The sequence below is a fragment of the Edaphovirga cremea genome (genome assembly GCF_003332275.1).
In the GTDB taxonomy this organism is placed as follows: Bacteria; Pseudomonadota; Gammaproteobacteria; order Enterobacterales; family Enterobacteriaceae; genus Edaphovirga; species Edaphovirga cremea.
This window is the reverse complement of the sequence record NZ_QOVA01000005.1, coordinates 230,687-287,549: the sequence shown is the minus strand read 5'-3', so window position 1 is coordinate 287,549 and position 56,863 is coordinate 230,687. Positions and strand designations below refer to the sequence as shown.

The following is a 56,863-nucleotide window of genomic DNA, read 5'->3' as shown; positions in this document are numbered from 1 at the left end:
GGTACGCCGCAATTATACAAATCCCGATGGATTCTGGTTTGGCTCGAAGCCAAAGCTCTTGGTGGAACACCGTGGCGCAGAGGCTGAAGCCATGATCCCGCAAATTGAAGCGGCGATTAAAAGTTATCCCTGGCCGCATACCTATCACGCCTGGCCGGGGCCAAACAGTAATACGTTTATCGCGCATATTGGTCGGGAAGTGCCAAAACTCAAACTGGATCTGCCCGCGAATGCCATCGGTAAAGATTACCGGCCAATAACGCGTCCGGTGGGTTTACCGCCGTCTGGCCGGGGCTTGCAGGTATCCCTGCTGGGCGTTCTCGCTGTAACTGTGGGTGTAGAGGAGGGAATTGAGGCCAATGTTCTGGGGATGAATATTGGCGTCGATGTTAATCCTCCGGCCCTGCGTCTGCCGTTTATTGGCCGACTGGGCTATGACAAAATAAAAAACGAAAACTGATCTTCTTCTGTTGAGGGGAGGAAAGGGCGTTTCCGCGATGATCCGCTACGCATTTTCCATCTCCTCACTTTCTATCTCCTCACTACAACCTATTTTGCCAGTTGATTGCATGTGTCTAAAAATGTGATTCAAATCACTTTTTACTTGCCCCTCCCTTTTGTCATGTATAACCTTGACGCTTCTTTACATGTTGACCAAACGTTTAACAGGCGCCGCTAAAAAATAAACATACTGGCGCAAATAAGACACATCATTGCTGGTGTGCAAAAAACGTTTCAGGCGAGCACTATTTCGTCGAACCCGTGTCCGTCGTAACTCGTGGCGCAAAAGGTTGAGTTTGTGACCTTTGCGTGAGTCAACATCATGCGCCAGTTTTGCTCTTGATGGAGAAAAGCAATGTTAGTTATCCCCCCTTCGGTACCCCGGGTCAGCGGAGTATCGCGACGTCGTCTGCTTGGCTATCTCGGCGTCGGATTGGTCAGCAGCCTGATGAGTCCTATCCCGCTGAAAGCCTTTGCCGCCGAAAATTCCTCTTCCGCCGCCGATCTGGAAAAATTCCTGCTGGTGTCCCGTGGCTTAACCGGTAAGCGCTATCTCAATCCACAAATTGGTGAGCGCCTGTTCGCCCTGCTGGTCAAAAGAGAAGCCAATTTCATGCAACAACTCGCGGCACTGCAACCCCTGCCCGCCGGTGCTCCGGCTTCCTGGCCACAGGCACAACAGGATATTGCCCGCCAGATTCTGCAAAGCTGGTATCTCGGAAAAGTCGGTGAGGGTGCCGACGCCGGCGTGGTCAGCTATGAAAAAGCGCTGATGTTTGATGCCGTGTCTGACGTATTGGTCATTCGCTCTTATTGTCCGAACCGTCCCGGATACTGGGCTTCCCGCCCGGACGTCGCGCTTTAATTCTGGAGAAAAAAATCATGGCAGACACACTGACAGCCGACGTTGTGGTTGTAGGATCCGGCGTTGCCGGTGGTTTGGTCGCGCATCAATTGGCACTGGCCGGTAAATCCGTATTGATCCTCGAAGCGGGTCCGCGTCTATCGCGTTGGGAAATCGTCGAGAATTTCCGTAATCAGTCTGATAAATCAGACAATATGAAACCGTACCCCTCGACCGAGTATGCACCGCACCCTGAATTTAATCCGCCGAACAACTATCTGATTCAAAAAGGAAAGCATCCTTACGATGTCCAGTACATCCGCGCCGTGGGAGGAACGACCTGGCACTGGGCGGCATCGGCATGGCGCTTTCTACCCAATGATTTCAAACTCAAAAGCCAATATGGCGTAGGGCGCGACTGGCCGATCGGCTACGATCAACTGGAAACCTGGTACCAGCGTGCAGAAGAGGAGTTGGGCGTGTGGGGGCCCGGCGATGAAGAACTCGGATCGCCGCGCAGCAAACCCTATCCGATGGCACCTCTGCCGCTGTCCTGGAACGAGCAGCGCATTAAAAGTGTGTTGAATCAGAATGGCTACTACGTGGTGACTGAACCGGTCGCACGCAACAGCCGCCCTTATGACGATCGTCCGACCTGCTGCGGTAACAATAACTGTATGCCGATCTGCCCGATTGGTGCGATGTACAACGGTATTACACACGTAGAAAAAGCCGAGAAAGCGGGCGCAGTGTTACGACCGCAGGCCGTGGTCTATAAACTCGAAGTCAATGACAAACAGCAGATTACTGCGGCGCTCTTCAAGGATGCCGAGGGTAACGAGCATCGCGCGGAGGGCAAATATTTCGTGCTGGCGGCGAACGGCATTGAGATCCCGAAACTCATGCTGATGTCGACGAATGACAAAAATCCCAATGGTGTCGGCAATAGCTCCGATATGGTCGGGCGCAACCTGATGGATCACCCCGGCACCGCTGTCAGTTTCTACGCCAGCGAAGCATTGTGGCCAGGGCGCGGTCCGCAGGAGATGACGTCGATGGTTGGGTTCCGTGACGGGGCATTCCGCTCAGAGTATGCCGCCAAGAAAATCCATCTCTCCAATTTGTCGCGCACTGATGAAGTGACGATCAATCTTCTCAAGCAGGGTGATTTACAGCTTGGGCCACAACTGGACGCGCAAATCCGCGATCGTGCTGCGCGTTATGTCCGTTTTGACAGTTTTCATGAAATCCTGCCTCACGTTGAGAACCGCATCGTACCGAGTAAAACCGAGAAAGATGCCTTGGGGATCCCCAAACCAGAATTTTACTATGCCATGGATGAGTACGTGCTCAAGAGCGCGAAGCATACCCAGGAAGTTTATGCGGATGCGGCAAAACTGATGGGCGGCAGCGAAATCAAATTCTATAACGATTTCGCCAACAACAATCACATCACCGGAACCACCATCATGGGCAGCGATCCTAAAGATTCCGTGGTGGATGGCGATTGCCGGACCCACGATCACCACAATCTGTTTATCGCCAGCAGCGGCGTGATGCCTACGGTGGGATCGGTCAACTGTACGTTAACCATTGCGGCACTGGCATTGCGTATTGCCGACACGTTGAAGGCGGAGGTGTAAAATGAACAAATTGACACTGAGCCTGCTTTCGGCGTTAAGTCTGTGTAGCATCGCGGCACAGGCGCAAGAGGGTACCGATCTCATCAAGCGCGGTGAATACCTGACGCAAGCCGCCGATTGCGTGGCGTGTCACACCACCAAACAGGGCAAACCTTTTGCAGGTGGATTGGCATTCAAAACGCCGATGGGAACCCTCTATTCACCCAATATTACTGCCGATAAAGAGACGGGCATTGGCAATTGGACAGACGAAGAATTTATTCGTGCGCTGCATGAAGGCAAGGGTAAAGAGGGCGAGCATCTGTATCCCGCTTTTCCCTATACTTCCTACACCCTGTTGAATGACGATGATATCAGGGCGATTAAAGCCTATATCTTCAGTTTGCCGACCGTGCATCAACCGAACCGCGAAAACGACATGCCGTTCCCGTTTAATCAACGCTGGGGAATGTGGTTCTGGAATCTGGTGAACTTTGAAGGCAAGCGCTTTGAGCCGGACCCGGCGAAAGACGCTGAATGGAATCGCGGTGCCTATTATGTTGAAGCGTTAGGACACTGCGGTGAATGCCATACGCCACGTAACATCACGATGGGTATGAAAGACAGTAAACCTTATGCGGGTAGCGAGATTGATGGCTGGACGGCGTTCAATATCACCTCGGATAAACATGCTGGTATCGGCAGTTGGAGCCAGGATCAGATTGTCGAGTATCTGCGCTCGGGTCATATCAACGGCAAAGCGCAAGCGGCAGGTCCGATGGCAGAAGTGATCGAAAACAGCACGCGGCACCTGACGGACGCCGATTTACGCGCAATGGCAAAATATCTGCAAAGTCTCAAACCACTTAACCCAGATAATGAAACCAAAAGCCGTTCCGATTTCGGGCAGGCCACGGCAAGCGTTGACGCTATCCGCGGTCTGCCTTTCAAAGCGGACAACACGGCTGATGGCGCACGTCTGTACCTCGGGAATTGTGCCACCTGCCACAGTTTCAGCGGTGGGGGAACTGCAGATGGTTATTATCCGTCTTTGATCAAAAACAGCGTGGTCGGCGCGACTGCACCCAACAACATGATTAACGTCATCCTGCACGGTGTATCGCGCAGAACCAACGAGGGTGATGTATTTATGCCAGGTTTTGCAGACACATTGAGCGACGAACAGATTGCCACTCTGAGTAACTATCTTCTGCAACAATTTGGTCAGAAGTCGCTCAACGTCAAGGTCAATGACGTAAAAGAGTTGCGCGAGAAATAATCCCTCGTTGAAGCCTTTGGAGGGCGCCAAGTGCGCCCTTATTTTTTGGTTCTGGCAAGATGCATCAGGCAGTAGTCGCCTTCAACGCCCTGATCTTCAGTGACTACTTCCCAGCCGTGTTTTTTGTAGAACGCGAGTGCGTGCTGGTTACGACTCAGGCATTTCAACGATCCCGTTGAGGTAAACGTCGCCTCGGTGGCACGCAATAGCGCACTACCCACACCTTGTCCCTGAGCGTCAGGATCGACAAACAGGCTGTGCAGAAAATTTTCCTGGGTAAAAATTGACGCAAACCCCAGGATCTTCCCCGCACTCTCAGCAACCAATACTGTTTCACCCCTCGTCACACGGTCAAAGTCTTCCAGTCGCCACTCTCTTGCATCGAGCCAAGTCCACATGGCCTTGCGGGATGCCAAAAATAAAGTACGTAAAAATGGACGATCGCTTTCAGTATATTTCCTTACCACCATCTAATTCTCCAGTATCAATGCAGGTTTTTCATCCTTATGCCATGAGTATAGTTCGCTATTGACCGTAAAATAAAGAGGACTTTATGACCATGCGGTTATAAGTAGTAAGTGTCTTTCAGTAGTTTTTATGGGGTTTATATTTTTGGATGGAAAAAATACAATAATAATCACTGTAAGCTTTCGTTTACGTTACGTATATAGATATAGTTACAAAGGGTGTGAAAATGTCGCCTTTTTTGTCTGTTTTATTAAGAAATCGGGTGTTTAATGAGAATAATCCTAATTCACTCAATAAACGATTATGTTTTTTTTGATAAAACAAGATTTAGGTGGGCTTTGTACAAATAGATAAAGACTTTTTTTCCGCTTAGGGCAGGAAATTCAATATAATCATAAGTGTTGTAGATGTATTCCAACTACATGCGCTCTCTTTAAAAATTTTATTATCATAAGTTCATTGTTAATGTCACGCTTTAATGATGGTCCTTTTTTGCACCTGATCGGGATCAAAAAAAGACCGCCAACAAAGTAGGACTTGAGACAGTCTCTGTAGACTATGTATTAACAAAAAGGGAGTTAAAATGGGAATCTTCTTGTCTAAAAAAATGAAATATTTCATTAAATTAGCTGAAAGTCGCAATATGTCTGATGCGGCAGAGCGACTATTCATTACTCGCTCCCCACTAGGAAAAATCATAGCCAGTCTGGAGCAGGACATGGGTGGAGAACTGTTTTACCGCGACAGGAATGCAGTAAAGCTCACAGCATTAGGGGTTAAATTGTATGATAAACTTTATCCGATCTATCAGAAAATGCTCAGTGTTGAGGGTGAATTCATCACGGATAAAGTTAAAATAGAGGTCGTTTTTGATGAGGGTTATCCAACTTTTCTTAAGAATTCGGTCGTTATGTCGCTCTCTTCTTACAACATCAAATTTACCGAAGCACTGAATGATGTTATTGATTTTAATGATAACTCTATATTGCTCTCAACAGAGAAACTCGTGCGGCCTGGAAAAGTGCTCTGCTATGAGCGACCCAGTACAGAATTGATTGCAGTGACCAAAAAACCTAAGGCGGCAACAGAGCCTGGTACAGATATAATTGTACGTTGTCTTCAAAACGTTACTGAGAATACAGTATTTTTTAATGAGTTACTTTCTCAGCAGGGGAGGCAAGGCAGTTATTCTGCCGCAGAAATATTGTTTGAATACAAAGCAGACGAAATAATTCGGTCTATGGAAAGGGAAGGAACAATGGCCATTATCACATCAAAATGCTGGGATCAATTCCCAGACGAAAAATATTTGAAGGAAAAAATTGATGGCGCAGTAATAGCAGATTATCTGTACGTTACCGATAATAAAAAAAATGAGAAGTTCATGAAGACGTTGGCACACATACTATCCAATAAAAATGAAAACAAGATCCTTCAATTACGACACACTTAATGCTAAGACTCCTTCTTACTCAGTAATACGTAATTTAATAAATTAATTAGTGAGTTGTGTCAAAGATACCTCTCCCACTTTGCGTTATTTTAACGCAATCATGCCCGATGGCTCCAGGATAGTGTCGGGCGTCTTCGAAAGCCGAGTCGCAGTTTATGTATGAGTTTAATCTGATTCTTTTGTTGTTGCAGCAGATGTGTGTATATCTGGTGATCGCCTATTTATTGAGTAAAACACCGCTATTTATACCCCTAATGCAAGTAACTGTGCGTTTACCGCACAAACTGCTTTGTTATCTCATATTTTCTATATTCTGTATTATGGGTACTTACTTTGGGTTACATATTCAAGACTCTATTGCCAATACCCGTGCAATTGGTGCCGTATTGGGCGGGTTATTAGGTGGCCCGGTGGTGGGAATGCTGGTGGGGTTAACTGGCGGTTTGCATCGTTATTCCCTCGGTGGCATGACGGCACTGAGCTGCATGATATCCACGGTAGTAGAGGGGTTACTTGGGGGACTGGTGCACCGCATGCTGATAAAACGCGGGCGCATAGATCGTTTGCTCAATCCTTTTACTGTCGCAGGCGTTACGCTGGTGGCTGAAATACTGCAGATGGGTATCATACTGCTCGTCGCGCGTCCCTTTCAGGAGGCATTGCATCTGGTTAAAAGTATTGCCGCGCCGATGATTGTGACGAACAGTATCGGTGCTGCCATGTTTATGCGCATTCTTCTGGATCGCCGCGCGATGTTTGAAAAATACACGTCAGCTTTTTCAGCGCGAGCTTTGAAAATCGCGGTGTGTACCGAAGGTTTTTTGCGGCAAGGTTTTAATCAGGAAAATAGCATGCGGGTGGCGCAAGTTATTTATCAGGAGCTGGATATCGGCGCTGTCGCCATTACCGATCGCGAAAAACTCTTGGCTTTCATTGGATTAGGTGATGATCACCACCTTCCCGGCACGGCAATTTCATCTCGGCACTCCCGGCGGGCCATCGACAATAATGAGGTGGTGTATGCCGATGGCAATGAAGTTCCCTATCAGTGTTCACTGCATCGCGGTTGTAAATTGGGATCGACCCTGGTTATTCCGTTGCGCGGGGAAAATCAGACTGTCATCGGTACGATAAAATTGTATGAGGCCAAAAATCGGTTATTCAGCTCGATTAATCGCACGTTCGGTGAAGGTATAGCGAGCCTGCTTTCCGCACAAATCCTTGCCGGGCAATATGAGCGACAACAGCAATTGCTGACGCAGTCAGAAATCAAATTGCTGCATGCCCAGGTCAATCCGCACTTCCTTTTTAATGCTCTTAACACATTGGTGGCCGTGATTCGCCGTGATAGCGAACATGCCGGGCAATTGGTGCAATCCCTTTCGACTTTTTTCAGAAAAAATCTGAAACGACCGGAAGAGGAAGTCACGCTGGCGGACGAAATAGAGCATGTCGATGCCTATCTGCAAATAGAGAAGGCGCGTTTTCACGATCGCTTGCAAATCCATTTCGACTTACCCGATGTGCTTCTTGCGGTGCGATTACCTGCTTTTTCACTGCAACCCATCGTGGAAAATGCCATAAAGCATGGCACATCCCATTTGCTGGGCAAGGGGGTCATCACTCTGCGCGCAGAGCAGTATAACGACAAGTTGTACCTGAGCGTGGAGGATAATGCGGGTCTTTACCGTATGGCCCCAGGCGGTTCCGGATTGGGCATGAATCTGGTCGACAAGCGTATACGCATTAGATACGGCGATGAATATGGGATTGATGTGGAATTTCAACCTAATGAATTTACACGTATTATCCTCTGCCTGCCGCTTATGGGGAGAGAGCCATGTTAACTGTTTTAATCGTCGATGATGAACCGCTGGCGCGTGAAAATCTGCGGTGTTTACTCGAACAGGATCCGCACGTCTCAATCCTCGGCGAATGCGCCAACGCGGTAGAGGCCATCGGTGCCGTTCATCGCCTGCATCCCGATGTCATTTTCCTGGATATTCAGATGCCACGTATCACCGGTCTCGAAATGCTCGGGATGCTTGATCCAGAACAAATGCCCTATATCGTTTTCCTTACGGCGTTTGATGAGTATGCGATCAAGGCATTTGAAGAGAATGCTTTCGATTATCTGCTCAAACCCATTGAGTCCCAACGTTTGGCTAAAACGCTGCGCCGCCTCCACGATAATCGTCCTGAGCAGAATATTGCCTCATTGAAAGAAAAAGAGGCAGTCCTGAAATATGTTCCTTGCACCGGACACAGTCGTATCTATTTATTGAGTACCGATGATGTCATGTTTGCCAGTTCGCGTTTGAGTGGCGTTTACGTCACGCGAGCGGATGGTATGGAGTGTTTTACTGAACTGACGTTGAAAACGTTGGAGAGCAGAACGCCGCTGGTGCGTTGCCACCGTCAATTTCTGATCAACATGGCGCATCTACGCGAGATTCGGCTTGAAGAGAGTGGCCAGGCAGAGATCGAACTCAGCAATGGACAGTCTGTGCCTGTGAGCCGGCGGTATCTCAAGTCGCTCAAGGAGATGCTGGGTTTGAAAGGATAGTGGGACTGATATTCAGCGCCTCTGATAACATTTTACCGGGTCTATAAGGCGATCTATCGCGCCAGCAATCAGTTTGATGAAAGAGTTCATCAGGTTCTTCTGTTCTTGCAGCAGATATTGGGTTTCTATGGCAACAGACAACGTACCGACCAATGCCTTAATCAACTGTATTTTTTCACCCTCGGGCTCGGCACTTTGTTCGTAAGGGTGGAGTAATAACAAGAAACCCAGAAGCTGATTATCATAGGTCTGCATGGGGACGGCGACATAATGCAGCGGAAGATCAGATTGAAATAAGTCATGCAGTTGGGTCGGGATATTGTTTTTATCAAATACTCCTGCAACCGTGTTGCCTTTCAGTATCTGCCAAAAATGGCTGGGGTCATTTTGATCTGCGGGCAGTGAGGATATATCTGATAGGGGAATATTTTGCTCATTCCAGCGGATAGCCGTGGGTGTAAATGGCGACAGCAGTAAGATAGGCGGCGGGTGTGGCAATCACCAGGCTGTATTGATTGACATGGTCATTGATGCCCACAACAGAACCGAACCAGTTTTGTTCTTAAGCATTAAACAGACTACTCAGAATAAACCAGCTACGTGTGCGGGGATCATAGTTATCGTAGCTCGGATTTCTTTCAGCAATAACCTGTTGCGCGCCATCAAGAAAAATAACCCGGGTTTCTGGCGCAGTGTCTAAAAAACGGATGCTTTGCACCAGCCACTGCGCATTCTCGGGTGCTTCAAATAAAGTGCGATTAACCGTCGTCAAGCGTCGCAGAATAAAGAAATCCCCATTGGAATAAGCGACATAAACTGAACTGGCGTAGTCATTCTGCCGCAATATTACGATGAGCTTACCCACATAAGCCATTCTTTGCTCAACGTCTGACGCTTCCGTGATTGGCATACCGACAAGAATATTAACCGACATCATCATGGTTCTGGTGACCGCATTAAGCTCTGCAGCAATGGCCTCGGCTGTTTTTTGATATTGTTAGTTGGTACTGATCTCGCTCAGTCTGGTCAGTTGGCTGTGATTGAAATAAATAATGATGCTACCGATCGAGATAATCAACAAAGTAAAAAGGGCAGCAATCTGGGTATGCAGGGGATAGCGGTTTTTGAGTTTTATCAGATGGCTTTTCATGATAACAGCCTTGGCGGTACATTTTTTCTACTCCTCTAATCATAGACGACAGGCAGAAAATTGAGCCTTGACCTGCGCGATGTCCGCTCCAATAATGAAGGCCGTTGACTCGGGGTGCCTGCGGATGTCCGTCTGGCTGAGATATTACCCGTATTGATCTGGATTATGCTTTAACTAGTGTTCATAAGGGTTCGGCAATACATGTACCCATCTGCGTACCTAGGTCGATTTTTATGCAAATTAACCCTCACGTTTTGCTCTATTCCAAGCGACTTACCCAGTAAGGATGTATAGGAGCCTAGGTTTGAATTACTGACGCATGTTGTCGTCTGATGGAGCTGCTCAGCTCCAGATGACCTCAGTCGCAAGGTAGTTGTGGATTACTGAACGGACAACTAGTCCTTTCTCCTGAAATACAGAATAGCGATAAATTCCATCTTGTATGCTAATCCATCCGTTAACCAGATCAAGGCCAGTAGCGATCCGCGCCATCATTCTACTACCGACCTCGGGCCATATCGATGAATTGACATCCTCGAAATATTGGCGCTGTTCCGGATTCAGCAGCACTAATGGCATTGCCCATATCTGTTCAGGATCATCCTGCATCGGTTCACCGTACTCGTGAAAAGCATGACCTCTGGCATTTTTTAGAACGATGCGGTGAATGCGTTCTATCTCAGACTGCCAGATAATTTTTTCTGTTCCGTCTGGGCATAGCTCAATACGCTTTGTCGCCTCTATTCGAGCTGCAAACGAAGGATTACGTGCAAGCGCTCGACCGATACTTGAATTTCTCTGCGCGTAAGGAGAGGTGCTGCCGAATTGCACACAACTCAGGAAAGTAAGTGGATTCATTTTGAAAAGTACTAACAGTCTAATCTTAAAGCGGATCTTACCACTCAAGTCAGGTAAAACCGTTTCTATGGGCCTCGCCATTGAAAAAGCGGAGTTCTTGGTCTTTTAAATTTTATGTTCTGTATTGTCCAAGCGATGCGAACTCCGCAGTAGGCAAATGAGAATTTTCTCTCATAGAGATCTATCGGTTTATCATCTATACCTAAGGAGTCTAATTTTATAGCGGCAGGGATCAAAAATGAGAAAGAAAGGCTACTACTGGGCGAAAGATGACAAAGATCTATGGGATAATGTTCATTGGGACGGTGAGGATTGGCGAGCATTTCATGAGACCGATACGCTTACTCAAAGAGAAATGGATTTGATCTACTGCTATCTAGCAGAAACCCCCATTCCGACACCTTCGATAAAGTGAAATATCATCGTTTATAAATTGTGAGCACCGGTGTTCGCTAGGGTTTATCCTTCAAGGTCAAATTGTCACAATGCCCCAAGCGTTGCAGTTACAACAAACCTCCGCCCTCGGTGTGCAATTTGATGAGCATGGGTCGTGTTCGCCGTTTGATATTCCGGTGGTCCTGCTCAATCAGGTTATTCAGGTACTTGCTTTGCCTGACGGTGATAGCCTCCTTTTCACTTTTCGGTTTGTTGATTTCGGTGATGGCAGCGGTATTGGCCCCGCTTTTATCAATAGTCACCACCTCGGGTTCACCGTGATGACGAATGGCCTTGCAAAAGAAGCGCAATGTGGCTGTGGTATCCCGTTTGGCGGTCAGCAGGAAGTCGATGGTTTGACCTGCAGTATCCACCGCGCGATACAGATATTTCCACTGTCCCTTGATTTTGATGGTGGTTTCATCCATGCGCCACCGACGGCCCACTGCGCGTTTATGTCGGCGAAAGACCTTATCCAGCAAGAGCACCAGGCGGATAACCCAACGGTGCAGCGTAGAATGGTCAACGACAATACCGCGCTCTGCCATCATCTCTTCCAGGTTCCGTAAACTCAGTGAGTAAGCCAGATACGAGTGAACACATTGCGCGATAACATCGACGGGGTGATGCAGGCGACTGAAGGCGTTTCGGAGCAGAGACATGGGCAGGCAACATAAAAAACAGCATGTTACCTGACAACTCCTTAATGCGACAGAACCGATTATCTCTAGGTTTAGAGAAAAGTGTTCAAAATTGGTCTTTGAGTTGGTTTTTGAAGTGAAACAGCACACCTGACTTTATTAATAAATTAGCAACATCAGAGCGGCGATTCTCAGTAAGATAATTGGTCGTTTTGGGGCGTTCGGGGTGTTATTAACAGCAACGTTGATCCTGAAGGGCGCTAAATGTGCCACACGTTATGTAGAAAAGCCGCCTGCGAGAATCAGATCCCGTAGGTGGCTCTTTTACATAACGTCATTGTACGAACCAACTCAAATTCTTTCCTCTATGGTCGCTAATGTTCCATAATAAGTTATATAAAGGTAAATTCCTTCTTTGAATTGAGCAGTTGATGTCGAAATCTTTACACCGTAAATCACATTCCCTTGATTTCCAGCACTCCTGACAAAAGCCTCATAGGCTTCTTGATGTTCATTCCTATTTCTTTCCGTGAAATTTCTAATTAGCCCTTTATTTGAAATTTCAATTCTATGTGTATACTCAATAAAACCATGAACGTTAGTAATTCTATAAATTTCAGGTATTACATCTGTACTTAAAGTCAACATACTAAAACCCCTCTAATTTTTAAATAATCTCTTCTCTTTCCAGCACTTCTCTTACTTGTTCAAATATTGCAGATATATTCCCTTTGGGAAATCTTATTTGGCCTAATCCATTAATGTTTGTAAATTCTTGACAACCTTCTTCTAAGAGGACTATAGCTCTTTCAAAACCAAGGCGGCCTTGAAATAATCCCACCTCGTGAATTACATTCATTCTTGCCTGCATACTGCCATCATTTAACTCATCTTCTGCCGTCATGATTAAAAATGCGAAGCATGACTGATCAAGCATTTGAGCTAACCGGGCTATGTTAGTTGTTCCGGCAACAGGTACTCGATTAAATTCGTCATATGGAAGACGTAATTTATCTTTAACGAAATCCTTCAACTCTCGCCATAAGTGAGAGCGGCCATGACCAATGAATATATTTGTGCCGATTCGGTCATCCCTTACCTCTCTTGATTCTATATTACTGATATGGCTACTTAATTTTATTATTTCCTTTTTCAGCTCCATGCATCTATTAAATGACTCTCTTAAAGCAGCTACCTTTGCGATTACAGCTATGTGAGGAGGAGTTTTTAATCCCTGTGACATAGCATCCATGTCTGAACTCAGGAATTTCCCGCTTGGCATCTGAACTTTTACATAGTCCGACTCACGATAGATTTTCATGCCTTCAATCTTTGAAATTAAATCATCAAGAAATTTGTCATCAGATTGGAGCTTGGATTTATTGGCGTATATTGCAGATAACACATTTCCTTTAGATGATTCGAATATTTCAGCAGCATTATCAGCTTGTTTTTTATAGACGTCCAAATCTATGTCACCAGACTCCTTATATATAAGGCCTGTAACACCTTCAAATTTATATTCCCTCCAGTCGCCTTTCGAACCCATTGTATACATATCCCTGAGTCCAAACTGCATACTAAAATTTGCTCCGGGAGGAGGAGATGCAAAATTAGCATAATAAACACGCGACTGGTAACCTAGCCAAGAACCTGACCAGGCTTTACCGATTTCATCCGCAACGTTGACTATTTTTTCAAGCTCACTAAAGTCTTTTTTTGAATAGTCCGGGAGCTGGTCTGCTATTTGTTGAAGCTGTTGTGTGATTGACATCCGTCGATCCTTTTACTTAAAAAACCATCATTTATCTTGAAAGAAAATATCGGATTAACATTGCAATTACCGTAAGCAGTGCTGATTTGAAAACCAGTGACCATTCTAAAACGTCATTTTTAGCTAATAAACAAAGGACCACTGTAGGGATGAACAAGAATAATGCAGCTTTTCCTGCCCAATAAGCGTAGAAAGCATTCCATTCTGCATCTTGTGACATAAACTCTCCTTTGTAATCACTATTGCCTGATAGCACCGCGAAGCGGTTCGGGGTTCTGTGACACCCGAACTTTAGTATGATAACCCATACCACTACATCAGCACGAGAGACATCACCCCGGTAGTAAAACAGACTTTTTTCTGGCATGCGGATTTTGGCAGGTCTGGGGGTAGGTTGGCGATTGCTATATCTCAACGTAGTCCAGAAGGCAGTATTTGTCGGCTCGGCCTTCGAACCAGTCATGGTGAGAGCCATCAATCTGGACAAGTTCACCGAGGCAGTCCCGCTGATAGCGTGGCTGTTAACCCAGGGCTTGCGGCGCAAGCGCGGCACCCAAAGGCCATCGGCGATCATCCAGTTGCGCAGCGTTTCAACTGAGATCTGGAGGTTATGACGTTCGAGAATGAGCCGCTGAACCTGACGCTCACTGAGATTAAGTTGGGTAGCAGCATCGCGAACGAGTGCCTGAAGGTTTTCGGGGTAATGACCGGTAAGCTCAACGTTACCCCGTCACGCTCTGCCCGTTCAACGGCTCCCCGTATCCAGCCCCTAGGGGTTTCATCACTGACCGGCTCGCCTTTTTTGTTCACCCATAGCGGCTCATGCTTCTTCGGTCTGAACGTCGCAAAATACTCCCGCAGCCGTGCCACGTAATCCGCATCCAGGAGCGGCACAATGCGTTTAAGTGCCTGTCCATTTTTCGGACGGCCTTTGCCAATGGTGCGTTGCTTCAGGGTCTTGAGCACCACGAACGGCGTCACCGCATCAAGATAAAAACAGGCCGGGGTCAGTGCCAACGCTTCGTTTAAGCGTGCGCCAGTGTTCCACATTGTCTCGATGAACAGACGTTGGCGCAGATCCGGGAAGTAGGCCAGCAGCACCGCAATTTCAGGGGCCAGTAAATAGAGCGGCAATTCGGCATCGCCGGAAGCCAGCACCATATTTCGCAATGCCAGCGCATGACTGTAATGAAAGAACGGGACCGGAGGGCTGATCGCGCTACGTGAAATCTGCTCGTTTTCGTGAGGGATAACGCTCAACATTTTAAAATCTGCAATCTGCAATCTGCAATCTGCAATCTGCAATCTGGACTGGATCGGATTATTTTGACGCAATCGGCGGCGATGGTCGATCACAATAAATCGGTGATCGGTCATTTTCGAAACGGGCTATTTTTTGGGAGTTTCCGGTACTGGAGGGATAAAGCCAATAAATGCGGGGTGGCGATCGGGACGTAACGCGCCCGACACGCCCCGATCGCCTGTCCTAATCGGTATGCAAGCCACTGAGACATAACGGATTATAGCAGATATTCAGGGCGTGAGTCGAGAAGTTGGCACTCTGCGGGTAAAGCCAATCGAACACAATACGCAAGGACTTGAAGTGCTGGCTATTTGATGCCACGACGATAAAATCAGCAAGCCGTCAGGTAAAATGCACATACCACGATGGATATATACAGCATTGAAAAAGGAAAAATTCATGAGAGAGCCTCTGCATCCAAATAAGGTCAATAAATTGAAAGATATTATAAAATCATGTTTACTTGATACCTATATAGAAAACGACCAGTTAAATTTTGGTAAAAGCACAGAGAGTTATGATAAAAAGGCAGATGATATTGGTAAACACATAGAGAGATTGGAATCTCTGAAAGATGAATTAAATAAGCACAAAAGCTATAAAATTGATCTATACATCATATTCACCGCCTATGACGATGCGATTTTTTACTATTTTCACTACATCAACGCGAAACAAACCGAAAACCTCTTGCTCAAAGACTTGCCAGAATGTGACTTAACTAAGTTGACAGACTTTATATTTACTTACTTCCAGCAGATACCCGGCAATAATACTGTGACGTTTTTCCTGAAACATATCTCATTACCTATCGTCACCACAGATCACATTACAGTCGAACGGCAAGCCGATCCAAGTTCCGGTCAAAATGACAAAAATGTAACGACGGTGACTGTTACATCAAAAGGCTATTATACGCCATTTAGTGACGACTCCTTTATGAAAGAACCTTACCTGGCATTAAATATTTTTGTTTATTTCCTTCTAACCAAAAAAATATTACAACATTTGCCAATGTTATTTCCCCAAGGGCGCAGTATACATCGACACGCAATAAATAAACATGAGATTGATGTCTTTCATGTTGAGATAACTAACCTAGACTATCAAAAAGAAATCCAAAGCCATACCCTACCGCTGGCAATGTCAAAATACCTTAGTGATCTAAAAAATATTAATGTTAGTAAAGACAATAACGGTTTCGATGCTTGGGTTGAAACAATCACAACCATCGTAGAATCTACGGATAGTCTTTTGGCCAATGATACCCCTGAAGCCAAGCGCATTAAATCCGCCATTGACTGGTATATGAACTCCAAATTTATGACCGACAATACCATGTCATTCATTCAAATCTGCATGGGGTTAGAAGCGTTACTGGGCGAGGGGGATAAAAATGAAGGCAACCTGACCAGCGCCTTAGCCGACAGATGCGCGTACCTGATAGGCAAAGGAATGGCTGACCGACGTCAGATTAAAGCGACGTTTAAGAAAATCTACACTTTAAGGTCAGAGATTGTGCATGGATCGACAAATCAACTGACATTTTCTGACCAGAAATTATCATTTACGGCTTTAACCTATCTCAATACTATCATTCAGAAGGAATTGCGGTTTTTGATAGATTTACAGGTAGGAGTCGATAAGTGACCTTTAAGTTAAGTCCACAGTAAAAGCCCCAAAACGAAATTTGGGTTTTACTGTCTGTTCCCAGCGAATACTCTTTACCTTACACGAAAGATTATTACATCAACATCTTCATCGAATTCAGGATGGGAAGGATGTGTCCTTACAATATGATAATCACGTGAGTTTTTTATTTTCATGTAGAGCTGTAAGAAATTTTCTGTTCCATTTCTGTTGTTGCCTTCGGCGATGTATTGTCCTTCCTTATCTTGCTTGATGGTATAAAAAGGAGAGGGGGAGGCCGTTATATCTAACCTGAGAGAACTCCTGGCTGTAAAAGTGAACTATTGTTAACACATCCGGAGTGTGTTGTAAATTAAACCTCTGCTTGTAGTAGACATTATCAGGATCAGGATCACCTTGATTATTCATTAAAAATGAGTCACTCGTTCTGCCCCACCAAGTAAGGGGCATTGGGCGTCGCACGCAGTTATTCTCGATATCTCTCCCTTTCATTTGCAATTGCAACAAACCCAAGATGGGCAAGATCATCGTATGACGATTTATCTTGTTGGTTGGCGTCATTGTTGCTTTTAGCTGGAATGTTTTGCGTTACCTTTATCAACTTAATAGTTACCATTATTTCAACCATTTTTTCCGCCTCCTTTCTTCGACCTTAAAAAATTCAATTATGTAGTATTCCGTGATTACTCTACATTTTAAAGCAATCATTATCAATGGCGATGATAAAAATAAATATATATTTCTCACCGTCAAGAATTGTTATGAATGCACAATAGATAACAGCGTTTTTTGAATTATATAAAGAAGTAATGAACAATCTGATGGCATTTAGTGTGCTTCTGGGAGTCTGTAGACAACCCCCAAAATGAGGAGACCGGTGCCACCTGAGTAAGTTAGGCGGTACAGAAAAGTATTGGGTACTTTTCGGGTAAATCCCAATCTGTGAAAGGAAGTGTGCAGCCTGGCGTGAACCACCTCATGAGCTGCGGCTTCTAAACCTAAAGAAAGATAAATCCCTTCGTTGTCAGCAGGGGTCGGACCCCTAAAGGAACTGTGAGGTTATATTTAACAATATTATTTGCTTCATCGTAAGTCTCGTCTAATTCTAGAGTAATTTCCCTATTGCATAACTCAGGAATATTACGGCAATGACTGGCGATGATATTGGCCACATTATAGATTGATGTGTATAAATCAAACCCTCCCGAATATAATTCGCCTTTATGCGGGAATTGAGGGTCATTCGCAAACCCGTCTAAATCATCAAAAACATAGCTTAAATCATGGCAGTAGTTAATGAATGATTTCTTTTCGTCGAGTTTCCAAGGTTGCACCTTTCCAGACATGAATTCCAGTAAAGCCTTAGCAACAGTATGGATGGGTATAATAATCATTTCAGTATGACTAAAAAAACCTGCCAATCCAGTATTACCGATGGTCAGTTAATGGAGATCGAATTTGAGCAAGCAGTGGCACCGTTGCAATTGTTTGCACTCTACTCAAACAGTCGATATCTGCCCGCCAAGCCAAGAACGTTAATTGATTTCATACATCAGAGATTGGGTCATATACCCTTGACGGATTGTGGTTAAAAATGGGCTTAACTTACCATACTTTTCGATATCCAAACTGACCCCATTTATACCGAAGGAAAATTCTCCAGTGACTTTCGGCGAACGAAGCACGAAACATTTATGCGATAAGCGTCACGTTTTTGTTGAGTAAAATATATTAGGTTAACTGATATATTAAGTTTTTCGTAAAGATGAGTCAGTAAAATTAAACAAAGGAAATGTTGATGAAACAGATAGATGATGCATTATTAAAGCATGTTTCAGGTGCTGGCAGTAACAACGGTAACAACGGTGGGGGACAAGGGTCCAACAGTTCATGTTCTGGTAGTAGTTCATCGTCCAGCTGTGGGTCATCAGGCAGCAATTATCAGGGCAACAGTTACCAGCAGTCGAACCGAGGAAGCGGAAGTCAGGCCTATAATTTTGGTCAGGCTGGCTCCTTAGGCAGCAGTGGAGGTTGCACTGGTGGTGGACGACCAGGAAACGGTAAAAATTAATTTTTAAACAATTGCAATGTGGGGGAGTGAAAACTCTCCCGCTTTTTAATTTTGAATATGTAAGGATAACTTATGAAAGACTATGTTTTATTTTTCAATGACAAAACCTACATGCTAGTTGAATTGGCAAAATTAAAAAGATCAAAAGCCGACAAATTAGCAGATGAAGGATATGCAAGGGTCGACTTTAAAGCACAAAGTCGAGAGGATGCAATCCTTAAAGCTAACGAATTGACAGGCATAAACACAAACAGCCTCAAAGATTTTAGTGGGGATGTCGGGTTTTCAACAATCATTGAATCACTCTTGAGATAAAATTTTTACACCTAATAATTTAACACCTCAGTTCAGGGAAATAATTATATATGCTAAGCTGTTCGGTTGAGGAGAAACTAACAGATACGTGCGCTAGAACAGATGAGTTTTATAAAGAATTATCATCTTTGCGACTTGACTTTAATAAAGTAAAAGTGCCGGATATTCTTCATTTTGTCTGGATTGGGCCTACCATTCCTGATGTAGAGTTATATATCCGCGTATGGAAATTTTCCAACCCAGAAAAGAATATAATTCTTTGGCAGGATGAAGAGTCAGAAATATGTAAACATTTTCAAGAGTGTTTGTATTTGAATATTTCAAAGATGTATCCAGATAAAGATGAAATGGAAGATAAGTTATTGCAGATTCGTAATGAAGCCTTCTATTACATCTGGAATGATGGGTTAAGGGAGTCTGAATTCAATATTCTGGCTATGGAATTTTTGAATAAAAACAAAATTACACATCAACCTTATGTTTCAAAAAATTCGATAACCATCCCTAAAAATATAAAACAGAAAAAAATAAGAGATCTTTTCCATGGTGAACATGATTTGCTGAGAAAAGCATATTATTGCGAGCTTATCCTTCGTGGGAACTTGGCATGTGCAAGCGATATTATCAGGCTTCTAGCTTTAAGGAAGTATGGGGGGGTTTATATTGACGTGGATACCTTGCCTGATATAAATATTAATTTCATCAACACAAACTCTTATCTTAAAGAAAGGAGTTTGTTAGAAAATGAATCTTTAAGCATACTCAAATCAGCTGCTTTTTTATTAAAATTTGAAGGAAGAAAAGATTTTCTAGAAGCCATTAAATATTTTTCACTAACGTTACCGGATGTTGACGAGAAAACAAAAAAAGACGTAATTGAATTTATATGTAAAGATCTACACGAAGACTACAGGTTGCAACTTCAGGCGTTAGGTGATGTGTATGTATATAAAGGACTGGTATCTCTAAGCACTCTTCCCTTTATGGAAGGGATTTTTTTCAGTAATATCATCTGCTCAGAAGCCGATTCTAGGCTGAATCGTTTATTATTGAAAAAAATAATCCGTTCATACAAGCATATTGAGGAAAGCGGACAACTCTTTTCATTCCGATCTGACCCAGAAAAAAGTAAAATCAATTCATTTCTGCCAATTCAATATCGTAAGGATCGCTTGGATGACTCAACTTATGCCACGATGAAGCTTACGGGGCCAGACATGATTGTTCAGACTATTATTCGCTTTCTACGAAAAATTCTAATAGTTAAAGGTACTGTTAATTTAAATGATTTAGTAAAAAAACTACAAAACGAGTCTACTGGTATAGGGATTACACGACAAACACTTGATACACCATTCGGCAGAATTTCAGAGTGGAGAAAGTGAAATGCAATATTTTAACAAATGTATTAGCGTAGTCATCATAGCAGATAACAATTCTGAATATCTTAACAGGGCTATAAATTCCGTAGATAAACAAACCGATGAAATCATAATCGTTAATACAAGTAACTCTGCGTTAAATTTAAACTATAAAAGTTCTGGCGCAATTATTAATGTTCATCATTTTCCATGGTGCAATGATTTTTCAGCAGCTAGAAATTATGGGATTGAAAAAACAAACAGTGAAATTTGTTTTATGCTGGACTCTGATGAATACCTATCGCAGGATTCTCAAAAAAATTTCAGGTCTGAGGTTTTAGAATTATTCAATACAGACAGTGAAGCACTTTACTCGCCATTGATTAACAACCTCAATGGTCAGTTATTACGCAATAACCCTCGCTTGTTTAGAATAAGAAAGGGGTTACGTTATGTAGGATGTGTACATGAATATCTATTTGAGGAGAATAGCAAAAATATCCATACCCCATCAATAATCATTGAGCATACAGGCTACCTTGGTAAACTTCTCTGCGAAGAAAAAAAATTGAGGAATAAAGTGTTGTTAGACAGGCAAATTATAGCCGAGCCTGAAAATTTAAGGTGGAAATTTTTTTTATTAAGATACATTGAGAAAACGGATCCAAAACGAATTGATATAATGAGATTTTTTTTTCACAAGCATCTTCCCTTTGATACAGAACATGAAGTTTACTGTTTGAATGTTGTGTGCAGATACATGATCGAAATGCTTGATGAAGGATTGTATGAAGAGGTGTTAAACAAATCCTCTGATGTAATCGTTCATTATCCATGCAAAGAAATAGCAAAGATTTATGCCGCAGCACACTTTCTTTTACATAAAGATTCTCCTGCAATGTATAAAAAAATAGATGATTACATTAGCAACATCGAACAGTTATCGAGTGATGAGTTCATCACCGAAGTAATAAGCCCTCAGTCTTTCGAGAGAATAAAATCTGAAATTCGTTGTCTATTAGAAAAATAGTTTGACAATATAAGTGGAGCTATTGTGTTTCGAAAAGAAGTCTATGATGTAAAGGGAAAAAACTGGAGTGGTCATGCCCTGTTGATCAGGGGAATTCCAGCATGGCTAGTATCATTTATTATAGGTTTATTGCTATGCATTTTCATTTTATTCATTACTTTTGGAAGCTATACCAGAAGAATGATTGTGTCCGGTGAAGTCACCTCTCATCCTCGTGGAATAATTATATACTCCGGTGTCCAAGGTTTTGCTTCGGAAATAATCGCTTCGCCCCATGGTTTTGTGAAGAAGGGTGATGAACTGATGAGAATAGATGTAAGCAAGAGCACCCGACATGGTTCTTATAACTTAGGCCAGAGGAATGATTTAGAATCACAGATAGAGAAAGTTAACAGCATTATATCAGGGTTAAAAAAAAACAAGGAGGTTACTCTTAATACCCTTAAAGTTGAACTTGAACAGTATATATCCGCGCTCGAATTGTCCTCCAAAATTTTGTCACGTGCTGAGGAGGGTGGCATGATTATGAAAAGAAACTATGATGATTATAAAAATTATCATTTGAGAAGACTGATAACAAAGGATCAATTATCTAGTCAGGCCACAACCTATTTCCAACAACAAAATAGTATTTCAGACCTGATGAGCATTAAGGGAAATTATGAGATTCAAATATCTAGAATTAATAGTGAAATAAAAACACAGTCATCGGATTTTGATAATAAAATATATCAGTTCGAAATGCAGGAGTTAGAATTAAAACGAGACGTCTCGAAAAATGATGTCGATGGAGAATTTGTTGTTAGAGCCGCATCTGATGGCTTTGTTGATTCAATCAGTGTAACTGAGGGCCAAATGGTAAGAGAGGGCGACAGTCTTTTTCAACTCAAGCCCGGTAAGGTTGATTCTTTCTATGTGATTTTTTGGGTTACCAACGAAGCGCTACCTTACATCAAAACAGGCGATATCGTAAACATTCGCTATGATGCGTATCCTCACCAAAAGTATGGGCAGTTTTCATCACGTATAGTTTCCATATCTTCTACTCCCGCGTCACCTCAGGAAATGCAAACGTACAGAGGAGCACCCAGTATAGCTGCAAATCCTTCTACACCTTATTATAAAGTGTTAGTTAGACCACTGAAGCAACACATTAAGATAAAATTAAAGACATATAATTTTGAAAATGGAATGAAGGCGGAAGGAACCTTGTTTCTTGAGGATCGTAAAATTTATCAGTGGATTTTCTCACCATTCTACGAAATGCATATAAGCGCTAAAGGTCCTTTAAATGAATGATACAACCCTTCTAGGTTTCTTTGAAAAATTAGAATTTAAATTAAGACGAAAAATACCTGTAGTTCACCAGACTGAATCATCAGAGTGTGGTCTTGCCTGTCTTTCGATGATTTGTAGTTATTATGGAAAAACAATTGATCTCATCTCGCTGAGGCAGAAGTTTAATCTTTCTGCACGTGGGACATCTCTTGAGTCAATTAACCATATTGCCAATCAGTTAAATATGTATACGCGTACATTCTCCCTCGAAATTTCAGAGTTAAATCAGCTAAAGTTGCCTTGTATACTTCACTGGAATCTTAACCATTTTGTTGTTTTGACCGGTTTTAAAAAGAACCATTTCATTATTCATGATCCTTCTCAAGGTAAGCGCTATGTCAGATTATCGGAAGTATCAAGGTGTTTTACCGGTATAGCAATGGAGTTGTGGCCAGCTGCAAGTTTTCGTTCAGAAAAAATAACCAAACGTATAGAAATAAAGTCTCTGGTAAAAAACATTCAAGGGTTAAAATCCACTCTCGTTAAAATTTTTTTTTACTCATGTATTATTGAATTTATTAGTATATTAATGCCAGTAGGAACTCAGTTGGTTATGGACCATGTAATTCCATCTTCTGACAGTGGCCTTCTGTCGCTGATATGCACTGCTCTCATATTTTTCATAATTTTAAGAACAGCGGTGACAGTATTCCGAACATGGACAACTCTCATTATGGAATCATTAATTAATGTACAGTGGCAATCAGGACTCCTAAGCCACCTTCTTCGACTTCCGCTTACTTATTTTGAAAGAAGGAAAATGGGTGACATTCAATCGAGGTTCTATTCTCTCGATATTTTAAGGGAAATGTTTACGGGTAGTGTTGTAGGTGCTTTGATGGATTTCATAATGGTCACTGGGGTTCTTATCATGATGTTCGCCTATGGAGGTTACCTAACTTTAGTAGGACTATTTTTTACAACTCTTTATATTCTTCTTCGACTTTCAACTTATAATCGTTATCGTCAGCTCTATGAAGAATCTCTTGTTAACAAGGCTCGTGCTGGTTCCTATTTTATGGAAACATTATATGGCATTGCCACTATAAAAATGCAGACAATGTCGGATCTGCGCAGTTCTCAATGGCTTAATCTTGAAGTGGATACTATTAATTCTGGAATAAGAATTACTAAGATGGATACGCTTTTCAGCACTTTACTTACTTTCATCTATGCAAGTGATAATATTATTATACTCTGGATGGGTATTAATTTGGTGATGGATAATAAAATGACTATTGGTATGTTCGTTGCTTTTGGAGCATTTCGCTCCCAATTTTCTGAGCGAATTACATCTTTGGTCGGTTACTTACTCCAGCTTAAAATGATGAGCTTACATAATGAGAGGATCTCGGACATTGCATTAACAGATACAGAAGATGAAATTAGTGAAGCTTCTAAAATATTATTTGATGGAGCCGTTAGCCTTGAGTGCCGTGACCTGTCCTTTAAATATGATGACTATGCAAAACCTGTTTTCAGTAATTTAAATTTCGCTATTAGTCCTGGAGAAAGTGTCGCTATAATCGGAGCATCTGGAGCTGGCAAGTCAACTTTAATGAAGGTTATGTGTGGTTTATTTACCCCTACCTCCGGAAAAATTATAGTTAATGGTGAAGAAATTAAAAAAAATGGAATTAATAATTACCGAAGGTTAGTTGGTTGCGTCATGCAAGACGATAAGTTATTTGCAGGATCCCTAAGGGAAAACATCTGTGGTTTTTCTGAATCCATAGATGAAGGTTGGATGATTTCATGCGCCAAGTCGAGTTACGTTTACGAAGATATAATTTCTCTTCCCATGGGATTTGACACTCTCATTGGTGAACTAGGTGAAGGTCTTTCTGGTGGCCAAAAACAACGCATATTTATTGCAAGAGCTCTTTATCGTAAGCCCTCGATTCTTTTTCTTGATGAAGCAACCAGTGCATTGGACAACGTAAGTGAAAGTTATGTTAATCAGGCCATAAAATCCATGAATATTACCCGCATTATTATTGCTCATCGTGAAACTACTATATCAAGCGCTGATAGGGTTATTAATCTTAACTAGCTTTCAAAAAGCTGGAAACACAGTTTCGTGAAAATGATTAATATTCGGGGTGAGTATTAATTTAAGATACATAGGTGGGACAGCTTGGCTTAGTTTTCTTTCAGCTCTTTGAAGATGGCCCTTACAGGACCAGCGGGAGCATTTGAACAGAAACTTACGGTTTCACTCTCTGTGGGGCATTTAAACCGTAATTTCCTGAATGTGAGCTAAGAATGCTTTGATGCCGGCAACCAGCGATACAGTGTTGGTACAGAAACACCGAGATCTTTAGCTACGTCTCTGGGAGGGATACCGCTGGCTAATAATTTTTTAGCCGATTCAATTTTACTGCTGGTCATTTTGGGTTTTCGCCCACCTTTACGGCCGAGCTGTTTTGCTGTATCGAGCCCGGCTCGGGTTCGTTCGATGATCAACTCTCGTTCCATTTCTGCGAGGCTGGTCATAACATGGAAGAAAAAGCGGCCCGCCGGTGTTCCGGTATCAATAGCATCAGTGAGACTTTTGAACTGAATGCCCTGTTTGTGTAGGTCGCCAACCATATCAACAAGCTGTTTTACGCTACGACCCAGACGATCGAGTTTCCAGACAACCAGCGTGTCGCCTTCACGAAGCATTTCCAGTGCCCGGCTTAGTCCCGGACGTTCAGCTCGTACTCCGCTGATTTTGTCTTCATAAATTTTTTCGCACCCGGCTCTGGTCAGGGCTTCTGTCTGTAAATCAAGGTTCTGATCCTGCGTGGAAACTCGCGCGTAGCCATCATCATACGGCAGACCATCCGAAGGTGTGCATCCACGGCCAGATTTCCTGCCCTTGTCTGTTCTTCACCTTCTTCACGATCTCTGTTGAAAGCCGATGATCAATTCCAGTCAGCAAGTGGCGCTGACGGTCAATGATTTGCCCCCGAGCATCAAAATTCCGTTCACTGAAAAGGTCTTCGGAACATTTCATCAACGAAGCCCGCTCGGTCATAATACTGGAGTGGTTAAATAGCCAGCGTACAAATGCTAGCGCTTCAGGATGACGGAACCACAACTCACCGTACATTTCGATATAGTCCGTCGCCATTTCCGGTTCGGCAAAATTAGTCCCGTGCCATATCGCTAACGGCTGCGGGTGGAATATGGCGATAGACTGGTTATTGGCAAAAAAGTGATTGCTGAGTAGCAATTCACCACCACTCAGGCATTCACTTTCCAAACGTGAGCGGCTACTTCTTTGATCGCAGTTGCACTTTACAGGGGATCTCGCTGGGTGCCGATCTTACACCATCCAATATAGGAGTAATGATTGCCCGACATTCACCCGGTAAACTTGATTGAACGTAGAGGGTATTGCCTTTAGGTGGCGCTTCTGGTGCTTTCTCTTGGGGCGACAACAACCAGAAAAGAATAGCAATGACGATCGTGATAATAGCTGTGATGATTGTCTTTAATTTTATTGGGGGCATTATGTACCACCTTAATTAGCATTGGAAACGTTATAAAGCACGCCGGTATAAAATGCAGCACAGATCGCATGATACAATACACGCGATGGATTATCCCAGCATGGGATGAAATGCGCGCCAGGAATATCTCTCGTTAAATGATAGTCTGGGTGTACCAGAATAAAATTGATGGTTTTTGATCCGCTGGCAATATCAATCAAACTTTCACTTTCTTGGCTGTCTATGATGATGATATTTAAATCCACGTAGTGACCATGCAATTCATATTCTTCTGCGGAAGATATCTTATTATAGAAAACATCACTGTCGAAACCGGGTAACTTTCTTTCATCTATCATTTCCGGGTTACAAGTAAATATATTTACTTCAAGATCAAACATTGGCATCTCTAGTAATAGAGGTACTGAAAAATCCAAATAGCAAACATTACCTTCTACATAATAGGTTTTCATATGGTTATGCTCAATATAATGAGAGGGGGTAAAATCCAGGTGGGTATAAATGATCTGACGGCCATCCAATGGACAGCCGCCTATACGTTATAAACCGAATACGTTAATGTAGAATTGACCGTCGTTGTCATCGGTCTTTTGAATGCGATAGGTAATAGGTATTGAGTTGGCTTTTTCAGCATTAGCAAACTTTAAATCGGCAGCGCACTGGTACACATCAAGCTTACTTTGGTGCTCTACGGTTCTGACATTCTCCACCGAGATCGTCACACCATCAAGTTTGTAATACGTTTTTACCGCTTCCTTGGTAGCAATATCAACCACCAGATTTTTAGCCTCATCACTGTTGCACTTTGGTGTGCCTGAATCACAGCCAGACAGACCAATCATGGCAATGCATGAGAAGAGTAGTCTCAGTTTCATTGGAACGCTCACAGGAAGAATGATGTCACGCCTAACAGAGAAAGCAGGCAATCAACACCGGTAACCAGCAGTGCCAACATTTTCCACAGTTTATTAGCTGTTGTTCTCATAATGCAAAGGAACATCAGGCCACTCCAAACCAACATAGCAATGTCGATCCTGAGTATTGTCCCTGTTGATTCAGAAAAGTACTCCATCACTGACAATAATACGGCGGGAATAAACCACCATAGCCAGAACGTCTTTGTCAGTCCATAACCGCCACTAAGTAACTTTTGTTTGACTACATTAAAGTCATTGCGGCCTGCCTCTTCATTCTTTTTCTGATTTTCTTTTAGTTTATCGATAAAAGACATTATCTATCCTTAATTAATGAATGTTATCACGTCTGATTTTCTCAACCAGATTAGCCGCCCGGTTATACCCAATCTTGAAGTGATATTGAACGGCAGTGACGCTATTTTTTAGTTCACCGCTGATGAGCATATTAAGCGCTTGGTCATAAAGTGGGTCTACTGGTAACTCTTTATTTAATTCAGTTGGCATGATCTCTCTTATAAAAGGTGACCTATATGTGTAATGAATTACAAACTGTCATTTCAAATTTTTTATTTATAAACACCTGAGAGTGAGTTCCCGGCATTCATGCCACAATAGCTATTGCATTCCTCTGTAGCTTTGACGTTAACGCGATTCTGGCCCCATGTCAGGGTGATCTGGCACTGATCTTTATCTCTCCATTGCAGGGTAGTATGCTCAGATGTCTCAGCAATAGCAGTGGCGATCTCTTCCACTTCACAAACGTGCATATCCACATTGGTGTTGATCGAGAATTTTGCCTGTTGCCCATTACCCGGTACTGCCGACAGCCTGATTTCACCATCGGGTTTCTGGTAGATAAAGGTTTTTCCTTCCATTTTGGCGGCTACCGCTACATTGCAAAACAAGCTGCCAGCCAAGACCGCTATTAATATGTTTTTCATTGTTAACTCCTTTTCAGTTGATACGGATATTTTTAACGAATCTCCTCAGTGTCAGCGGCTTGCGTTTCTCCACATAAAAGTAAGCCACGTTGAAAGCCGATTTCTTATGGTTGCCTTTCCCCAGTGAGGGCCAATCACGGAAAGCCTCTATCTGGGCTTCTGTATAGGGTGTGGTTGAGAAGTCGAACAACACCAGCAACGCCTTGCCGGGATATTTCATCAGCTTCTTCATTTCCGTGCTGTTGACGGTCGCGGAGACGGTGGATTTCGCTGCGGTGGGCTTGCGTACAGCAAACTCAACCGCCACATCATCAATCACAAAATCAATATAGCCATTACCTGTTATCGTCCCTGGTAGCTTCCCCTGTACCTCGGGTGATACTGCATCGGCAAAGTACCCTAATAGGTAGCAACGCACCAAGGGAAGTAGTTCTCTTTCGCTGCATTCATTCAGACGCAGTGTTTTGACAAACTTCTGCCGGTACAGCGAATGGAAGAAGTATTCAAAACTTTCTGTTACCGATGTGATTGTGGTCGCCATCGCTATCCCTTTTTGGCATGAATAGAGGGTGCCTTGTTGAAGTAGCGACTGGGCCACAACTGTTCAGGTGTCATGCCCAATACCCCGGCTATCAGGCGTTCTGCCTTGGGATAGTGCTGACTGAACGCATTATTGAGTGTACGGGGAGCCAATCCCTGTTCGCGTGATAACTGCGACAGACTCACTCCCCGCTTATGCAACGCCGCCACAATGTCAGCCCGATGCCAATCTTCCAGACTTCCCTTAGGGGGCTTTTTTTGCGATGCTGCGTGGTTATTCACAATATTAACTCCTCTGTATCAGTACAACATCATTAAATGCGAATAAAAGGTACTTATCAAGTTCTCTTTGTGGGTTGTTTTGCCGATTCTTTTTAACGCATTGATATCTGGATTAAAGTTCATGAAAAATAATTTGCCGCAAGAAACCCATGCTGATGATGAACAATGGCTCTCAGCACCCGCATTTGTCGGGAAACCGGGTATGCCTGGAACCGCAAAAGGTTGTCGCTTACGTCTGGAAAAACTGGCGGCTATGCACCCTGACATCAAGAGAAAGAGAACTGGACATAAGGGCTTTGAGTATCATATCCGTGCGGCGGGCATGTCGTTGCAAAGTGAGCGTGTGGAGCAGCACCAGAAAACGCAAATAGCCTCGCCCTATGGCAGCGATGAGCAACTTAACCTCTGGGTGCAACTGTTCAAGACCATGAAGCCGCAATCCCGCGACAGATTGTTAAAGCAGGCACTGGAACAGGTAGCTGATGATTTGAAGTTAACCGGCAATGTAGAGCCTGAAGTGATACTGTTGGCACGCCAGTTGATGATGCTTTCAGAGGAACAGCGCCAACAACTTTTAATCTCTATTTCACATACCTAATCCGGTCTGAATAGTTAATTTAGGCCCTTCGCATATAATTATTTAATTAATAGTTTCTTGGTGAAACTATTTGCTACAGCATGTATTATTTGGTAAAATGTCATTGTGGTAAAGTGATTATTTCCAGCCACTCAAACCAATAATATTTAATTAATCCTTTACGGGAGATACAACTGCATTTCAAATTCGACTTGTTGACTATTTAACTTAAATGGAAACGTTATGAATATCATCCATCAGGAAGGTTATAGGCTTCCCGTTAATCAAAAATTGATTGAACTATTATTTAAAGAAATGGGTAATATCCCGCCCATGAAAAATAAACTGAAAGCCGCATCATTTATTTTCAGAGACACTGACTATAGCGCTGAACGTGGTGGCTATCATCCTGTAGAAATTCGGCTAATCAGAAAGGAAGAACAATGGTATTTCGATTACATCACTGACTTTGCCTATATGGGTACAGTTTATCCCGAACTGGAAAAGGAAATTGACTTTAGTTGGTCACAACAATATGCATTTTATGCTGGATTAGGCGACCTCGGACATAAAGCTGGCTGCGAGCTATTTGAATTATGGCAATCCAACTTTATTCAGTATTACGACCTAGGCGTATATACCACATCGTTCTTGTGGGAAATCTAAATTAATTAAATCCATTTGGGGTATCTATTGTGGTCAAGGATAGAGGGATCAGTGCGTCCCAACAGGGCGACCTGGATTGTCTGTGCGGGGCGTACAGTTTGGTGAATATGATGGGCTACCTGTTTGATGGCAGAGTAAAGAGAAAGCCACTGATGCGCACTCTGTTGCGGGAATACAGCTATGAATGGCCGTTAGAGGAATGGCTGACCCACGGCCTTGATGAACCTCGAATGGATTACCTGATCGATCGGGTATTGCGGCAAGGGTACTACAATAAACATTTCCCCACCAAAATCAGTCAGCCCTTCCGAGAACTTAAGCGATTAACCACCCAGCGTATCCTCACCGAGATGGCCGAATACCTCCACCACAGTGACTTTTCCCGCCTCATCCTGATTAGCGATCAACATCACTGGTCAGTCATCACCCGCATAGACAACCAATACCTCTACTTCTTCGATAGCAGCGGCCGACGAAAATCATCACGCAATAGTTGGTCACTCAAGCCCGGTAGCAGCTCACATCAACTTTTCCCCGACTGTATCTACTTTGTTGAACGGGAATTCTGACATGATTGACCGCTGCAATGAAGACCTAATCCTACAACAGGCACAAACCATCATTGAGAACCGCTATATCCGGGGGCAGCAACTGCTATCGGTCGTAGATGTGCGGGATTATCTCATGTTCAAGTTGGCTCCGCTGGAACACGAAGTATTTGGCTGTCTGCTGTTGGATAACCAGCAACGCATTCTGGCTTACCAGGAGCTGTTCAGGGGCACAATCAACGGCGTCAACGTCTACCCTCGCGAAGTGGTGAAGCTAAGCCTGCACCATAACGCAGCAGCGTTGATCCTTGTCCACAACCACCCCAGTGGTGAGCCGGAACCCAGTCAGGCAGATTTGGCTATCACTAAAAGGCTAGTATCTGCGTTGGAACTGGTTGATGTGCGGGTGCTTGACCACTTCATTGTTGCTGGTACTCAAACCGTCTCAATGGCGGAACGTGGGCTGCTGTAGGCGGCCCAGTTACTTGGTTTAATGTACGTTATCACGAGTTAGCTATGCCCAAGCTTAAACTGACTGTTTATCAAAGTAACACAGAGACCACCGTGTTTGATGATTACATCAACAGCCTAGCGATATCAGGCCGTGGCGGTATAACCAGCTTGCTCAACCGTAGTGCTCGTATACTCAACAAACGATCTACCGCGCAGTCTTACCCTTGGGAACAACTGGACTATGGCAAGGTGGCTAAAGTACGGGCTTGCCTGCTGGATGATAATTACGCCGTTGCAACGGTCAATATGGCATTGGCAGCACTGCGATCACTGGCTCAGGCTGCATTCAACTTGCGTCGATTGGATGCGGAAACTCTGGCACGTATCAAAGCTGTCAAACGCGTTAAAGGCGATCCGATACGGCAGGGAAGAGCGTTAAATCGACAGGAAGTTCGGTTGTTGCTGAAAGCCGCCAAAAGTCACGGTGAACCTGCCCGCAAATGTAGGGATACAGCTATCCTACTGACTATGTGCGGAGCTGGGCTCCGTGCTGGCGAACTGGTCAAGCTTGAGGAAGGCGACTATGCGGATGGCCTATTGATTGTCCGACAAGGGAAGGGGCGAAAATACAGGGAGATCCATGTGGCTCCTGCTGTGGCTAAAGCATTAACCGCATGGTTAGCTGCCAAAGGTGAGGGTAACGCCCTATTCACCAAAGTGTATCGATCTGGCCAACCGGCAGCCGGTGCATTGACCACAGCAGGATTGACGGCGATCTTGGAAAAACTGAGAACCACTGCCAACGTGACTGAGTTTACCCCCCACGACATGCGCCGCACGTTCATTACTCAACTGCTGGAGCAGGGAGTTGATATCAATACCGTACGTCAGTTGGCTGGTCATAGCGACATATCTACCACGGCCCGATACGATCACCGTGGCGATGAAGCTAAAATCATGGCTTCTCAGCGGTTGAGATGTTGGTAATCCTATCAGAGTTGTTGTTGAAGTAATCTCAATTGTATCGTTGCCGTTTTCATGAATATATAATTTGCAAATTAACGAAATAGTGATTATAACCTATTAAAAGCTATTTGGTGCATTTTGCTATCATTATCTCTGGCTATGCAGTTCTTTCATTTTATGTGATTAGGATAAAAAATAAGGAGCAACACAATGACTACAATTGCAATTCCTTTCTCTTTTTTTTCTTTAGATCGTGCGTGCGAGCTGTTGGAAGATAAAAATATAAATTGTTCCCCTCAAGATATTATTGCTTTGTGGAAAGAGGGAAAAGTCGAACTATGCTATAACTGGGAGGGTAAGTATGACGAAATTAAAGGGCTTGTTTATCCTTCATATAACCAGGTAATGAATATTCATAATGGACTTATTGACCTGTCTCATGAGTCAATTGAAGTTAGACAAGGAGATAATAAGATTAGTTTGTTTCTACTCAAGTACTCCGAAGAGTACGGTGAATACGTGGATTTTAAACCTTTGGAAGATCTTCATATTACTAAAGAGGAATTATTAAAAGTGTATGATTTATTCACTAATCCCAATGGAGTAAAAATTCATGGAAATGTAGAGTGGAATGCAAAATATAGGGAACGTTTATATATGCAAGCGATACGGGTTCTGTTTTCACACCCCAATGAGTGCAAAAATGAGAATAATGTTACTCAAGATGCATGGGCTCAGGCGATACTAGATCACCAGAAAGATTACGGCTATCTAACAAAAAATACGACGAAAGATAGCATTATCAAACAGTTAAGGAAGGCTCTTAATATTACAATAAACGAAAAATAGCAAGTGTTTGTAATTTGCTGACCTACTGCGATGAATCACAGTCTCTATCCTGCAAGTACCATCTGAACTAATCTTGCCATCATCTTAAGCAAAATGGTGGCAAGACAATGACACATCAATACTTTTCTAGACCTAACCATCTAAAACTTATCAAGATTAATGAGGTGCTTCGGCGTTGCGCTTTGAGCAGGGCCAGCGTTTATAGATTACTCGCTGACAAGAGGTTCCCAGTGCCAGTGCTACTGTCGAAACGTGCCATCGCATTTTATGAGCACGAGATAGATGCATGGATCTCTGAGCGTTCCCGAACTCGCTAAATTTTAAAAGTGGCAGTACCAAAAATCATTGTCAAACCCCGTCCAAGTGGTGCGGACGAACATGTCCAATTGTCATTAGGCAGTGGTTTTATAAATAAAAATCACTTGCATGCTTATTAATTGTACATAACCAAGGATGGTTAAATTCGGTGTTGTTCTCTATTACTTTTATCAATAAGGAAAATTAAATGAATGAATTTATTAAAGAATTCCCTGAGTTAGGATGGAAAATAAAATCGTCATTAATAGCGTTTAAAAAAAAGTGCGAGAAAATTATTCCTGAATTTATGGTAGAAGAAGAAATTGAGGCAGAAAAGGAAAGGCGGATAAGAGCTTTGATGGTGAGATATAGACTTACATCTGATCTTGCTTATTGCAAATTAGCATCAAAATTATTGTTTTGCAATAATAACTCCCCTTGCAAAAGTCAAGCATGTGTTCAATGTTCAAGCACGGAAAGATTAGAGAATATGTATCATTTTTCAAGAAAGGTAAGATATGATGATGAATATTTAGTTATTACTATTGACATGAATTCGTTGGTTGATGAGTTTTCTGATATAGCCCCTGGTATTTTTAGTAAGTGTTTGGATTTACTTAATGATGGAGGATTTGAAGGGGTTGTTTTCGGAACTTTAACAGTAGAGAGTCATTTGTTTTTTGAAGCTGAACACTATACTACCCTTACGATTTCTGAACATGGCTATTCTATGCCACAATTGCGTCTTTTTATTCAGGCTGACCCGAAGTTAGTTCAATGTTTAGAACATTACTTTATGAAACATGAAGGTGTTTCTCTAGAGGAATATGGCTTTGATATAAAAAACGACATATTAAAAGTATATAGATTTGAAAGTCTGGAGGCTGCCACTGATTTTGTTTTTGACAAAACATGGTGTGAGTATCAATGTACTATAGGTTGTGATCGAACTGTTTTTAAAGAATATCAGGATAAATTAAATAATGATGTTCTTGCATGGTATTTATTGCGTCAAGATGAAATGAATACAAGTCAGGTTTTTCTCTATAGTAAAAGCACATCTGCTTGACGTGCAAATTAAAATTAGTATTTGGGGCGATATATGAAGGTGTGTTGTGTTTGTGTCGCGATTATCGATGACAACGAAAAGCTATTTCTAGCCTACCTATCATGAGCTGGATTAAAATTTATGAAAAAAGAAATCAATCCTTATCTATTCCTTGCGTTCGACCCAGGTTATATACGTCATGCGTCGCCAAGGTTGGAGATATTAAGCCAAACAGCCCCTGAGTTGGGGGCTCAGCAGGTAGCAGAAAGAGAAAACCAGCAGCGTATTGCCTTACTGCAAAAATTTGGGAAATTACGTCCAGTATCACTCGCGCTTGCAAAAAAACTGAAAGGATGCCGCAATGAGACTCCCTGTGAAAGCGTTGCCTGCCTTCACTGCAAGCGCGAACGTGACCTTGCCCTATTAGAAATATGGCGAACCCTAATGGCAGCCCCACCGGGCTATATCGCCGTTATGCTGGTTTTCAACCAAAGGACTCCCATGTTACGCCCGTGGAGCAACCTGCGACAGGCCAGTAAGCAAATCAACAAGTTTAAACCGCGTATCGGCAGGGCACTAAATCGGTTGAACTGTTCTGAGCCAGTAATGGGCACCTTCAGCTTATTGCACCATACGTTTCCATCTGGAGAGTATGAGGCGTTCTGGCTTCCCGTGTTGTGCCTTCTGCTTCCCAATGATCAGGCGCTACTCCAAGGTCTGAAAAAGCACATGGAGCGTGGTGAGGGCCAGTATATCAGCCCTTCGGTGATCAATAGCCCGATGAGCAAGATCCTGCTCAAAGATCCTATCAAGCAACTTAAGCGTGTTTTTGATCCTATGTGGCATCAGGTGACTTGTACTCTCAATGATGAGGGGAACCTCCTGATCAAAACTACACCAGTACCATTGACGGGTAGTGAATTAGCAAAAAGTTTACTGATATTAGACAAGCTAGGGTCTGCAACAATCACGTTCAATTATGGCGGTCAGGTGAAATGACGTGCAGCACTGAGCTGGCGATTTGGTCGGCTCATTGCATCATGCTTGGTTGAGAAAGTGCGATGAACCTATTGGTTTTCCATTTGGCGCATGCACTTTTGTAATTGAAAAAGTGCATAGCAGATGCTGATTTCGGAGGTAACTAATGCAATTTAAAAAGCTAACTGTACCAGAAAATGCGTAACTGACTGTTATATCAATGTTCTTGTAGATGCGTTCCAGAGTCAAGCTGAGGCCTTAAAACGGTAAGTTAACGCTATGAGCGCACCTTTGGTTATCAGTTATTGCTATTGACTACACACTATGGGGGGGAGCGAGCAGCGAGCCACCATAGCCATTGGGTCAACTACCAGTTGGGAATTAAGAACGTGTCGAACGAGCGAAGCGAGTGAGTGGAGGCGTAAGCCTAATGGGGGACAATTTGCGACCGAAGGTGAGCAAATTAGGGGCCTGCCCCTCCAACCAGTCACCAACCCAAAGCTTCGAATCTTAACGTTGTATATAAGAAGAACATGGGGTGGGGGATGGCGGTGGACACCGTGCGCCATAAGCGCACACGGTGAGGTTCCGCCGACCGTCCCCCGCACACCAGTGGAGAGTGATATGAAGATTCCAGAGTGGGTTTACAAGCGTATTACCGCCATTACCCAGGTAGTGGTGGGCGATGGCCGGAGAGCCATTACCCAGCGATATGTCTTGCAGCAGTTCCTGGTCGATATATGGCTTGCCGAGCCTAACGATGAAGGTTGGGCGGTCTGCACCCAACGGGATATCCGCAGCCAATACCATCCTCTGTTGAGTAAATGTGAGGTCAACCATCAGGGGAAGTGCCAGAAGGTAGCCCGGCTGATAGATGTACTGCCAGATATTGCCTCTGATTTTCATTTTAAGGAGGGTCAAGCCAGTCAGGATGTTAACAAGCGGAAGTCCAGTCTTTGGCAATTCAATCCGGTACGCCCCAAAAGTGATGTTGGCTCCTTGAGGTTGGTGGACGTTGCAACAGGCGAGCGCTTTACATTTAGACAGATACTCCGGGCCAACGGGAAGGCGCCGAAACATACGTTGAATTTGGGGAAGCGGCAGGCTGGCCTGAAGAAGAAGGAACAGGCTTTGTTGAAAGGGGTAACACGGGGGAGAATGCACCGTAAGTTTCTACGGCAGTTGAAAAAAATGGTACCTGATGACTATTACCGGGCGGGTATCCGCAGCCTAAACCACCTGTATAATGCCAAGATTGAGGGTGACCTAGTTACTTATGACCACACGTACCGATTAACCTTCGGTGGGCGATATTACGATCGAGCATTCCAAAACTTGCCTAATGTGTTGAAATCTAAGTTTAGATATGGACTTTTGAACTACGATATCCGCTCATGTAGTCTCGCTTGCATTAACCGGTTGTGCAAGCGATACCGCGTTGACTATCGGGTGAAGTCGTCTATCTATGAAATGATGATGAAAAAAACCGGACTGACGCGCAAGCATTGCAAGAAGATGGTTCACTCGACCACCTACCGTATTGGTCGGGTTACCGTTGGCGTTGCGGGGGGACTTGGGAAACGGATTCTGAAATGGGTTGGTACTGAGAAAGCAGCCATGAAAATATTACGTTGGTGGAAGGCGTACGTCAGGCCACTACGGGCAGCCCTGGAGGAGCTAGTTGCTAAAATTTATCAACGCCATCGGGATACCTGTAGCTCACCACGTAACTACCACCGAATAGAGAACGATCTGGGGCTGGTTCTGGATTTGAAGGGTGAGAAGTACGACCGGAAAAAAAAGCATCATGAACAGTATGCCAGAGATAAAAGCTTGTTGGCGTTCATGGTCTGTGGTGTAGAGCAAGCGTATATCCGTGAAGTGGTGAAGCTCAACCCTGGTGTGGTTTGTATGCTGGATCATGATGGCGTGGTGGCACTACGTGAACTGTTATTGCCGGATTGGCAGGGTTTCAAGCTGGAGCTGAAGGATTAATCAACTGACTCAGTAATGTTATTTTGCAAGGATACGGTGGAGAACCATGAGCTGTCGCAGACATTCAATTCTTCATTTATTGCTTTACATACACAGAAATTTCTATGGATTTATAGGCATCATTTGCTTTTAACGAAAATTCAAGTTTTAATGAAATTAAATTCTTCAGGACTTGCGGGATGGAACCTTATGTTATCGAATCTATTCAAACTTGATAGAACTCAACGACAGTTACGAATTAATCAGTTTAATGTTTTTTATAACTATGTGATTGGGTTCGAATCAGCTAATATTGATTTGGTAAAAACTGCTGCAAATCTCTTGAAAACAGGTGTTTCTAATTCTGTCTTTTTCTCTGATTTTAAATGTATTTATATGGATGATTCAAAAAAGATACAGATTGCTCTATTAAAACCAGAGGGCCGGCAATGGGATTCAAGTTGGGAGATTAAGTTTAACCCTAAAATTCCAGAGCGTATTATCGCGGAGTTGATAGACTCATACGAGATTGCATTCCATGAGAGTCGAGTTTCACTTAATAGTGATATTTATATTAGAACATCTTTACCTCCTTTGGCTTTAGAATATGAGAGTGAACAGGTTGCTCTTTTTCCTTCAGTTAAAGTTTATAAAAATGGAATTGCAATTCTTAGTTTTCAATTTGATGAAACGTGGGAGGAAATGAAAGAAAGCGATTTCATATCAAATGTAGTGAATATTTATCAAAGATATTTTAAATCTATCTGGGTTGATGCTAAGATTCAAACCCTAGATGCTGAAGTTGAATTGATACATGCATTTGAAGATACGTTTTCGTTTGGTGGGAATTATTTTAGGGGAAGGGTGGTAAATAAATTAATAAATAAAATGAAAAAAGATAGTCAAAAAGTACTTGATGATGCTTTACAAACTGATGGGGAGATTTTTAGCCTGGGAGGCAGTGATTGGTCGTTACATCGAATTGCGGGGACAGAAAACAATGATTCATGGGAGGCTACTTTAGATCTCTGTCGCTCAATGTACTGTAATGCTATAGGCAATATCCTGGTGTTAGATGGAAAATATAAAAGAGACTCTTTTAAAGAATTTATATGGCAGGGACGTCCATCGGTTTCTTTACTTCGCTTCGATACTCAGTCAAAAAGTAAAAAAGAACTCTTTCATACTTTTTCACATTCAATGATGAAAATCTTGCTTAGAACTGATGTAGCTGAAAAGGTTCCTGTTTTACCTCAGGATCTAAGGATGTTTGAGGATTATTGTTTCCATGCAAATAGGTCTATTCTTTTATGGACTTGGTTAAAGCCTAATGGTTCTTTAGACAATGTTTGGGACGAGCCTAATACACGCTCGAAAATATTTGAAAGCCAAGCAAGAGCTGAACAAATAGAATACTATAACATGAGCATAGCTAGAGCATGTTCTTGGGCTCACGATCCTCAGTCTGATAAACATCTACTTCATGCATATGAAACACTTGCAAATTCAGAAAAATTAATTCATCACAGTAGTTGTTCAGGGGAAGTATCTGATTCGCTTTCATATATTATCGAATCATTTGGTACTACAGCTTTAATTCCCTCGGCAAAGGAAGTCGCAAGGTATCATCTTGATGAACTAAGATATAAATCAGATTTTGTTCGGAGTCGGAGAGATCGTTGGCTGACTTTTGTTTTTGGTTTGGTTGGTGCAGCAACTTTAGCTGAGTTTGTGGTGCATCCTATTATTCAGAAAATATTTCCCATGTTAAATAAAACAATAGCCCCTATGTTTTCATTTTTTATCTCAGGATTTTTAATACTTTCTGTTGCAATAATTATTTGGGTTATTAATAGAGATGAGTGATTTTACCATAAAACTAATGGAGCATATTATTTTTTGCGGAAGTGTGATGGGAGGATATGTATATACAGATATATTTAAGGTAGGTTGTTATATAAGCTACCCTTTTAAAATATCCAATGCGAGTAGTAGTCAGTAATAATGGTGTTTGATTGGGATAGCCTTCTACTATCAAGTGGCATAATTTTGAAGGCTACAACTATGATATCGAAAGAAGTCAATTGACTATTCTATGCGATGAACTTGAGAAATATGGGCTCAAGTGTGTACGTCTGAAGAAAATCACCAAAGAGAAAGTGATGCGGCGCTTTGATATTGACGAAGGATCGGCAAAGACACTGATTTATAGCCTGATTTACTCTCTTGGTGACGTCAGGAAGCGTAGGAATAGCGAAGCGTTCAGCATTTTGTATGATGCTTATAGGTATGGCGTGGCAGTAGAGAAGGCGGATAGTTGGCGTGAATTCATTAGGCCAACCCAAAAGAAACTAAAACAGCTTGTTGAGATCTACATTGGGCAAGGGATTAACTGTCCGGGCCGGGGGCTGGCAATCCGCAATGCAGGTCGGCAAACATATCTGATTAATCCCAATAAGATCACTCAGGAAGATCGGCGCCGCATCCTCAGCCATGTGTTACAGGGCATTGAAAGCCACGCTACTTATCAAACTATCTTGTTGAATCCTGGTGTATGTGGTTAGAGTGAGCATGATGGACTAGTTTCTAGTGAGCCAATTGAATGGCAACACTCTTACCTGAAGTTGGTGCTCAAGCATAAAAGTAAGTTAAATCTAAGACTGAAATAAGCTTTATCAAGCACAGGGAGAACGTAGGGATTAAGTGTTTTCCTTTATTATATGTACTCTGATTTAACGAAGGGTTTTAGATATTAGAACCTGCATTTTTATATTTATGATATATCAGGGTTATGGGATTTTATTTAGAGTGTAGTGTCCATGAGATGCACGATTTGTGTAATAGTTACCATTTAACTCATATTTATCCGTTAAACATATTTTTAATAGCGCAGTGCCTTCATATGCACTGGGATTTTCTGGAGAGATATTTTTTGGCGTGTTTTTGTAGATATAATATATCATTGGCCTACCAGATACAGGATCTTTTTGTGGCTGAACAATTAGTGTTTCGGATTCTGAATCCTTAGTGATTATCTCCATACTCATATTTATAAGTGATTGTTTTATCCATGCATTTCCTTCAACTATACCGTTTTTCTCACCTTTCACCCAATTTATCTTTATTCTCCATTGTCCATTTAGATCAGGAAAAACATACTCATTTAGTGAGGGAATCTTTCTCCATATGTAACGCCATCCGCGTGAAAAAACCATCCAAAGGATTATATTAAGTATGGTTGCCAATTTCCATGATGGACTTATATAATTGATAAAACTTGTTGACTCAGGGTGAGAAAAATAACTAATAATTAACATTGTAGCGGCATAAAAAATAGATACGACTAGAATTATTATTCTAATTGGTATTATACTGATCATTTTAAATCCTCAAATAATATTTCAACCCCATCTTTAAAAATAGCCAAGCCAAAATTTTTACTAGCAATGCCGCATAAGCTCACGCCAATGATTTTAGAGCCAAATAATGCAGCTAAATACCGTCCACCAAATCCTGATTTTCTACATAACTCTATATCAGGGATTATGGGTGGGGAAAAATATTGAGAGACATGGGTTAATTGCCAATTGTTTGAGATAAAATGAAAGCCATCATGATAATCACTTTTGTGGCTTGATATAGAAGCTAAGGTTTGTGTTATGTCTGAAAAATCCATTTCTGGATTTGATTTTCTAAGTGGGAATATAGGAATGTTGGAAATGTTTTCATATAGAACAATACCAATGCCGGAGAAATCCTTATGTGAAGAATTGTAGATTCCTTTCATGATGTCTCTCAATTTTAGGGTTTCACCATTAATCATACTATCCATTTTAATTTTCACTTATAACAATCGAACAATATCATAAATTTAAGGAGCTGAACTCATCGTTGTGTCAACTCGGCATGGATAAATCCCGCCACTGGCATCCTAATCGCCCAAGGGAATCGCTTGGGATCGCTCTGTTCATATTGGTTAACTTCGACATGAGGAAGATTGCGTTTGTCGTAGAGCATCCCCAATCGTAGCGTGAGGCTTGCGGGTGCAGCGAGGAATAAAGAAATTTCAGTGATACCTTGCCGAGCTAGAGACATCACAGTATCTAGAAATTGCTGGGCGAGCTGTTGCTGCTTTGTCTCAGACCAGTGTGAGCTGGTATTGCGTCCTTCCAATTCCATTTTGATTATTGGAATACCTGTTTCGACAATACGTACATCCGCCTCAATTACATCGTATGATGCAGATATGCAAAGCGCCACTCGTTTCATAGTTGCGTTGACAGCACCCAACCCTGTAACAATGAAACGCTTGCCGTCATCTTCATCAGCAAGCACACGCCAATTACACTGCGCCCGATCCCAATCCATAATGAAAACTTGAGATTCATCATCAACAATCACACCGAGTAGAAAAAGAAATGGTACCGGTGCTAGTCCACCGAGAACAAAGGATATATTCGACCTGTCAAGCCCACCACAACGCCGAGCGATATCATCGGGCAGACTGGCAAGGCGACGTATTGCTGCGTTAGGGCTGACGATTTGACCATCCACTATCCCTTGTCGTAGATCAACTATCACCTGCTCACGCTGTCCTGGTATTGTGGACGGAACTGCTGATCCTAATGGCTGTCCTTGCCAATCTCGTAATCCTCTCGCCTCAATAACAATGATTTTCTTACGATTCTCCAGACGGATGTCGCGAATAATCAGAAATGCCCCTAACAGGACGATGAAGCAAGCAATGACAAACATGCCCCAACTTAGTGCGCCAGCACTGCCAGCCGAGTCCCAACTGAAAATAAAAGGGCCCTTAGATGTGGGTAACGTGATACCGAACGTAAGTCCCACAAAGACAACGGCAAAAAGTGGTACCCCAGCTCTTATTAGTATTACACCTGGTGACCGCCGCCTGAAGAACCAATCAATGAATGACCGTACAAAATAGTTGAACATTGTTATCTCTCCAAAATATCGACTGGTGAGGGATTAGTGCCCCGGCAAAACAGGGTGCAGGAACAGGACATCCTGCGCCACGAATGCAAGCTGACGACTAACAATACAGCGAAATCGATTCCCCTCTCCCCCTTAACCAAATCAGTCATTGAGGCAACGTCTTGAGTGCTTGGCATTACAGAAGACCGGGGATGGGAATGCCATTCCCCCAGGTAGTTAAATCGGTCATATTGATGGCCTGTCTCAAGGAAGAATGTGCGGAGAGCTTCAACATGTGCTTCTGAACTGCGCACAAAGTGAGCTTGACTGCCAGTCTGGCTATCAATCGACAAATCGACGATCCGAAAATTCCCTGGCGCGATCTGCTCTCCCATCAGTACACCACCAATTTCTCGACTACCAGCGGCCTTGAGTGCCCTTCGCAATTTGTCCTTGACGTGATTCACAATCTCAATCTGCATCGTTTGTTCCAGGGAACAGGTCGGTCAATAATTGTTTTAAGGCTTCGGAATCACCAACCTGTGCTTCCGTATTCCACCCATCGCTTGCCCCGAGGTCAATTGGTCTCGTGTCAAAGGGGGCAGTGAATAACCACCTCTCAGCCATTCCAATTAGGTAGGCGGAAAAAGGGAAAACTGTTGAATCTGGGCGGGCAAGAAGGTCAATGGCGAAGCGCGACAAATGTGCTGCAACAACGGAAACATCCGCGTCATCAGCAATCAAAGGCATCCCTGCTTCGTCAACCTCCGAGTAAGGCTGTAAGACCTCGTTTTCCGGCCACGCGACGCCCTGTTCTGCATACCAAGTTTCGATTCGCTGTCGGGCAACGAGAGGGGGCGGATCTATTCCTGGCCGTAAGCGAACGACAATACCACCGATGCCGCCGCCGAAAACCTGTGCCCAGCACATTGGTTTTTTTGCTCTCCGCGCAATTGATGCACATAGATTGAAGACCAGCGGATCGGCAGTGGCCTCTATAATCAAATCACAGCCCGCGATATACCCCATTGTCGCAGAAGTTGCGCCGCCACTCTCCTGACCACCCAAAACAGTGGTGCGACTGATAACTTCACAATCAGCACGGACTTCTTGAAGTCGGGATCTCAGGGCTTGTGACTTATGCATGCCAACCGCCCGCCAGTCGAGTTCGTTACGAACTAGATTGCCAGAGGCAAGTAAGTCTCCGTCGACAAGTACAAACTGTCTGACACCCGTTCGGGCCAAGTGCACAGCGACTTTAGACCCGACAGAACCACAGCCGATCACTGCGATTTTTGCTGCTTTAAGACGGTCATGCTCAGGATTGAGGCGCACACTATCAAGCTCAGCTAAGATCAGGTCATAGTTTAACAGCTTCCGCGAGCCTACATCCCCGTAAACCATTGAAACCAGAATGTTAACACCATCAAAAATGATGACACCCATGAAACCAGACGCTTGTAATAGCTCAGCGCATAAAGCTTCAATACTGTGGCGTTCAAGCAACGTAATAAGATCGTTGAGCGTCCGACACTCGGTTAACGCGCCTTCTGGTAAGCGGACCACCTTAGCTGCCAGTAGGTTGGCCCCGTAACCGCGTCTATTCGGTTCGACCCATATCGAAGCATCTTCGGGGCCAATACGCACAAGCTGGGCTGCAAAAACATCGGAAAAGTAATGCTGCTGAATTTGGGCATCTAGCACATGCTCCACTTCAACCTTCAACAAGCCGTCCAATACGTGTCGCGAGTAGAGGAAACGAAACGCCGCATTTCTCACTTGTTGAGCAGGAAGGATTTGATGCACTGAAGGTGCTGATTCGCCGGTTTCCTGCTCCGATGACAGCAAGCGATAAGCACTTTCAATCATCATTGCACCCGTAATTTCAGGCATCCAATTGTCGGGACGGTATTGCAAGCAGAGTTCACCTGTCGCACCATATTGATGACCTGACAAACGAACTCGATCTCTCGGAACAATCGAAGGAGCAACATCCGGGTAAAACTCTGGGTAGGTGAGCTTCAATGGAACGATCCGTTCCCCCACTTGCAGCTCAAAGTCAGCAACGAGATGCAATCCGGCTACATGCCATGCTACGCCTGTAAGCCATGGGTTTTGATCTGCCAAGTCTGAGACTGCGGCGCGCTCTAGCTGTGCACGGCTAGGCTGCTCCGCCCACCAAATCAAGCAAACCTCCTAGGCGAAGTCGGTTCCCTTGGTGTGTTCGGAAATGCCGGTGTACTGGCGGCGGCACCGATTACAGCTGTGGCAGGTTGCAGCATGGTTCTAGGAGGCGGTCCGAGACGTACAGCAGCTTTGTCTGCTACTGCCCCCATACGGGGCTGGATGATTTCGATCAAACGATGCCTCTCGACCTGGATCGCAAGTGTTTCAAAGTCCTGACGGGCCTGCCGTAGCCACTCAAAGAAAGCGGCTTCTCGTTCAGGGTGTTTCGGCCACTTATCTGCAAAATTTTCGAGGGGGTCTGAAGGATTACGGATGATGCAATGGTGCCCATCATGCTCGATAAAATGGTTCATTCGCGAAAGAATCGAGTAGAGCGCATCAGAGATCTTTTCCTCACCATTGTATGAATGAGCAGCAAGCGTCGTAATGATGATTGAAATGGGGCGTTCATCATATCGCCCTTCAAACATACCATCACGGTGGCGCTTCAAGATCATGATAGCTGATTGGAGGGGGGTCCTAATTTTGTAGTCGGGAATATCCTCTACACTAGCTTTGATTGATTCCGCCAACATCCTCCTACGCCGCTCAAACACTTCCCCCATTCGCTGCTTGAACCACTCAGCATATCCTTTAGGATTCGAGCGCTGCCAATTATCTGAAAGCTCTTGATAAACAGGTGACTCGATATCGGTGATAACCATGGCAGTCTCAGACCATTTTAGGTCCATGCCGCGAGCTTCGAGCAATAGGCGCTGCCGTGCTGCGTTAGGAATAGAGGGAACGATATCCATATGGAACTGGGCGCCGTCAGCATAATCTAGGACCCAACAGCGTCGACCTTCGCGAACAGGCTTAACCATACTCTGAGCTTTATGGTAAGCTTTAATCTCACTGCCGACGAGTGCCTTCAATTCGCGTTGAGTGAGATCCTTCGTGCCGAGGCTTTGAAGCAAACAGACAGAATCTACGTCGTATTCCTCTTCATCATTTAAAGGTCGAATCGCCGTCCCTAGTCGAAAAGACCCTTGCACATAAACCTGCGGATTGTACTCAGCGACGGTAGAATCCGAACGGTGGAGCCAGTCTCCAAGTGACACATAGCTACGGCGTGCCTGCTCGTATCGTGATTCACTGATTGCAAGCTCATCCGCTAACGCAGTGAGATAATCTTCGGCAATTTTCGTCAGCATCTTCCTATTCTCCCTAGTGTGGCCAATACTCCGTAATTAAACGATTAGAAGCGCGATACTGCATAGTTTGTCCCGTTTAACGATGTGTAGTGGTCCGCTAAATCCAGACACTCTATTGTGCTGACGGCACTCCATCGCTGCGGGCGCAGACAATTGTACACTTATTCTTGGCTATGTTATCGGGTTCTTTTGGAACCCGATATCTTTTGGGCCTTAGCCGGGTTTTGCCACTTAGTAGGTGTTTTCTTATGTGTTTCGTGTTGAGTTTGGTTACGATTCACTCAAGATAAGATTGACTGAGAAATCATTTTGTTAGCCCTCGAGAGTGCGCGTTGTATGCCTACACAATGAATTATTCCGGTAGTCGCTGGTTCTCTGGCTCTAAGTAAGAGAGGGATTCGACACATAACTTTTTCATCTAGTATCTGGTTCACTAGTGGTTTGGCTATTATCGCCTCTATTACTTGGAGCAATTTGTAATTTTTCCTATACATTTTCCAACAGTATCGCTTTACTGTGCTTTATAAACCGGGAGCGATAATCTATCGAAAACCAGTAGTGTAGTAACAAGATATAAATCAATTAGTTATCAAAATGTAGGCTAAAATATGGCATTTCCTTATTTTTCTAAAATAATCTTTAATTATCAGTGATAACATCCCAGTGCATCCTGACTCTTCGGAATGACGTTACTTCCTAACCAATAATCTCCCGCTGAAACCACTTAAACCAAACAGGCCAGGCAGCATTCACATTCTCCTGAAAAGCCTTGGGCTGGTAAGTCGCAAGAATCTTGGACGTTACCGCCTTAACACTGTGCCCCAACAGCAGATCAACAACCATCGGATCAATACCTGCCTCACCACTCATCAATGACGCGGCACTACGGCGAATATCATGAGTCGTGAAATCATTGCCAACAATCGGGCGTAAGCGTTCTGCTGAATGTGCCATCGTTGTTTCACCAATGTAGCCCCAAACAAGGCTATCGCTGTTTTTTCGAGTCCAAGACCATTCCTTTAACAACTCAATCAGCACCGCAGGAAGAGGGTAGATGCGTTCTTGCCGGGTTTTTGTTCTCGTGGCGGGCAGAGTCCAGATTTGAGCGTCCAGATCCAGCTCGGACCATGTCATCTTCGTTACTTCACTTTTCCTGGCCCCCGTGACCATCAGAAAACGCATTGCTGCATGTGATGGAGTATCGCCAAGGTTGTGCCAGAGAGTATGGTACTGTTTTGTACTCAGGCAGTTTTCACGAATTTTACCGATAACGGCAGCCACGGTTTTTCGATCATGTACTTCAGATAATTTCTGAGGAACGTATACTGGCTGCCCTGGTTGGCCTTCTATACCATGAGCTTGGAAGGCGTATAACATCATGGCACGAACAATCTGGCATGCTCTATGTGCCGCATTGGTTGGCCCCAGAGCGATGAGCCGCGAGTACACATGCTGATAGGTCAGGTTGTTAGGTGGCAGATCGTAAAGGGGTTTACAGTGCTTGTTCCAGATGGATTGCCTATTTGCTTTCGAGGCTTCTGGGCATTTTGTTTTCAACCAGTCAGTGAAGAGAGCATTCATGTCTACTGGTACACTAGCGTCTCCTCTGCCCGGAGCTATGCCTCGTTTCACTTTAGCAACTTGTAGGCAGTGCCATTGGCGAGCGTCCTCTAGAGTATTGGCAGGGAAGGTGCCTAACGTAATGTCGAACTTGCCATGAATGTATCTCCAGCTTTTGGTGATAACGCCAGAGGGGTTTCGGCGAGCGACCAGATACAAACCGGTTAGCCCGTTGTTGAACACGTTTTCCTTTTTCATGGTTTTGCTTTTTGGAACAGAGAAACGCTGAACTTCGGTTTTTGTTTTTAGCATTGGTATAATCCAGTTTTTCCTATGTACCCAAATTATACCAAAAGGCTGTTGGGATTGTTAGAGTTCTCATGAGACATGTTGATGTAGTATCTATCTGTTTTGGTATTGATTTTGTTGGTTTTTGAGACGTCTTGGTGTTTCATGAGACAACGCCAAATGACTTGATCTGGATTATGCCAGCGTAGGGAAGTCAGGTATCTCATCCGGTACCGCCTTCTTGAACGCCGGTTGGGAGCTATATGAATACTCGACCACCTCTTTACCCCCCATTTCGCGCCGCGAAATCGCTGACCCAACTCCATTCGTTGTCGCCTCTGGTGCATTGCATGACCAATGAGGTGGTGCAATCTTTTACTGCCAATATTCTGCTCGCGCTGGGTGCCTCACCCGCGATGGTCGTGGAGCCTTGTGAAGCGGCTCAATTCAGCGCGTTGGCCGATGCATTGCTGATAAATATCGGTACGCTGCATCAGGTTCGCGCCGACGCGATGCTTGCGGCCATCAACAGCGCCAATCAGGCTGGTACGCCGTGGGTTCTCGACCCCGTGGCGGTGGGCGGGCTCACTTATCGTACTGATTTTGCAAAACAGTTATTGGCGTTAAAGCCAGCGGCAATCCGCGGGAATGCGTCGGAAATCATGGCCCTCAGCGGGTTGGAGGCGATGGGGCGCGGTGTAGACAGCGCCGATGATTCGTTGACCGCACTGCCTGCGGCTCGCGAACTGGCGCAGCAGACAGCGGCTATTGTGGCGGTGACCGGGGAAGTGGATTACATCACGGACGGTAGACAGGATTGGGCCGTCACCGGTGGTGATAAACTGATGACCCGCGTGGTGGGAACCGGATGTGGGCTTTCCGCCGTGGTTGCTGCATTTTGCGCGCTGGACGGCGATCGTCTTGACCACGTTGCGAGTGCCTGTTTAATCATGTCGCAGGCAGGGAAGGTGGCCGCCGATCGGGTAGCCGGGCCGGGGAGTTTTACACCTGCTTTCCTTGATTATCTTTACACCCTGCGCGCGGAGGATTTTGCATGAAACGTATCAATGCACTGACTATCGCCGGTACAGATCCCAGCGGTGGCGCAGGGATTCAGGCCGATCTGAAGACATTTTCGGCACTGGAAGCGTATGGCACCAGCGTGATTACCGCACTGGTGGCGCAAAATACCCAGGGTGTGCAATCTGTTTATCGCATTGAGCCGGATTTTGTTGCCGCCCAACTTGATTCAGTGCTCAGTGATGTGCGTATCGACAGCGCCAAGATTGGTATGCTGGCCGAAAGCGATATTGTTGCGGCGGTCGCTGAGCGTTTGAAGCATTACCGGGTGCCGTTTGTGGTGCTGGATACGGTCATGCTGGCGAAAAGTGGCGATCCTCTGTTGGCACCGCAAGCGGTTGAGGCCATCCGCCGTGAGCTATTGCCGATGGTTTCGTTAATCACACCGAATCTTCCTGAGGCGGCAGCCCTGCTGCAATGTCGTGTGGCTGAGGATGAGGATGAAATGCGCAGGCAGGGAAGGGAACTGCTGGCGATGGGATGTCAGGCGGTGCTGATAAAAGGTGGGCATTTGAGCGACAACGAGAGCCCTGACTGGCTTTTCAGCGACGGGAAAGAGCAGCGTTTTACTGCTCCGCGCATCCATACCCGCCATACCCACGGCACCGGTTGTACCCTTTCAGCCGCGTTGGCGGCGCTGCGGCCACGGCATGCTGATTGGAGCGAGACGCTGCAAGCCGCGAAAAATTACCTGCAACGGGCGCTGGAAATGGCCGATTCCCTTGAGGTAGGGCAGGGAATTGGACCTGTACACCATTTCCATCGCTGGTGGTAAAACGCCAGAACCGAAGGGTGTGGAGGATTAGTGCGCGGCCCCCATAAGTACTGCAAGTAATTTCCTGACTGCGGCGGATCGTTCAAAACGGCGGTAGACCAGCCATAATTCGCTGGCAGGTAAAGGGTTCTCTGGCGGAATAAAGCGCACTCCCGGCAGGGCGATGAGCGAAACGGAATCCGGTACCAGTCCGATGCCCAATCCTGCCGCTGCCAGACTGACAATGGTGGCGGCATCCTGAACATGCTGACCAATTCGTGGGGTGAATCCGGCCTGGGCGCAGGCATCGCGAACCGTCTGCTCCAGCCCGATTCCAGCCGGATCGGACATCAGTAGCCAATTATCCTCGGCCAATTGCTGCATGGGCACTGCGGGCAGATCTGCCAGGGGATGATGATCTGGCATAACCAGCAGCAATGACTCACGGGCAAACAGTTTACTTTCCAGTTCGGCGGGTAAATTACCCAGAGGCGCACGCACGATCGCGATATCGAGAGTTTGCGCCGCGAGACCTGCAAACAACTCGCGCATCACCTGTGGGTACAAACTGATTTTCACGCGTGATGATTGACGATGGAACTCTCCAAGGCGTCTTGGCAGTGTGCCGTTAAGCATGGCGCTCGGGACGTGTCCGATGGCGACTGAACCCTGTTCGCCGCGTGCCGTGCGCTGTGCCTCATTGATGGCACTTTCTGCCGCATTGAGCGCCAGCCGGGCTTTCTGCTCAAAAGCTTCACCCGCCTGGGTCAGCGTTAACCGGCGATGGGCGCGAATAAACAGCCGCACATTCAACCGCTCTTCCAACGCTTTGATCTGCTGACTGAGCGCCGGTTGCGCGATACCTAAAATCTCTGCGGCGCGTCCCATGTGCAGCTCTTTTGCCAGCGTAACGAAATAGCGCAGATGCTTAAAATCCATCAAATTTCCCAGTGGCACTGATTCGGTAATAGAAACTGTCGATAATAAAAACTTATCAATAAGCCGCTAATGATGCAATTGATTGTGTAAAGCATCAGGCGGATGCTGTTGGCAATCATTTGGATTCAATGGGATCTGCCATGAAAAAATCATCAGAGACGGTCGATGTACAGGCCAGCGATATCAACGATTTACGTAGCGCGATTGCGCTATTGCAACAACATTCTGGTCAATATATTGAAACCGACCATCAGGTCGATCCTCATGCAGAGTTGGCGGGCGTCTATCGCCACATTGGTGCCGGTGGCACGGTAAAACGCCCCACACGCATTGGACCAGCGATGATGTTCAATAATATCAAGGGATACGCCGGTTCCCGGGTGCTGGTGGGCGTTCACGCCAGCCGTGAGCGCGCCGGTTTATTGCTGGGTTGTGCCCCGGAAAAACTGGCATTCCATATGGGTAACGCGGTTAAAAATCCCATTCAGCCCGTCACGGTATCGGCCGATCGTGCGCTTTGTCAGGAGCAGGTTTTCCGCGCCGACGATCCTGATTTTGATCTGCGCACACTGCTGCCTGCGCCGACCAATACCGAAATCGACGCCGGTCCTTTTTTTTGCCTCGGTCTGGTATTGGCCAGCGATCCGCAGGAGGGGCACAGCGACGTCACGATTCACCGGTTATGCGTACAGGGGCGTGACGAGCTGTCGATGTTCCTTGCGGCAGGGCGGCATATTGAGGTTTTCCGGCAGAAAGCGGAAGCGGCAGGAAAACCGCTGCCCGTCACCATCAACATGGGGCTTGATCCGGCGATTTATATTGGTGCGTGTTTCGAGGCTCCAACCACGCCTTTTGGCTTCGATGAACTTTCCGTGGCGGGCGCGCTGCGTAATCGTCCGGTAGAACTGGTCGATGCCCTCACCGTGGCACAAAAATCCATTGCCCGCGCTGAAATTGTTATTGAGGGTGAAATCCTGCCGCATGTGCGGGTTGCAGAAGATCAGCATACCCATACCGGACACGCGATGCCTGAATTCCCCGGCTACTGTGGGGACGCCAATCCTTCCCTGCCGGTAATCAAAGTCAAGGCGGTGACGATGCGCCATCATGCGATTTTGCAAACGCTGGTTGGGCCGGGTGAAGAGCACACGACGCTGGCGGGCATTCCTACCGAGGCCAGTATCTTTAACGCCGTTGAAGCCGCGATCCCCGGATTTTTGCAGAACGTGTACGCACATACCGCCGGGGGTGGTAAATTTCTGGCGGTGTTACAGGTGAAAAAACGTCAGGCGACTGACGAAGGCCGGCAGGGGCAGGCGGCCCTGATTGCGCTGGCGACCTACTATGAACTGAAGAATGTGATTCTGGTCGATGAGGATGTCGATCCCTTTGATAGCGACGACGTAATGTGGGCGATGTCGACGCGCTATCAGGGCGATGTCAGTACAACTTTTCTGCCGGGAATTCGCGGGCATCAGCTTGATCCCTCGCAAATGCCCGACTACAGTCCGTCAATTCGTGCGCGCGGTATCTCCTGCAAAACAATCTTTGACTGCACCGTCCCATACGATCTGAAGGAACGATTTGTCCGTGCGCCATTCAAGGATGTCGATCCACGCCCATTCGCCCCACAACTCTTTACTCCACAACTCTTCGAATAAATCCTCAGGAAGCAGGGTCTGCCCCGGTGATTTCTGCCGTGACGGATCCTGAGATAGCTTAAATAATTCGAGTTGCAGGGACTCAACTTCGTCTCAGCCAATTCCGGCTTGGTGCAAATCGTGCAGGTTTAACGCGCCAACCAGCTTGCCATTGACATCAACCACCGGTGCCGCACCGATGTGATGCTCATGTAGCGCTTCCAGGGCTTCACCGGCACGCCATTGCGCAGGCAGGCGGAAACCGGGGCGGGTAATGGCGTCACCGAGCGACTCTTCCAGAGTATGCCCTTTCACCAACCAACGGCGTAAATCGCCATCGGTAAATACGCCAACGACCTGACTGGCAGAATCACATACGGCAACCAGACCCAGGCCGGTGCGGCTCAGTTCCAGCATGGCATCCATTACCGTACAGTGCTGATCGACCACCGGCAGGCGATCGTCGGTACGCATCAGGTGATGCACCCGGTTTAGCAGGCGAGCGCCCAGGCTGCCGCCGGGGTGCGAACGGGCAAAATCTTCAGCGCCAAATCCGCGAGAGCGCATCAGCGCCATCGCCAGGGCGTCACCCATCATTAACGTGTTCACCGTGCTTGAGGTGGGAGCCAGTCCCATCGGACAGGCTTCGCGTTCAACGCTGATGTCCAGGACGCAGGCTGCGCCATTGGACAGCGGCGAATCTTTCCCGCCCGTGATCGCAATAACCGGAATGCCGCTTTCCGCCAGCATCGGCAGGATCATATCCAGCTCTTTGGCGCGTCCCGAATAGGAGATAAAGATCATCACATCATGCGTGCCGATCATCCCCAAATCACCATGCAACGCTTCGGCGGGGTGAACAAAGAAGGCCGGTGTGCCGGTACTGGCTAATGACGCGGCGATCTTTTTGCCAATATGACCGGATTTACCGATGCCGGAAATGACCGCTTTACCCTGACAGTTAAGCAGCAACTCGCAGGCGCGGAGGAAATTGTCGTCCAGCCGATCCAGCAAACGCCGGGCTTCGGTCAGCTCGATTTCCAGTGTTTCACGCGCGTACTCGAGTAGGGGGTTATTCATCGTCTTCTCCAACCAGTATGATTTTGATCCCTTTATCTTTAAGCGGCTGAAGATAGATTGGAAGGATGTCTTTGTCTGTGATCAGGATATCGACTGCGTCCAGGGTGCACACCACATTCGGGCTTTTGCGACCAAATTTTGAGGAGTCGACCAACAGGATGATGCGTTCGGCTGCTTTGCACATGGCCTGACTGACGCCATACACTTCATTGAAGGTTGTCACGCCGCCATTCAGATCCACGCCATCTGCGCCGATAAACAACGTATCGAAGTTGAAATGCTTGAAGGTGTCTTCCGCGAGACTGCCGTGAAAAGTGGAGGATTTTTTGCGGTAGGTTCCACCGGGCATCAGAATGGTTTGGTCGTTATTCAATTCGACCAAGGCATTGACGATATGCAGGCTGTTGGTCATTACCGTGATGTTATTGAACTGCGCCAGATGCGGAACCATTTGCAGCACCGTACTGCCGCCATCAAAAATCAGCGAGTCGCCGTCATGAATTAACGTCGCAGCCGCGCGGGCGATTTGCTGTTTTCTTGCACTGTTGATATGAGTTTTGCGATCCATGGGTTGATCGCCTTCCTCCCGATTCAGTAGCACGCCGCCGTAGGTGCGCAGTACGATGCCTTCTTCTTCGAGCAGGGTCAGATCTTTGCGGATAGTGGTGCCAGTGGTAGCAAAGTGGCTTGCCAGTTCGTCCACCGTTGTCTTGCCGTGAATATGCAGGTAATCGACAATTGCCGCCTGCCGATGTTTAGGTTTCATAACTGCTTCCATTCAAACATTGACGAAAATTTCCCGCCAAATGAATTTATTTGAAAGGAAATTTCTTTTATTGTGAAAATATCATGATTTCGGTTCAATCGCTAATGTTAGTGCAGTTTGACTGGCGGGATCCTGAGGGAAGATCACAGCAGGGACTATTTCTTCAAGGTGCAGGCCGCAAAGATGGTTAATAGGCCGGGGGCGGGCGAACACCGTCAAACCACGCATCATGAACGCGCCGCTGATCCGCTGCTCAACATCAAAGGCCAGTGCCAGAACCACCCGGGGTTTTAAAAAACCGCCTGAGCGGCCAATCCCCACCCGCCCGAGTTGGCATAAATCATCGAGCGCACGGTTGAAATGGTTTATCTGCCACCAGCCGAGGGCAATTTGCGCTACCCATGCGACAACGGCGATAGAGATCAGTAACGAAGTTGCTGTCATCAAACACTCCTTTGGGGCATGTGAATGCCCCTGGGTAATCCTAGAACATCACCTGTCCGCCCGTGATGTTGATTGACTGGCCGGTACAATAAGCGGCTTTGTCACTGGCGTAGAACATCAGAACATTCAGGACATCCTGATAGTCACAGCCTCTCTTCAGTGGCACTTTATCGACATAATACTTTTCGACCTGATCGGTTGGGATACCCAGTTTGTCGGCATATTGCGGCAAAAGGGACTGGAACATCGGCGATTTGAGCAGATTTCCGAGCATCAGGGAGTGGACGGTGATGCCATATTCCGCCAAATCCAGCGCCAGTGACTGTGTGAGCCCAACGCCACCAAATTTGGCGGCGCTGTAGCCGGAGTTATGCTTGCTGCCGACTTTGCCGGATTTGGAATTGATCTGGATAATGCGACCGGCAATGTTGTCACGGATCATCAGGCGCGAAAACTCACGCGCACAGAGGAAATAGCCCACCAGATTGACCTGCAATGACAAATCAAAGTCATTGAGTTTGAACGTGGTGATCGGTGCTGCTTTTGCCACACCTGCACTGTAGACCAGCAAATCCACCTGACCAAAAGCACTGTCCACCGCGTCTGCCAGCGTCTGTACGCTGTGCTCATTGGTAGCATCTGCAACAAAACCGCAGGCAGACCCCTCGCCAAATTCGCCATTGATTTGCTCTGCCACCTGAAAAGCGTGCTGTTGATTTAAATCTGCTACTGCAACACGATATCCGGCCTGGGCCAGACCATGACATAAAAAAGCACCCAGTGTTTGTCCACCACCTATCACTACCGCAACTTGTTTCATAAATGACTCCTGAAATCGAACGACTAAACATTAAGCGAAAATTTTTAAAGCGAAGACTTTTTACGCGAAAGCTGTTTACGCAAAAGCTGTTTATGCAAAAGCTGTTTATGCAAAGAACCTGAGCGTACTGCCGAGTGGAATAGCACTTGGCGTTTGCCCTGTAACGTGGATGGAACCCGGGAACTCGGCCTGACGATCGCCATTGAAGCGCACCGTCAAATGTCCCAACTCACGTAGATTTTGCGTTGCCACTTCACCCACTGCCGTAATCGGATAACGGATATCTGCCAGCTCGAGTTCGCCGCCGACGGTCAACTCGCCAAGCGTGGTGCTGTGCTGGTGAATAAAGCAGTAATCGACAATGTCCTGCGGCGCGCCTTCACGAAAGGTGATCAGCATGTCCTCTTGCAGCGCATCCTGGGCGAATTCACCAATTTTCGAGATTGTGGTCTGAAAAATAGCCTTCATTCTGACTCCTTAACGCTTTGAAAATTATTGATAAATAAAGGCTGATGCCGCCCAGGCAATTAACACGGTAGGCGCACCTGTCAGGAATCGGCTGAGCAGTACCGACGGCACACCGACGCGTACCGTATTCTGCTTGGCCTCGGCTAGGGATAACCCCACCGGTATAAAGTCACACGACGCCTGGGCGTTTATGGCGAAAAGGGCAGGCAGTGCCAACTGCGGCGGAATGTTGCCCAACCCGATCTGGACGCCGACCAGCACGCCAATAACCTGAGCGATGACGGCACCTGGGCCGAGGAACGGCGAGAGCAGCGGGAAGGAGCAGATCAGTGCCAGTAACACCAACCCAATCGGGCTGCTTGCCAGCGGTGTGAGGCCATGCGCCACCAGATCGCCAAGTCCGGATGCCATAATGATGCCAATCAGCGCGGCCACGAAGGCCATAAACGGCAGGATGGTTTTCAGAATGGTATCGATGGTTTCACGCCCGGCCTGGAAGAAGACGGCGACGACCGATCCCATCCCCATACCGACCTTGGCCAGCAGGCCATCACTCTGTTCGGTGATCTTTTTCGTGCTGTCGTACTCTTTGAATTCTTTGGCGGGTGCAGGCTGGCCTGCGGAGGAAGAGCCTTCTCCCTCAAGCAAAAAGATATTCTTTTCGCGCACCCCGGAGACATAAATGTCTTCGACGATGAACTGTGCCAGCGGCCCGGATTTGCCGGTGGCGTGGATATTGATAGTGGGAATACGACGTTTCGGGTAGATACCGCAACGCAGGGTGCCGCCGCAGTCGATAATCGCCATGCCAATCTCTTCGGCTGGCGGTTCACCTTCCTTGAAACCATCCACGGCTTCCCAACCGGTCAGTTGACTGAGTTTGTCCACAATCGCCGGGCGGGTTCCAGCGGTGATATAGACAATTTTCTTGCCGGGGACGATAGCGATCTCCAATGGACCACCCCAGCCACTTTCACCTTTCTCGATACGAATCATTGCGCTCATGATGCACTCCGTGGCTGTGGTTGAACCTGTAGATCGGGTTCAGTACCGGTCAGCGTTACCTGACGATCCAGTTGGATATTCATTTTCCGCTCGAAAATGCTGGTGGTCAGGTCGGTGACCCAGCCGCGGAAAAAGTTGGTGACGAGTCCGACGAGAAAATAGCTGACGGCCAGTGGGCCCAGTGGCAGGCCGAGCGTCGTCAGGCCACTGGCGATACCGAGATAAACAAACAGTTCCCCTGGATTGATGTGCGGGAACAGGCCATTCATTGAATGACAACTGTAAGATGCAGAGGCGTAGTAACTTGGCTTGTATTTTTCGGGCATGAAACGGCCAAGACTGAGCGTCATCGGATTACAGAATACGAAGGTGCCAATCAGCGGCAGCAGCAGATAGCGCGAGATCGGGTTACCGGCGCAGCGCTGCGCCAAACGTTCGATCCGATGCTGACCAACGAAAACGATGAGCGCATTCATAACAACCAGCAAGCTGATCAGCAACGGCAGAAT

The 56,863-nt window shown here is 45.4% G+C and carries 63 protein-coding genes and 4 pseudogenes (2 of these 67 cut by a window edge); 31 read left to right on the top strand and 36 right to left on the bottom strand.

Translation table 11 applies throughout. From position 1 onward, the window contains the following. The 4 genes from DRI82_RS10005 to DRI82_RS09990 form a co-directional block, all read left to right on the top strand. Positions 1-460 carry the 3' portion of a DUF3750 domain-containing protein gene (locus tag DRI82_RS10005; RefSeq protein ID WP_114193341.1) on the top strand. The gene continues 311 nt to the left of window position 1, outside the view, so 460 of the gene's 771 nt are visible here — the last part of the coding sequence; its start codon lies beyond the left edge, outside the window; it ends in the stop codon at positions 458-460. Positions 461-856: 396 nt separating this feature from the next. Then, positions 857-1,366 (top strand): sugar dehydrogenase complex small subunit, encoded by a 510-nt coding sequence (locus DRI82_RS10000; RefSeq protein ID WP_114193340.1) that lies wholly within the window; start codon positions 857-859, stop codon positions 1,364-1,366. A gap of 17 nt (positions 1,367-1,383) precedes the next feature. Beyond that, positions 1,384-2,988: a GMC family oxidoreductase gene (locus tag DRI82_RS09995; protein ID WP_114193339.1), complete on the top strand. Its 1,605-nt coding sequence runs from the start codon at positions 1,384-1,386 to the stop codon at positions 2,986-2,988. A 1-nt stretch (position 2,989) separates the two neighbouring features. Then, positions 2,990-4,246 carry a cytochrome c gene (locus tag DRI82_RS09990; RefSeq protein WP_114193338.1) on the top strand — a complete coding sequence of 419 codons (1,257 nt, stop codon included), beginning with the start codon at positions 2,990-2,992 and terminating at the stop codon, positions 4,244-4,246. A 38-nt stretch (positions 4,247-4,284) separates the two neighbouring features. On the opposite strand, the gene DRI82_RS09985 is transcribed toward DRI82_RS09990, so the two are convergent. Next, positions 4,285-4,716 (bottom strand): GNAT family N-acetyltransferase, encoded by a 432-nt coding sequence (locus DRI82_RS09985; RefSeq protein WP_114193337.1) that lies wholly within the window; start codon positions 4,714-4,716, stop codon positions 4,285-4,287. Positions 4,717-5,297: 581 nt separating this feature from the next. Here DRI82_RS09985 and DRI82_RS09980 point away from each other — a divergent pair. The 3 genes from DRI82_RS09980 to btsR all read left to right on the top strand — a co-directional run bounded on the left by DRI82_RS09980 (position 5,298) and on the right by btsR (position 8,733). Further along, complete coding sequence (locus tag DRI82_RS09980; RefSeq protein WP_114193336.1) at positions 5,298-6,167, top strand: helix-turn-helix domain-containing protein; 870 nt, start codon at positions 5,298-5,300, stop codon at positions 6,165-6,167. A gap of 155 nt (positions 6,168-6,322) precedes the next feature. Continuing rightward, positions 6,323-8,014: a sensor histidine kinase gene (locus tag DRI82_RS09975; RefSeq protein WP_114193335.1), complete on the top strand. Its 1,692-nt coding sequence runs from the start codon at positions 6,323-6,325 to the stop codon at positions 8,012-8,014. Then, positions 8,008-8,733 carry a two-component system response regulator BtsR gene (btsR, locus tag DRI82_RS09970; protein ID WP_114193334.1) on the top strand — a complete coding sequence of 242 codons (726 nt, stop codon included), beginning with the start codon at positions 8,008-8,010 and terminating at the stop codon, positions 8,731-8,733. The genes DRI82_RS09975 and btsR overlap by 7 nt, the downstream gene beginning before the upstream one ends. A 12-nt stretch (positions 8,734-8,745) precedes the next feature. Here btsR and DRI82_RS24745 read toward each other — a convergent pair whose 3' ends face one another. The 3 genes and pseudogenes from DRI82_RS24745 to DRI82_RS09955 form a co-directional block, all read right to left on the bottom strand. Then, entirely contained in the window at positions 8,746-8,988 is a 243-nt protein-coding gene (locus tag DRI82_RS24745; RefSeq protein WP_157968047.1) for a hypothetical protein, read from the bottom strand. A 322-nt stretch (positions 8,989-9,310) separates the two neighbouring features. Continuing rightward, positions 9,311-9,883: pseudogene (locus tag DRI82_RS24740) on the bottom strand (HD domain-containing phosphohydrolase); the annotation flags it as partial. A gap of 342 nt (positions 9,884-10,225) precedes the next feature. After that, positions 10,226-10,789, bottom strand: coding sequence for a hypothetical protein (locus tag DRI82_RS09955; protein ID WP_157968044.1), 564 nt, complete (start codon positions 10,787-10,789; stop codon positions 10,226-10,228). Positions 10,790-10,979: 190 nt separating this feature from the next. Between DRI82_RS09955 and DRI82_RS23835 the strand changes: the two genes are divergently transcribed. Next, positions 10,980-11,156: a hypothetical protein gene (locus DRI82_RS23835; protein WP_157968043.1), complete on the top strand. Its 177-nt coding sequence runs from the start codon at positions 10,980-10,982 to the stop codon at positions 11,154-11,156. A gap of 124 nt (positions 11,157-11,280) precedes the next feature. Here the strand turns inward: DRI82_RS23835 and DRI82_RS09950 are convergent. The 6 genes and pseudogenes from DRI82_RS09950 to DRI82_RS09925 form a co-directional block, all read right to left on the bottom strand. After that, positions 11,281-11,838: pseudogene (locus DRI82_RS09950) on the bottom strand (IS6 family transposase); the annotation flags it as partial. Positions 11,839-12,168: 330 nt separating this feature from the next. Further along, complete coding sequence (locus DRI82_RS09945; RefSeq protein ID WP_114193329.1) at positions 12,169-12,465, bottom strand: hypothetical protein; 297 nt, start codon at positions 12,463-12,465, stop codon at positions 12,169-12,171. Between the two features lie 19 nt (positions 12,466-12,484). Then, on the bottom strand, positions 12,485-13,591 hold the full coding sequence (locus tag DRI82_RS09940; protein WP_114193328.1) for a TIR domain-containing protein: 1,107 nt from the start codon (positions 13,589-13,591) through the stop codon (positions 12,485-12,487). A 31-nt stretch (positions 13,592-13,622) separates the two neighbouring features. Beyond that, on the bottom strand, positions 13,623-13,811 hold the full coding sequence (locus DRI82_RS09935; RefSeq protein ID WP_114193327.1) for a hypothetical protein: 189 nt from the start codon (positions 13,809-13,811) through the stop codon (positions 13,623-13,625). Between the two features lie 190 nt (positions 13,812-14,001). After that, positions 14,002-14,204: pseudogene (locus tag DRI82_RS24025) on the bottom strand (ISNCY family transposase); the annotation flags it as partial. Beyond that, the gene (locus tag DRI82_RS09925) at positions 14,162-14,968 is read right to left on the bottom strand and encodes a tyrosine-type recombinase/integrase (RefSeq protein WP_245956808.1); all 807 of its coding nucleotides are present in this window, start codon (positions 14,966-14,968) and stop codon (positions 14,162-14,164) included. The gene DRI82_RS09925 and the pseudogene DRI82_RS24025, both read right to left, overlap by 43 nt. Before the next feature lie 325 nt (positions 14,969-15,293). Between DRI82_RS09925 and DRI82_RS09920 the strand changes: the two genes are divergently transcribed. Beyond that, on the top strand, positions 15,294-16,544 hold the full coding sequence (locus DRI82_RS09920) for a HEPN domain-containing protein (protein WP_114193326.1): 1,251 nt from the start codon (positions 15,294-15,296) through the stop codon (positions 16,542-16,544). Positions 16,545-17,010: 466 nt separating this feature from the next. Here DRI82_RS09920 and DRI82_RS23830 read toward each other — a convergent pair whose 3' ends face one another. Together DRI82_RS23830 and DRI82_RS09915 are read right to left on the bottom strand one after the other, a co-directional pair. Next, positions 17,011-17,172 (bottom strand): hypothetical protein, encoded by a 162-nt coding sequence (locus DRI82_RS23830; RefSeq protein ID WP_157968042.1) that lies wholly within the window; start codon positions 17,170-17,172, stop codon positions 17,011-17,013. Positions 17,173-17,542: 370 nt separating this feature from the next. Then, a complete protein-coding gene (locus tag DRI82_RS09915) occupies positions 17,543-17,890 on the bottom strand; it encodes a hypothetical protein (protein WP_157968041.1) in 348 nt (115 codons plus the stop codon). Positions 17,891-17,944: 54 nt separating this feature from the next. On the opposite strand from DRI82_RS09915, the pseudogene DRI82_RS24300 reads away from it, so the two are divergent. The 7 genes and pseudogenes from DRI82_RS24300 to DRI82_RS09885 form a co-directional block, all read left to right on the top strand. Beyond that, positions 17,945-18,136: pseudogene (locus DRI82_RS24300) on the top strand (LysR family transcriptional regulator); the annotation flags it as partial. Between the two features lie 206 nt (positions 18,137-18,342). Beyond that, positions 18,343-18,615 carry a hypothetical protein gene (locus tag DRI82_RS23825; RefSeq protein WP_157968040.1) on the top strand — a complete coding sequence of 91 codons (273 nt, stop codon included), beginning with the start codon at positions 18,343-18,345 and terminating at the stop codon, positions 18,613-18,615. Positions 18,616-18,687: 72 nt separating this feature from the next. After that, positions 18,688-18,930 carry a hypothetical protein gene (locus DRI82_RS09905; protein WP_114193324.1) on the top strand — a complete coding sequence of 81 codons (243 nt, stop codon included), beginning with the start codon at positions 18,688-18,690 and terminating at the stop codon, positions 18,928-18,930. 50 nt (positions 18,931-18,980) lie between these two features. After that, positions 18,981-20,315 carry a TcdA/TcdB catalytic glycosyltransferase domain-containing protein gene (locus DRI82_RS09900; protein ID WP_114193323.1) on the top strand — a complete coding sequence of 445 codons (1,335 nt, stop codon included), beginning with the start codon at positions 18,981-18,983 and terminating at the stop codon, positions 20,313-20,315. 1 nt (position 20,316) lies between these two features. Continuing rightward, a complete protein-coding gene (locus tag DRI82_RS09895; RefSeq protein ID WP_114193322.1) occupies positions 20,317-21,321 on the top strand; it encodes a glycosyltransferase in 1,005 nt (334 codons plus the stop codon). Positions 21,322-21,345: 24 nt separating this feature from the next. Beyond that, the gene (locus DRI82_RS09890; RefSeq protein ID WP_114193321.1) at positions 21,346-22,620 is read left to right on the top strand and encodes an HlyD family secretion protein; all 1,275 of its coding nucleotides are present in this window, start codon (positions 21,346-21,348) and stop codon (positions 22,618-22,620) included. Beyond that, a complete protein-coding gene (locus DRI82_RS09885) occupies positions 22,613-24,712 on the top strand; it encodes a peptidase domain-containing ABC transporter (protein WP_114193320.1) in 2,100 nt (699 codons plus the stop codon). The genes DRI82_RS09890 and DRI82_RS09885 overlap by 8 nt, the downstream gene beginning before the upstream one ends. Before the next feature lie 206 nt (positions 24,713-24,918). Here DRI82_RS09885 and DRI82_RS09880 read toward each other — a convergent pair whose 3' ends face one another. The 9 genes from DRI82_RS09880 to DRI82_RS09835 all read right to left on the bottom strand — a co-directional run bounded on the left by DRI82_RS09880 (position 24,919) and on the right by DRI82_RS09835 (position 28,839). Next, entirely contained in the window at positions 24,919-25,482 is a 564-nt protein-coding gene (locus DRI82_RS09880; RefSeq protein ID WP_114193319.1) for a recombinase family protein, read from the bottom strand. Further along, positions 25,472-25,909: a hypothetical protein gene (locus DRI82_RS09875; protein ID WP_211317644.1), complete on the bottom strand. Its 438-nt coding sequence runs from the start codon at positions 25,907-25,909 to the stop codon at positions 25,472-25,474. The genes DRI82_RS09880 and DRI82_RS09875 overlap by 11 nt, the downstream gene beginning before the upstream one ends. A gap of 261 nt (positions 25,910-26,170) precedes the next feature. After that, entirely contained in the window at positions 26,171-26,680 is a 510-nt protein-coding gene (locus tag DRI82_RS09865; protein WP_157968039.1) for a hypothetical protein, read from the bottom strand. Between the two features lie 18 nt (positions 26,681-26,698). Next, complete coding sequence (locus DRI82_RS09860) at positions 26,699-27,034, bottom strand: hypothetical protein (RefSeq protein WP_114193316.1); 336 nt, start codon at positions 27,032-27,034, stop codon at positions 26,699-26,701. A gap of 8 nt (positions 27,035-27,042) precedes the next feature. Continuing rightward, on the bottom strand, positions 27,043-27,390 hold the full coding sequence (locus tag DRI82_RS09855) for a hypothetical protein (protein WP_114193315.1): 348 nt from the start codon (positions 27,388-27,390) through the stop codon (positions 27,043-27,045). 13 nt (positions 27,391-27,403) lie between these two features. After that, complete coding sequence (locus DRI82_RS09850) at positions 27,404-27,580, bottom strand: DNA translocase FtsK (RefSeq protein WP_114193314.1); 177 nt, start codon at positions 27,578-27,580, stop codon at positions 27,404-27,406. Between the two features lie 62 nt (positions 27,581-27,642). Further along, entirely contained in the window at positions 27,643-28,017 is a 375-nt protein-coding gene (locus tag DRI82_RS09845; protein WP_114193313.1) for a hypothetical protein, read from the bottom strand. A gap of 13 nt (positions 28,018-28,030) precedes the next feature. Continuing rightward, a complete protein-coding gene (locus DRI82_RS09840) occupies positions 28,031-28,558 on the bottom strand; it encodes a hypothetical protein (RefSeq protein ID WP_114193312.1) in 528 nt (175 codons plus the stop codon). 2 nt (positions 28,559-28,560) lie between these two features. Next, complete coding sequence (locus DRI82_RS09835; RefSeq protein ID WP_114193311.1) at positions 28,561-28,839, bottom strand: helix-turn-helix domain-containing protein; 279 nt, start codon at positions 28,837-28,839, stop codon at positions 28,561-28,563. Between the two features lie 121 nt (positions 28,840-28,960). Here DRI82_RS09835 and DRI82_RS09830 point away from each other — a divergent pair, with 121 nt between their 5' ends. The 12 genes from DRI82_RS09830 to DRI82_RS09775 all read left to right on the top strand — a co-directional run bounded on the left by DRI82_RS09830 (position 28,961) and on the right by DRI82_RS09775 (position 39,759). Next, positions 28,961-29,437 (top strand): hypothetical protein, encoded by a 477-nt coding sequence (locus DRI82_RS09830; RefSeq protein WP_245956807.1) that lies wholly within the window; start codon positions 28,961-28,963, stop codon positions 29,435-29,437. Positions 29,438-29,659: 222 nt separating this feature from the next. Continuing rightward, the gene (locus tag DRI82_RS09825; RefSeq protein WP_114193310.1) at positions 29,660-30,082 is read left to right on the top strand and encodes a DUF2787 family protein; all 423 of its coding nucleotides are present in this window, start codon (positions 29,660-29,662) and stop codon (positions 30,080-30,082) included. Positions 30,083-30,111: 29 nt separating this feature from the next. Continuing rightward, positions 30,112-30,651 carry a hypothetical protein gene (locus DRI82_RS09820; protein ID WP_170138695.1) on the top strand — a complete coding sequence of 180 codons (540 nt, stop codon included), beginning with the start codon at positions 30,112-30,114 and terminating at the stop codon, positions 30,649-30,651. 1 nt (position 30,652) lies between these two features. Further along, positions 30,653-31,102 carry a RadC family protein gene (radC, locus tag DRI82_RS09815; protein WP_114193309.1) on the top strand — a complete coding sequence of 150 codons (450 nt, stop codon included), beginning with the start codon at positions 30,653-30,655 and terminating at the stop codon, positions 31,100-31,102. 44 nt (positions 31,103-31,146) lie between these two features. Then, positions 31,147-32,070: a tyrosine-type recombinase/integrase gene (locus DRI82_RS09810; protein ID WP_114193308.1), complete on the top strand. Its 924-nt coding sequence runs from the start codon at positions 31,147-31,149 to the stop codon at positions 32,068-32,070. Between the two features lie 189 nt (positions 32,071-32,259). After that, complete coding sequence (locus DRI82_RS09805; protein ID WP_114193307.1) at positions 32,260-32,898, top strand: hypothetical protein; 639 nt, start codon at positions 32,260-32,262, stop codon at positions 32,896-32,898. 107 nt (positions 32,899-33,005) lie between these two features. Beyond that, positions 33,006-33,215: a helix-turn-helix transcriptional regulator gene (locus tag DRI82_RS09800; protein ID WP_114193306.1), complete on the top strand. Its 210-nt coding sequence runs from the start codon at positions 33,006-33,008 to the stop codon at positions 33,213-33,215. A 188-nt stretch (positions 33,216-33,403) separates the two neighbouring features. Next, positions 33,404-34,264, top strand: a complete 861-nt coding sequence (locus DRI82_RS09795; RefSeq protein WP_114193305.1) for a hypothetical protein — start codon at positions 33,404-33,406, stop codon at positions 34,262-34,264. A 120-nt stretch (positions 34,265-34,384) separates the two neighbouring features. Beyond that, positions 34,385-35,242: a hypothetical protein gene (locus DRI82_RS09790; RefSeq protein WP_114193304.1), complete on the top strand. Its 858-nt coding sequence runs from the start codon at positions 34,385-34,387 to the stop codon at positions 35,240-35,242. A 603-nt stretch (positions 35,243-35,845) separates the two neighbouring features. Beyond that, positions 35,846-37,216, top strand: a complete 1,371-nt coding sequence (locus DRI82_RS09785) for a hypothetical protein (RefSeq protein ID WP_114193303.1) — start codon at positions 35,846-35,848, stop codon at positions 37,214-37,216. A gap of 150 nt (positions 37,217-37,366) precedes the next feature. Continuing rightward, on the top strand, positions 37,367-39,061 hold the full coding sequence (locus tag DRI82_RS09780; RefSeq protein WP_245956806.1) for a hypothetical protein: 1,695 nt from the start codon (positions 37,367-37,369) through the stop codon (positions 39,059-39,061). Between the two features lie 218 nt (positions 39,062-39,279). Then, on the top strand, positions 39,280-39,759 hold the full coding sequence (locus DRI82_RS09775; protein ID WP_114193302.1) for a hypothetical protein: 480 nt from the start codon (positions 39,280-39,282) through the stop codon (positions 39,757-39,759). A gap of 225 nt (positions 39,760-39,984) precedes the next feature. On the opposite strand, the gene DRI82_RS09770 is transcribed toward DRI82_RS09775, so the two are convergent. The 7 genes from DRI82_RS09770 to DRI82_RS09740 form a co-directional block, all read right to left on the bottom strand. Further along, positions 39,985-40,575 carry a Cap15 family cyclic dinucleotide receptor domain-containing protein gene (locus DRI82_RS09770; RefSeq protein ID WP_114193301.1) on the bottom strand — a complete coding sequence of 197 codons (591 nt, stop codon included), beginning with the start codon at positions 40,573-40,575 and terminating at the stop codon, positions 39,985-39,987. Further along, on the bottom strand, positions 40,572-41,027 hold the full coding sequence (locus tag DRI82_RS09765; protein ID WP_114193300.1) for a hypothetical protein: 456 nt from the start codon (positions 41,025-41,027) through the stop codon (positions 40,572-40,574). The genes DRI82_RS09770 and DRI82_RS09765 overlap by 4 nt, the downstream gene beginning before the upstream one ends. Before the next feature lie 53 nt (positions 41,028-41,080). After that, positions 41,081-42,151: an SAVED domain-containing protein gene (locus DRI82_RS09760; RefSeq protein WP_114193299.1), complete on the bottom strand. Its 1,071-nt coding sequence runs from the start codon at positions 42,149-42,151 to the stop codon at positions 41,081-41,083. 2 nt (positions 42,152-42,153) lie between these two features. Continuing rightward, positions 42,154-42,612 carry a Mov34/MPN/PAD-1 family protein gene (locus tag DRI82_RS09755; protein WP_114193298.1) on the bottom strand — a complete coding sequence of 153 codons (459 nt, stop codon included), beginning with the start codon at positions 42,610-42,612 and terminating at the stop codon, positions 42,154-42,156. Beyond that, positions 42,602-44,257, bottom strand: a complete 1,656-nt coding sequence (locus DRI82_RS09750) for a ThiF family adenylyltransferase (RefSeq protein ID WP_245956805.1) — start codon at positions 44,255-44,257, stop codon at positions 42,602-42,604. Before DRI82_RS09750 ends, DRI82_RS09755 begins: the two co-directional genes overlap by 11 nt. Before the next feature lie 56 nt (positions 44,258-44,313). After that, entirely contained in the window at positions 44,314-45,510 is a 1,197-nt protein-coding gene (locus DRI82_RS09745; protein WP_114193296.1) for a nucleotidyltransferase domain-containing protein, read from the bottom strand. Positions 45,511-46,206: 696 nt separating this feature from the next. Next, positions 46,207-47,382 (bottom strand): tyrosine-type recombinase/integrase, encoded by a 1,176-nt coding sequence (locus DRI82_RS09740; RefSeq protein ID WP_114193295.1) that lies wholly within the window; start codon positions 47,380-47,382, stop codon positions 46,207-46,209. 239 nt (positions 47,383-47,621) lie between these two features. On the opposite strand from DRI82_RS09740, the gene thiM reads away from it, so the two are divergent. Continuing rightward, entirely contained in the window at positions 47,622-48,416 is a 795-nt protein-coding gene (gene thiM / locus DRI82_RS09735) for a hydroxyethylthiazole kinase (RefSeq protein WP_114193294.1), read from the top strand. Beyond that, positions 48,413-49,213, top strand: coding sequence for a bifunctional hydroxymethylpyrimidine kinase/phosphomethylpyrimidine kinase (gene thiD / locus DRI82_RS09730; RefSeq protein WP_114193293.1), 801 nt, complete (start codon positions 48,413-48,415; stop codon positions 49,211-49,213). The genes thiM and thiD overlap by 4 nt, the downstream gene beginning before the upstream one ends. Before the next feature lie 27 nt (positions 49,214-49,240). On the opposite strand, the gene DRI82_RS09725 is transcribed toward thiD, so the two are convergent. Beyond that, positions 49,241-50,131 (bottom strand): LysR substrate-binding domain-containing protein, encoded by an 891-nt coding sequence (locus DRI82_RS09725; RefSeq protein WP_114193292.1) that lies wholly within the window; start codon positions 50,129-50,131, stop codon positions 49,241-49,243. 140 nt (positions 50,132-50,271) lie between these two features. On the opposite strand from DRI82_RS09725, the gene DRI82_RS09720 reads away from it, so the two are divergent. Then, entirely contained in the window at positions 50,272-51,792 is a 1,521-nt protein-coding gene (locus DRI82_RS09720) for a UbiD family decarboxylase (protein ID WP_114193291.1), read from the top strand. Between the two features lie 93 nt (positions 51,793-51,885). On the opposite strand, the gene gutQ is transcribed toward DRI82_RS09720, so the two are convergent. The 7 genes from gutQ to srlA form a co-directional block, all read right to left on the bottom strand. Next, positions 51,886-52,851, bottom strand: a complete 966-nt coding sequence (gene gutQ / locus DRI82_RS09715) for an arabinose-5-phosphate isomerase GutQ (RefSeq protein ID WP_114193290.1) — start codon at positions 52,849-52,851, stop codon at positions 51,886-51,888. After that, positions 52,844-53,617, bottom strand: coding sequence for a glucitol operon DNA-binding transcriptional repressor SrlR (srlR, locus tag DRI82_RS09710; protein ID WP_114193289.1), 774 nt, complete (start codon positions 53,615-53,617; stop codon positions 52,844-52,846). The genes gutQ and srlR overlap by 8 nt, the downstream gene beginning before the upstream one ends. Positions 53,618-53,698: 81 nt before the next feature. Further along, a complete protein-coding gene (gene gutM, locus DRI82_RS09705; RefSeq protein ID WP_114193288.1) occupies positions 53,699-54,061 on the bottom strand; it encodes a transcriptional regulator GutM in 363 nt (120 codons plus the stop codon). Between the two features lie 40 nt (positions 54,062-54,101). Beyond that, complete coding sequence (gene srlD, locus DRI82_RS09700; RefSeq protein WP_114193287.1) at positions 54,102-54,881, bottom strand: sorbitol-6-phosphate dehydrogenase; 780 nt, start codon at positions 54,879-54,881, stop codon at positions 54,102-54,104. A gap of 105 nt (positions 54,882-54,986) precedes the next feature. Beyond that, entirely contained in the window at positions 54,987-55,349 is a 363-nt protein-coding gene (gene srlB, locus DRI82_RS09695; RefSeq protein WP_114193286.1) for a PTS glucitol/sorbitol transporter subunit IIA, read from the bottom strand. A 24-nt stretch (positions 55,350-55,373) separates the two neighbouring features. Continuing rightward, entirely contained in the window at positions 55,374-56,354 is a 981-nt protein-coding gene (gene srlE / locus DRI82_RS09690; RefSeq protein WP_114193285.1) for a PTS glucitol/sorbitol transporter subunit IIB, read from the bottom strand. Next, a protein-coding gene (gene srlA, locus DRI82_RS09685) for a PTS glucitol/sorbitol transporter subunit IIC (protein ID WP_114193284.1) crosses the window boundary here: on the bottom strand, positions 56,351-56,863 show its 3' portion. Its footprint extends 87 nt past the window's final position; the window shows 513 of its 600 coding nt (coding positions 88-600); its start codon lies off the right edge, out of view — the gene reads right to left on this strand; its stop codon occupies positions 56,351-56,353. Before srlA ends, srlE begins: the two co-directional genes overlap by 4 nt.

Bases quoted from the DNA above. Each gene is read 5' to 3' on its own strand.
- DRI82_RS09785 (WP_114193303.1), top strand. From the start codon at position 35,846: ATGAAGATTCCAGAGTGGGTTTACAAGCGTATTACCGCCATTACCCAG.
- DRI82_RS23835 (WP_157968043.1), top strand. From the start codon at position 10,980: ATGAGAAAGAAAGGCTACTACTGGGCGAAAGATGACAAAGATCTATGG.
- radC (WP_114193309.1), top strand. From the start codon at position 30,653: ATGATTGACCGCTGCAATGAAGACCTAATCCTACAACAGGCACAAACC.
- DRI82_RS09805 (WP_114193307.1), top strand. From the start codon at position 32,260: ATGACTACAATTGCAATTCCTTTCTCTTTTTTTTCTTTAGATCGTGCG.
- DRI82_RS09990 (WP_114193338.1), top strand. From the start codon at position 2,990: ATGAACAAATTGACACTGAGCCTGCTTTCGGCGTTAAGTCTGTGTAGC.
- DRI82_RS09855 (WP_114193315.1), bottom strand. From the start codon at position 27,390: ATGTCTTTTATCGATAAACTAAAAGAAAATCAGAAAAAGAATGAAGAG.
- srlE (WP_114193285.1), bottom strand. From the start codon at position 56,354: ATGAGCGCAATGATTCGTATCGAGAAAGGTGAAAGTGGCTGGGGTGGT.
- DRI82_RS10000 (WP_114193340.1), top strand. From the start codon at position 857: ATGTTAGTTATCCCCCCTTCGGTACCCCGGGTCAGCGGAGTATCGCGA.
- DRI82_RS09905 (WP_114193324.1), top strand. From the start codon at position 18,688: ATGAAAGACTATGTTTTATTTTTCAATGACAAAACCTACATGCTAGTT.
- thiD (WP_114193293.1), top strand. From the start codon at position 48,413: ATGAAACGTATCAATGCACTGACTATCGCCGGTACAGATCCCAGCGGT.
- DRI82_RS09860 (WP_114193316.1), bottom strand. From the start codon at position 27,034: ATGAAACTGAGACTACTCTTCTCATGCATTGCCATGATTGGTCTGTCT.
- DRI82_RS09740 (WP_114193295.1), bottom strand. From the start codon at position 47,382: ATGCTAAAAACAAAAACCGAAGTTCAGCGTTTCTCTGTTCCAAAAAGC.
- DRI82_RS09770 (WP_114193301.1), bottom strand. From the start codon at position 40,575: ATGATCAGTATAATACCAATTAGAATAATAATTCTAGTCGTATCTATT.
- DRI82_RS09915 (WP_157968041.1), bottom strand. From the start codon at position 17,890: ATGTCTGGAAAGGTGCAACCTTGGAAACTCGACGAAAAGAAATCATTC.
- DRI82_RS09920 (WP_114193326.1), top strand. From the start codon at position 15,294: ATGAGAGAGCCTCTGCATCCAAATAAGGTCAATAAATTGAAAGATATT.
- DRI82_RS09825 (WP_114193310.1), top strand. From the start codon at position 29,660: ATGAATATCATCCATCAGGAAGGTTATAGGCTTCCCGTTAATCAAAAA.
- gutQ (WP_114193290.1), bottom strand. From the start codon at position 52,851: ATGAATAACCCCCTACTCGAGTACGCGCGTGAAACACTGGAAATCGAG.
- DRI82_RS09830 (WP_245956807.1), top strand. From the start codon at position 28,961: ATGAAAAATAATTTGCCGCAAGAAACCCATGCTGATGATGAACAATGG.
- DRI82_RS09810 (WP_114193308.1), top strand. From the start codon at position 31,147: ATGCCCAAGCTTAAACTGACTGTTTATCAAAGTAACACAGAGACCACC.
- DRI82_RS09925 (WP_245956808.1), bottom strand. From the start codon at position 14,968: ATGACCGATCACCGATTTATTGTGATCGACCATCGCCGCCGATTGCGT.
- DRI82_RS09800 (WP_114193306.1), top strand. From the start codon at position 33,006: ATGACACATCAATACTTTTCTAGACCTAACCATCTAAAACTTATCAAG.
- DRI82_RS09900 (WP_114193323.1), top strand. From the start codon at position 18,981: ATGCTAAGCTGTTCGGTTGAGGAGAAACTAACAGATACGTGCGCTAGA.
- DRI82_RS09765 (WP_114193300.1), bottom strand. From the start codon at position 41,027: ATGGATAGTATGATTAATGGTGAAACCCTAAAATTGAGAGACATCATG.
- DRI82_RS09945 (WP_114193329.1), bottom strand. From the start codon at position 12,465: ATGTTGACTTTAAGTACAGATGTAATACCTGAAATTTATAGAATTACT.
- DRI82_RS09840 (WP_114193312.1), bottom strand. From the start codon at position 28,558: ATGGCGACCACAATCACATCGGTAACAGAAAGTTTTGAATACTTCTTC.
- thiM (WP_114193294.1), top strand. From the start codon at position 47,622: ATGAATACTCGACCACCTCTTTACCCCCCATTTCGCGCCGCGAAATCG.
- srlB (WP_114193286.1), bottom strand. From the start codon at position 55,349: ATGAAGGCTATTTTTCAGACCACAATCTCGAAAATTGGTGAATTCGCC.
- DRI82_RS09755 (WP_114193298.1), bottom strand. From the start codon at position 42,612: ATGCAGATTGAGATTGTGAATCACGTCAAGGACAAATTGCGAAGGGCA.
- DRI82_RS09720 (WP_114193291.1), top strand. From the start codon at position 50,272: ATGAAAAAATCATCAGAGACGGTCGATGTACAGGCCAGCGATATCAAC.
- DRI82_RS09845 (WP_114193313.1), bottom strand. From the start codon at position 28,017: ATGAAAAACATATTAATAGCGGTCTTGGCTGGCAGCTTGTTTTGCAAT.
- DRI82_RS09995 (WP_114193339.1), top strand. From the start codon at position 1,384: ATGGCAGACACACTGACAGCCGACGTTGTGGTTGTAGGATCCGGCGTT.
- DRI82_RS23830 (WP_157968042.1), bottom strand. From the start codon at position 17,172: ATGGTTGAAATAATGGTAACTATTAAGTTGATAAAGGTAACGCAAAAC.
- DRI82_RS09980 (WP_114193336.1), top strand. From the start codon at position 5,298: ATGGGAATCTTCTTGTCTAAAAAAATGAAATATTTCATTAAATTAGCT.
- DRI82_RS09850 (WP_114193314.1), bottom strand. From the start codon at position 27,580: ATGCCAACTGAATTAAATAAAGAGTTACCAGTAGACCCACTTTATGAC.
- DRI82_RS09790 (WP_114193304.1), top strand. From the start codon at position 34,385: ATGAAAAAAGAAATCAATCCTTATCTATTCCTTGCGTTCGACCCAGGT.
- DRI82_RS09985 (WP_114193337.1), bottom strand. From the start codon at position 4,716: ATGGTGGTAAGGAAATATACTGAAAGCGATCGTCCATTTTTACGTACT.
- DRI82_RS09975 (WP_114193335.1), top strand. From the start codon at position 6,323: ATGTATGAGTTTAATCTGATTCTTTTGTTGTTGCAGCAGATGTGTGTA.
- DRI82_RS09745 (WP_114193296.1), bottom strand. From the start codon at position 45,510: ATGCTGACGAAAATTGCCGAAGATTATCTCACTGCGTTAGCGGATGAG.
- srlR (WP_114193289.1), bottom strand. From the start codon at position 53,617: ATGAAACCTAAACATCGGCAGGCGGCAATTGTCGATTACCTGCATATT.
- DRI82_RS09795 (WP_114193305.1), top strand. From the start codon at position 33,404: ATGAATGAATTTATTAAAGAATTCCCTGAGTTAGGATGGAAAATAAAA.
- DRI82_RS09885 (WP_114193320.1), top strand. From the start codon at position 22,613: ATGAATGATACAACCCTTCTAGGTTTCTTTGAAAAATTAGAATTTAAA.
- DRI82_RS09780 (WP_245956806.1), top strand. From the start codon at position 37,367: ATGAAATTAAATTCTTCAGGACTTGCGGGATGGAACCTTATGTTATCG.
- DRI82_RS24745 (WP_157968047.1), bottom strand. From the start codon at position 8,988: ATGCAGACCTATGATAATCAGCTTCTGGGTTTCTTGTTATTACTCCAC.
- DRI82_RS09760 (WP_114193299.1), bottom strand. From the start codon at position 42,151: ATGTTCAACTATTTTGTACGGTCATTCATTGATTGGTTCTTCAGGCGG.
- DRI82_RS23825 (WP_157968040.1), top strand. From the start codon at position 18,343: ATGAAACAGATAGATGATGCATTATTAAAGCATGTTTCAGGTGCTGGC.
- DRI82_RS09895 (WP_114193322.1), top strand. From the start codon at position 20,317: ATGCAATATTTTAACAAATGTATTAGCGTAGTCATCATAGCAGATAAC.
- srlD (WP_114193287.1), bottom strand. From the start codon at position 54,881: ATGAAACAAGTTGCGGTAGTGATAGGTGGTGGACAAACACTGGGTGCT.
- DRI82_RS09940 (WP_114193328.1), bottom strand. From the start codon at position 13,591: ATGTCAATCACACAACAGCTTCAACAAATAGCAGACCAGCTCCCGGAC.
- gutM (WP_114193288.1), bottom strand. From the start codon at position 54,061: ATGACAGCAACTTCGTTACTGATCTCTATCGCCGTTGTCGCATGGGTA.
- DRI82_RS09725 (WP_114193292.1), bottom strand. From the start codon at position 50,131: ATGGATTTTAAGCATCTGCGCTATTTCGTTACGCTGGCAAAAGAGCTG.
- DRI82_RS09935 (WP_114193327.1), bottom strand. From the start codon at position 13,811: ATGTCACAAGATGCAGAATGGAATGCTTTCTACGCTTATTGGGCAGGA.
- btsR (WP_114193334.1), top strand. From the start codon at position 8,008: ATGTTAACTGTTTTAATCGTCGATGATGAACCGCTGGCGCGTGAAAAT.